The sequence below is a fragment of the Kitasatospora sp. NPDC056181 genome (assembly GCF_042266225.1).
Classification (GTDB): Bacteria; Actinomycetota; Actinomycetes; order Streptomycetales; family Streptomycetaceae; genus Kitasatospora.
Map to the genome: position 1 here is coordinate 1 of NZ_JBHJUK010000028.1, position 55,382 is coordinate 55,382.

General features: G+C 74.0%; 56 protein-coding genes (1 of these 56 running past the window's edge). 18 read left to right on the forward strand and 38 right to left on the reverse strand.

Annotated elements, in window-relative coordinates:
* From ACFC1F_RS13695 to ACFC1F_RS13705, 3 genes are all read left to right on the forward strand, one after another.
* Positions 1–462, forward strand: a 462-nt coding sequence (locus tag ACFC1F_RS13695) for a carboxyl transferase domain-containing protein (protein ID WP_376158021.1), incomplete at its 5' end; no start/stop codon positions are given.
* 55 nt (positions 463–517) lie between these two features.
* The gene (locus ACFC1F_RS13700) at positions 518–727 is read left to right on the forward strand and encodes an acyl-CoA carboxylase subunit epsilon (protein ID WP_209417114.1); all 210 of its coding nucleotides are present in this window, start codon (positions 518–520) and stop codon (positions 725–727) included.
* Between the two features lie 196 nt (positions 728–923).
* On the forward strand, positions 924–1,547 hold the full coding sequence (locus tag ACFC1F_RS13705) for a ScbR family autoregulator-binding transcription factor (RefSeq protein WP_209417115.1): 624 nt from the start codon (positions 924–926) through the stop codon (positions 1,545–1,547).
* Between the two features lie 86 nt (positions 1,548–1,633).
* Here the strand turns inward: ACFC1F_RS13705 and ACFC1F_RS13710 are convergent, their stop codons facing one another.
* Positions 1,634–2,233 carry a ScbR family autoregulator-binding transcription factor gene (locus tag ACFC1F_RS13710; RefSeq protein WP_376158025.1) on the reverse strand — a complete coding sequence of 200 codons (600 nt, stop codon included), beginning with the start codon at positions 2,231–2,233 and terminating at the stop codon, positions 1,634–1,636.
* 348 nt (positions 2,234–2,581) lie between these two features.
* On the opposite strand from ACFC1F_RS13710, the gene ACFC1F_RS13715 reads away from it, so the two are divergent.
* Positions 2,582–3,637 (forward strand): ScbA/BarX family gamma-butyrolactone biosynthesis protein, encoded by a 1,056-nt coding sequence (locus tag ACFC1F_RS13715; protein ID WP_376158028.1) that lies wholly within the window; start codon positions 2,582–2,584, stop codon positions 3,635–3,637.
* Between the two features lie 47 nt (positions 3,638–3,684).
* Here ACFC1F_RS13715 and ACFC1F_RS13720 read toward each other — a convergent pair whose 3' ends face one another.
* The 7 genes from ACFC1F_RS13720 to hemL all read right to left on the reverse strand — a co-directional run bounded on the left by ACFC1F_RS13720 (position 3,685) and on the right by hemL (position 10,860).
* Positions 3,685–4,089 carry a hypothetical protein gene (locus tag ACFC1F_RS13720; protein ID WP_209417118.1) on the reverse strand — a complete coding sequence of 135 codons (405 nt, stop codon included), beginning with the start codon at positions 4,087–4,089 and terminating at the stop codon, positions 3,685–3,687.
* Between the two features lie 125 nt (positions 4,090–4,214).
* Positions 4,215–5,348, reverse strand: coding sequence for a c-type cytochrome biogenesis protein CcsB (gene ccsB / locus ACFC1F_RS13725; protein ID WP_376158031.1), 1,134 nt, complete (start codon positions 5,346–5,348; stop codon positions 4,215–4,217).
* A 3-nt stretch (positions 5,349–5,351) separates the two neighbouring features.
* A complete protein-coding gene (locus ACFC1F_RS13730; protein WP_376158034.1) occupies positions 5,352–7,196 on the reverse strand; it encodes a cytochrome c biogenesis protein ResB in 1,845 nt (614 codons plus the stop codon).
* A 3-nt stretch (positions 7,197–7,199) separates the two neighbouring features.
* Positions 7,200–7,973 carry a cytochrome c biogenesis protein CcdA gene (locus ACFC1F_RS13735; protein WP_307853518.1) on the reverse strand — a complete coding sequence of 258 codons (774 nt, stop codon included), beginning with the start codon at positions 7,971–7,973 and terminating at the stop codon, positions 7,200–7,202.
* Positions 7,970–8,587 carry a TlpA disulfide reductase family protein gene (locus ACFC1F_RS13740; protein ID WP_209417121.1) on the reverse strand — a complete coding sequence of 206 codons (618 nt, stop codon included), beginning with the start codon at positions 8,585–8,587 and terminating at the stop codon, positions 7,970–7,972. The genes ACFC1F_RS13735 and ACFC1F_RS13740 overlap by 4 nt, the downstream gene beginning before the upstream one ends.
* Before the next feature lie 234 nt (positions 8,588–8,821).
* Positions 8,822–9,469, reverse strand: coding sequence for a histidine phosphatase family protein (locus ACFC1F_RS13745; protein ID WP_148644944.1), 648 nt, complete (start codon positions 9,467–9,469; stop codon positions 8,822–8,824).
* A 62-nt stretch (positions 9,470–9,531) separates the two neighbouring features.
* Complete coding sequence (gene hemL / locus ACFC1F_RS13750) at positions 9,532–10,860, reverse strand: glutamate-1-semialdehyde 2,1-aminomutase (RefSeq protein ID WP_209417122.1); 1,329 nt, start codon at positions 10,858–10,860, stop codon at positions 9,532–9,534.
* A gap of 303 nt (positions 10,861–11,163) precedes the next feature.
* Between hemL and ACFC1F_RS13755 the strand changes: the two genes are divergently transcribed.
* Positions 11,164–11,793 (forward strand): hypothetical protein, encoded by a 630-nt coding sequence (locus tag ACFC1F_RS13755; RefSeq protein WP_374106205.1) that lies wholly within the window; start codon positions 11,164–11,166, stop codon positions 11,791–11,793.
* A 337-nt stretch (positions 11,794–12,130) separates the two neighbouring features.
* On the opposite strand, the gene ACFC1F_RS13760 is transcribed toward ACFC1F_RS13755, so the two are convergent.
* The 6 genes from ACFC1F_RS13760 to ACFC1F_RS13785 all read right to left on the reverse strand — a co-directional run bounded on the left by ACFC1F_RS13760 (position 12,131) and on the right by ACFC1F_RS13785 (position 19,430).
* Positions 12,131–13,657 (reverse strand): DHA2 family efflux MFS transporter permease subunit, encoded by a 1,527-nt coding sequence (locus ACFC1F_RS13760; protein WP_376158038.1) that lies wholly within the window; start codon positions 13,655–13,657, stop codon positions 12,131–12,133.
* 91 nt (positions 13,658–13,748) lie between these two features.
* Positions 13,749–14,237, reverse strand: coding sequence for a MarR family winged helix-turn-helix transcriptional regulator (locus ACFC1F_RS13765; RefSeq protein WP_209417124.1), 489 nt, complete (start codon positions 14,235–14,237; stop codon positions 13,749–13,751).
* 133 nt (positions 14,238–14,370) lie between these two features.
* Positions 14,371–15,645 carry a hypothetical protein gene (locus ACFC1F_RS13770; RefSeq protein WP_376158041.1) on the reverse strand — a complete coding sequence of 425 codons (1,275 nt, stop codon included), beginning with the start codon at positions 15,643–15,645 and terminating at the stop codon, positions 14,371–14,373.
* A 99-nt stretch (positions 15,646–15,744) separates the two neighbouring features.
* Positions 15,745–17,118, reverse strand: coding sequence for an ATP-grasp domain-containing protein (locus ACFC1F_RS13775; RefSeq protein ID WP_376158044.1), 1,374 nt, complete (start codon positions 17,116–17,118; stop codon positions 15,745–15,747).
* A 153-nt stretch (positions 17,119–17,271) separates the two neighbouring features.
* A complete protein-coding gene (locus tag ACFC1F_RS13780) occupies positions 17,272–18,960 on the reverse strand; it encodes an RICIN domain-containing protein (RefSeq protein WP_376158046.1) in 1,689 nt (562 codons plus the stop codon).
* A 230-nt stretch (positions 18,961–19,190) separates the two neighbouring features.
* Entirely contained in the window at positions 19,191–19,430 is a 240-nt protein-coding gene (locus ACFC1F_RS13785; protein WP_209417127.1) for a chaplin, read from the reverse strand.
* Between the two features lie 230 nt (positions 19,431–19,660).
* On the opposite strand from ACFC1F_RS13785, the gene ACFC1F_RS13790 reads away from it, so the two are divergent.
* The 4 genes from ACFC1F_RS13790 to ACFC1F_RS13805 all read left to right on the forward strand — a co-directional run bounded on the left by ACFC1F_RS13790 (position 19,661) and on the right by ACFC1F_RS13805 (position 21,344).
* On the forward strand, positions 19,661–19,912 hold the full coding sequence (locus ACFC1F_RS13790; RefSeq protein WP_209417128.1) for a chaplin: 252 nt from the start codon (positions 19,661–19,663) through the stop codon (positions 19,910–19,912).
* Positions 19,913–20,227: 315 nt separating this feature from the next.
* Positions 20,228–20,470: a chaplin gene (locus ACFC1F_RS13795; RefSeq protein ID WP_209417129.1), complete on the forward strand. Its 243-nt coding sequence runs from the start codon at positions 20,228–20,230 to the stop codon at positions 20,468–20,470.
* A gap of 110 nt (positions 20,471–20,580) precedes the next feature.
* A complete protein-coding gene (locus ACFC1F_RS13800) occupies positions 20,581–20,853 on the forward strand; it encodes a chaplin (RefSeq protein ID WP_209417130.1) in 273 nt (90 codons plus the stop codon).
* A 119-nt stretch (positions 20,854–20,972) separates the two neighbouring features.
* Positions 20,973–21,344, forward strand: coding sequence for a hypothetical protein (locus tag ACFC1F_RS13805; protein ID WP_376158050.1), 372 nt, complete (start codon positions 20,973–20,975; stop codon positions 21,342–21,344).
* Positions 21,345–21,504: 160 nt separating this feature from the next.
* On the opposite strand, the gene ACFC1F_RS13810 is transcribed toward ACFC1F_RS13805, so the two are convergent.
* A complete protein-coding gene (locus ACFC1F_RS13810) occupies positions 21,505–22,161 on the reverse strand; it encodes a hypothetical protein (RefSeq protein WP_376158053.1) in 657 nt (218 codons plus the stop codon).
* Positions 22,162–22,461: 300 nt separating this feature from the next.
* Here ACFC1F_RS13810 and ACFC1F_RS13815 point away from each other — a divergent pair, with 300 nt between their 5' ends.
* The 3 genes from ACFC1F_RS13815 to ACFC1F_RS13825 all read left to right on the forward strand — a co-directional run bounded on the left by ACFC1F_RS13815 (position 22,462) and on the right by ACFC1F_RS13825 (position 23,714).
* Complete coding sequence (locus tag ACFC1F_RS13815) at positions 22,462–22,806, forward strand: rodlet layer protein (protein ID WP_209417133.1); 345 nt, start codon at positions 22,462–22,464, stop codon at positions 22,804–22,806.
* Between the two features lie 82 nt (positions 22,807–22,888).
* Positions 22,889–23,233: a rodlet layer protein gene (locus tag ACFC1F_RS13820; RefSeq protein WP_209417134.1), complete on the forward strand. Its 345-nt coding sequence runs from the start codon at positions 22,889–22,891 to the stop codon at positions 23,231–23,233.
* Positions 23,234–23,456: 223 nt separating this feature from the next.
* Positions 23,457–23,714: a hypothetical protein gene (locus ACFC1F_RS13825; RefSeq protein ID WP_209417135.1), complete on the forward strand. Its 258-nt coding sequence runs from the start codon at positions 23,457–23,459 to the stop codon at positions 23,712–23,714.
* Positions 23,715–23,786: 72 nt separating this feature from the next.
* On the opposite strand, the gene hemB is transcribed toward ACFC1F_RS13825, so the two are convergent.
* The 7 genes from hemB to ACFC1F_RS13860 all read right to left on the reverse strand — a co-directional run bounded on the left by hemB (position 23,787) and on the right by ACFC1F_RS13860 (position 31,133).
* Positions 23,787–24,767, reverse strand: coding sequence for a porphobilinogen synthase (gene hemB, locus ACFC1F_RS13830; protein WP_376158057.1), 981 nt, complete (start codon positions 24,765–24,767; stop codon positions 23,787–23,789).
* Between the two features lie 66 nt (positions 24,768–24,833).
* Positions 24,834–26,501: a bifunctional uroporphyrinogen-III C-methyltransferase/uroporphyrinogen-III synthase gene (locus ACFC1F_RS13835; protein WP_245206294.1), complete on the reverse strand. Its 1,668-nt coding sequence runs from the start codon at positions 26,499–26,501 to the stop codon at positions 24,834–24,836.
* Positions 26,498–27,508 (reverse strand): hydroxymethylbilane synthase, encoded by a 1,011-nt coding sequence (gene hemC, locus ACFC1F_RS13840; RefSeq protein ID WP_209417137.1) that lies wholly within the window; start codon positions 27,506–27,508, stop codon positions 26,498–26,500. Before hemC ends, ACFC1F_RS13835 begins: the two co-directional genes overlap by 4 nt.
* Before the next feature lie 41 nt (positions 27,509–27,549).
* Positions 27,550–28,887, reverse strand: a complete 1,338-nt coding sequence (locus ACFC1F_RS13845; protein WP_148644257.1) for a glutamyl-tRNA reductase — start codon at positions 28,885–28,887, stop codon at positions 27,550–27,552.
* Between the two features lie 31 nt (positions 28,888–28,918).
* On the reverse strand, positions 28,919–29,818 hold the full coding sequence (locus tag ACFC1F_RS13850; protein ID WP_209417138.1) for a redox-sensing transcriptional repressor Rex: 900 nt from the start codon (positions 29,816–29,818) through the stop codon (positions 28,919–28,921).
* A gap of 101 nt (positions 29,819–29,919) precedes the next feature.
* A complete protein-coding gene (locus tag ACFC1F_RS13855) occupies positions 29,920–30,690 on the reverse strand; it encodes an exonuclease domain-containing protein (protein ID WP_376158062.1) in 771 nt (256 codons plus the stop codon).
* Between the two features lie 158 nt (positions 30,691–30,848).
* Positions 30,849–31,133, reverse strand: a complete 285-nt coding sequence (locus tag ACFC1F_RS13860) for a glutaredoxin family protein (protein ID WP_376158064.1) — start codon at positions 31,131–31,133, stop codon at positions 30,849–30,851.
* 137 nt (positions 31,134–31,270) lie between these two features.
* On the opposite strand from ACFC1F_RS13860, the gene ACFC1F_RS13865 reads away from it, so the two are divergent.
* The 3 genes from ACFC1F_RS13865 (at position 31,271) to ACFC1F_RS13875 (ending at position 35,420) form a co-directional block, all read left to right on the forward strand.
* Positions 31,271–32,281 carry an HAD family hydrolase gene (locus ACFC1F_RS13865; protein WP_376158067.1) on the forward strand — a complete coding sequence of 337 codons (1,011 nt, stop codon included), beginning with the start codon at positions 31,271–31,273 and terminating at the stop codon, positions 32,279–32,281.
* 642 nt (positions 32,282–32,923) lie between these two features.
* Positions 32,924–33,757, forward strand: coding sequence for an ECF subfamily RNA polymerase sigma factor, BldN family (locus ACFC1F_RS13870; RefSeq protein WP_245206311.1), 834 nt, complete (start codon positions 32,924–32,926; stop codon positions 33,755–33,757).
* 343 nt (positions 33,758–34,100) lie between these two features.
* The gene (locus tag ACFC1F_RS13875) at positions 34,101–35,420 is read left to right on the forward strand and encodes a DUF5667 domain-containing protein (RefSeq protein ID WP_209417142.1); all 1,320 of its coding nucleotides are present in this window, start codon (positions 34,101–34,103) and stop codon (positions 35,418–35,420) included.
* A 170-nt stretch (positions 35,421–35,590) separates the two neighbouring features.
* Here the strand turns inward: ACFC1F_RS13875 and ACFC1F_RS13880 are convergent, their stop codons facing one another.
* From ACFC1F_RS13880 to ACFC1F_RS13900, 5 genes are all read right to left on the reverse strand, one after another.
* Positions 35,591–36,601, reverse strand: coding sequence for a lysophospholipid acyltransferase family protein (locus tag ACFC1F_RS13880; protein WP_376158069.1), 1,011 nt, complete (start codon positions 36,599–36,601; stop codon positions 35,591–35,593).
* A 7-nt stretch (positions 36,602–36,608) separates the two neighbouring features.
* A complete protein-coding gene (locus ACFC1F_RS13885; RefSeq protein ID WP_376158072.1) occupies positions 36,609–37,697 on the reverse strand; it encodes an NAD-dependent epimerase/dehydratase family protein in 1,089 nt (362 codons plus the stop codon).
* A 148-nt stretch (positions 37,698–37,845) separates the two neighbouring features.
* Positions 37,846–37,944, reverse strand: coding sequence for a 30S ribosomal protein bS22 (locus ACFC1F_RS13890; protein ID WP_003948845.1), 99 nt, complete (start codon positions 37,942–37,944; stop codon positions 37,846–37,848).
* Positions 37,945–38,132: 188 nt separating this feature from the next.
* A complete protein-coding gene (locus ACFC1F_RS13895) occupies positions 38,133–38,342 on the reverse strand; it encodes a helix-turn-helix domain-containing protein (protein ID WP_148644250.1) in 210 nt (69 codons plus the stop codon).
* 214 nt (positions 38,343–38,556) lie between these two features.
* Positions 38,557–39,753, reverse strand: a complete 1,197-nt coding sequence (locus ACFC1F_RS13900) for an acetoin utilization protein AcuC (protein ID WP_376158076.1) — start codon at positions 39,751–39,753, stop codon at positions 38,557–38,559.
* Positions 39,754–39,770: 17 nt separating this feature from the next.
* Here ACFC1F_RS13900 and ACFC1F_RS13905 point away from each other — a divergent pair, with 17 nt between their 5' ends.
* Entirely contained in the window at positions 39,771–40,100 is a 330-nt protein-coding gene (locus ACFC1F_RS13905) for a MarR family transcriptional regulator (RefSeq protein WP_376158078.1), read from the forward strand.
* On the opposite strand, the gene ACFC1F_RS13910 is transcribed toward ACFC1F_RS13905, so the two are convergent.
* The 3 genes from ACFC1F_RS13910 to proC all read right to left on the reverse strand — a co-directional run bounded on the left by ACFC1F_RS13910 (position 40,080) and on the right by proC (position 42,905).
* Positions 40,080–41,309 (reverse strand): MFS transporter, encoded by a 1,230-nt coding sequence (locus tag ACFC1F_RS13910; protein ID WP_376158081.1) that lies wholly within the window; start codon positions 41,307–41,309, stop codon positions 40,080–40,082. The genes ACFC1F_RS13905 and ACFC1F_RS13910 overlap by 21 nt on opposite strands.
* A 93-nt stretch (positions 41,310–41,402) precedes the next feature.
* Positions 41,403–42,056, reverse strand: a complete 654-nt coding sequence (locus ACFC1F_RS13915; protein WP_209417146.1) for an HAD family phosphatase — start codon at positions 42,054–42,056, stop codon at positions 41,403–41,405.
* A 21-nt stretch (positions 42,057–42,077) separates the two neighbouring features.
* Complete coding sequence (proC, locus tag ACFC1F_RS13920) at positions 42,078–42,905, reverse strand: pyrroline-5-carboxylate reductase (protein ID WP_209417147.1); 828 nt, start codon at positions 42,903–42,905, stop codon at positions 42,078–42,080.
* A gap of 241 nt (positions 42,906–43,146) precedes the next feature.
* Here proC and ACFC1F_RS13925 point away from each other — a divergent pair, with 241 nt between their 5' ends.
* Both ACFC1F_RS13925 and ACFC1F_RS13930 read left to right on the forward strand, forming a co-directional pair.
* The gene (locus ACFC1F_RS13925; RefSeq protein WP_209417148.1) at positions 43,147–43,581 is read left to right on the forward strand and encodes a hypothetical protein; all 435 of its coding nucleotides are present in this window, start codon (positions 43,147–43,149) and stop codon (positions 43,579–43,581) included.
* A gap of 113 nt (positions 43,582–43,694) precedes the next feature.
* Entirely contained in the window at positions 43,695–45,053 is a 1,359-nt protein-coding gene (locus tag ACFC1F_RS13930) for a hypothetical protein (RefSeq protein WP_376158086.1), read from the forward strand.
* A 3-nt stretch (positions 45,054–45,056) separates the two neighbouring features.
* Here ACFC1F_RS13930 and ACFC1F_RS13935 read toward each other — a convergent pair whose 3' ends face one another.
* The 8 genes from ACFC1F_RS13935 to ACFC1F_RS13970 all read right to left on the reverse strand — a co-directional run.
* Positions 45,057–45,584, reverse strand: coding sequence for an EamA/RhaT family transporter (locus tag ACFC1F_RS13935; RefSeq protein WP_376158089.1), 528 nt, complete (start codon positions 45,582–45,584; stop codon positions 45,057–45,059).
* Between the two features lie 94 nt (positions 45,585–45,678).
* Positions 45,679–47,523 (reverse strand): dihydroxy-acid dehydratase, encoded by a 1,845-nt coding sequence (gene ilvD, locus ACFC1F_RS13940; protein WP_209417151.1) that lies wholly within the window; start codon positions 47,521–47,523, stop codon positions 45,679–45,681.
* A gap of 119 nt (positions 47,524–47,642) precedes the next feature.
* Positions 47,643–48,413 carry a class I SAM-dependent methyltransferase gene (locus tag ACFC1F_RS13945; RefSeq protein WP_376158092.1) on the reverse strand — a complete coding sequence of 257 codons (771 nt, stop codon included), beginning with the start codon at positions 48,411–48,413 and terminating at the stop codon, positions 47,643–47,645.
* A gap of 28 nt (positions 48,414–48,441) precedes the next feature.
* Positions 48,442–49,245 carry a sugar phosphate isomerase/epimerase family protein gene (locus tag ACFC1F_RS13950; RefSeq protein ID WP_376158132.1) on the reverse strand — a complete coding sequence of 268 codons (804 nt, stop codon included), beginning with the start codon at positions 49,243–49,245 and terminating at the stop codon, positions 48,442–48,444.
* Positions 49,246–49,880: 635 nt separating this feature from the next.
* A complete protein-coding gene (locus tag ACFC1F_RS13955) occupies positions 49,881–50,843 on the reverse strand; it encodes a Ppx/GppA phosphatase family protein (RefSeq protein ID WP_209417153.1) in 963 nt (320 codons plus the stop codon).
* Between the two features lie 139 nt (positions 50,844–50,982).
* Positions 50,983–51,843: a glycerophosphodiester phosphodiesterase gene (locus ACFC1F_RS13960; RefSeq protein ID WP_376158095.1), complete on the reverse strand. Its 861-nt coding sequence runs from the start codon at positions 51,841–51,843 to the stop codon at positions 50,983–50,985.
* A 198-nt stretch (positions 51,844–52,041) separates the two neighbouring features.
* A complete protein-coding gene (locus ACFC1F_RS13965; protein WP_376158098.1) occupies positions 52,042–53,355 on the reverse strand; it encodes an SUKH-4 family immunity protein in 1,314 nt (437 codons plus the stop codon).
* 178 nt (positions 53,356–53,533) lie between these two features.
* Positions 53,534–55,382 carry the 3' portion of a toxin glutamine deamidase domain-containing protein gene (locus ACFC1F_RS13970; RefSeq protein ID WP_376158101.1) on the reverse strand. 1,160 nt of this gene lie beyond the right edge of the window, so 1,849 of the gene's 3,009 nt are visible here — the last part of the coding sequence; its start codon lies beyond the right edge, outside the window; the stop codon is at positions 53,534–53,536.

Sequence of the window (55,382 nt, forward strand, 5' to 3'; positions counted from 1 at the left end):
CCCGGCTTCCTGCCCGGCGTCGACCAGGAACACGACGGCATCATCCGCCACGGCGCCAAGCTCCTCTACGCCTACTGCAACGCCACCGTGCCGCGCATCCAGCTCATCCTGCGCAAGGCCTACGGCGGCGCCTACATCGTCATGGACTCCCGCTCCATCGGCGCCGACCTCTCCTTCGCCTGGCCGACCAACGAGATCGCCGTGATGGGCGCCGAGGGCGCCGCCAACGTGATCTTCCGACGCGACATCAACGGCGCCGAGGACCCCGAGGCCATGCGCGCCCAGAAGATCAAGGAATACAAGAGCGAGCTGATGCACCCGTACTACGCGGCCGAACGCGGCCTCGTCGACGACGTCATCGACCCCGCCGAGACCCGCCAGGTCCTCGCCTCCTCGCTCGCCATGCTCCGCACCAAGCACGCCGACCTGCCCAGCCGCAAGCACGGCAACCCGCCGATGTAGCAGCGCCGTTCAGCTGACCATTCACCAGTAACGTGCCGGGGGAGAAAAACACACCATGACCGCTTCCGCCGAACCTCTCGTCCGCATCGTCCGGGGCTCGCTCTCCGACGAGGAGCTCGCCGCCCTGACCGCCGTGCTGATGGCCCGCGCAGCCGCCCAGCAGGCCGCTGCCGCCGCCGCGCCGGTCGAGCCGATCGCCAACTGGCAGCGCCTGGAGCGCCGCCCGGCCTACTTCTCGCCGGTCAGCTGGCAGCAGGCCGCCTGACGGTCCCGCAGCATCCGGTCGACGGCCGGTCACCCTCTCCGGGTGGCCGGCCGTCGGCGTTCCCGGCCCCGGCGGGGCCGGACCGGCCGCCGGCGGCTCGGTAGAATACCTACTGGACGGTATGCGGCCCGCCACCCCGGCGCCTCCCCATAGGATCGGCCGCTGCCGAGCACGAGAACTTTCCAGGGAGGCTGCGATGGCCAGGCAGGCCCGGGCGCTGGCGACCCGCCAGGCGGTACTCCTCGCTGCGGCCGAGGTGTTCGACGAGCGCGGCTACGCCGCCGCCACCATGTCGGACATCCTGGAGCGGGCCGGCGTCACCAAGGGCGCGCTGTACTTCCACTTCCGCTCCAAGGAGGAGCTGGCGCTGGCCGTGATCGAGGGCCAGGGCGCCTGGCTCGCGACCTGGGAGCCCGCCTCCGACAGTCCGGTGCAGACCCTGATCGACCTCGGCTACGCCTTCGCGCACGCCCTGCTGGACGACCCGATGGTGCGCGGCAGCATCCGGCTGACCATCGAGCACGGCAGCTTCACCCAGCCGCAGGTCGGGGCGTACCAGGGCTGGTCGGACACCGCGCGCGGGCTGCTGGAGCAGGCCCGCGAGGCCGGCGACCTGCACCCGGGCCTGGACGTGGCGGCCGCGGCCGGGGTGATCACCGGCGCGGTGACCGGGATCCAGCTCAGCTCGCAGGTGCTCACCGGCCGGCGCGACCTGCTCCAGCGGATGGCCGACCTGTGGACGCTGCTGCTGCCCGGCCTCGTCCAGCCGCACGCGCTCGCCCGGCTCAGCGTCGCCGACCGGGCGCCCGGCGCCGTCTGAGCCCCGGGCGCCGCACGGCGGCCGGGGCCTCGCCGACGCAGCCCCGGCGGCGTCCGCGCCTCAAGCCCGACGGCGGCCCAGGCGCCTCACGTCCGGTAGGCCGAGCAGCGGTCCGCCGGGACCAGCGCGGGCAGCGTGGCCGCCCAGAGGGTGCGCACCGCCTCCGGCCGGAGCCGGCCGGCGTCCTCGGGGGCGAGCAGCACCAGCCCGGCCGCCAGGGTGGTGAGCAGGTCGGCGGCGTGCCGGCGGTCCACCCCGGGGCGCAGTTCGCCGGCGTCGGCGGCCCGGTCCAGCAGCCGTCGGAACACCGCGGTGAGGCTCTGCCAGGCGGTCGCGGCGCCGCCCCGGGCGCCCTGGCCGAGCTGGACCCCGGCCCGGACCACGACGTCCTCCCGGAGCAGCCGGGCCAGCTCGTGCGAGAAGTCGATCAGCCCCTGGACCGCCGGGCCGGCGGCGCGCCGGGCACGCAGCGAGGCCGAGCCGATCTCGCGTGCGGCGGCGGCGCGGACGCCGTCGGCCAGCGCCTGCTTGGAGACGAAGTGGAAGTAGAGCGCGCCCTTGCTGACCCCTGCGCGGCGGCTGATGTCGACCAGGCTGGCCGACTCGAACCCCGCCTCGGCGAACGTGTCCGCGGCCGCGAGCAGGACGGCCCGCCTGGTCCTCCCCGCGCGTTCCTGCTTGACCACTGGCCCCTCCGGCCTCGGCCTCGGCGAGATCCCGGCTCGCCCGGCTGCTGTCAGGGCGCCGTCGTGGGTGGTGCGACGCCTCGCCTGCGGACGGGCCCACCCGAAACCGCATGGTTGGTATCTAATCTAGCCCCTCGATGGCCCCCGCCGTCCAGGGGGGACCGACCCCCGCCCAAGGTCTGCGGTCTCCCCGCGGGACGTTCCCGCAGACCAGAGGCCGGGTAACGTGATCACGCCAAGCTACCGACAGCGGTGACCCCACTCACGATACGCAAACCGGGTGGTCTGTATGTTTTGTGGAGGCCGCCCGCGCGGCCGGTCGACCGACACCCGGGAGTGGGGCCCGTCATGCCATTGATCGTAGAACCGGATGACCACGGTCCGTATCCCCACCCCGGTCCCGGCTACGACTTCCACGCGCGGACCGTCTCCCGGCACCTGGTCCACCGCTCCGCCGTCTCCGAGGTCCTCATCACCGGCTGGCAGGCGACCGGCCCGTACGACTTCCTGCTCGGCGCCCAGTGGCCCCGGGTGCACGGCTTCTACCGGCTGCCCGGCGACCGGCACCACGACCCCGTCCTCTTGGCCGAGACCGTCCGGCAGGCCGGGCTGCTGATCGGCCACGTCGGCTTCGGCGTGCCGCACGGCCACGAGTTCGCGCTGGACGAGCTCTGCTACTCGCTCGGCCCGGCCGGCCTGGACGCCCTCGCCGTGACCGCCGCGCCCGCCTCGCTGATGCTGGAGGTGGGCTGCCACGACGTCCGGATGCGGCACGGCCGGCTGGCCTCGCTGCGGGTGCACGCCGAGATCCGGCGGGACGGCCGGCTCGTCGGCCACGCCTCGGGCCAGCTGCGGGTGTTCTCCCCCGTCGCGTACGCCCGGCTGCGCGGGGCCGGGAACCGGCCCGCCGGGCCGTGGATCCCCGACGCCCCCACCGCGCCCGAACTGGTCGGCCGCGACCGGGCCGCCGACGTCGTCCTCGGGCCGTCGCCGGTACCGGGCAGCTGGCTGCTGCGCGCCGACGCCCGCCACCCCGTGCTCTTCGACCGCGACCCGGACCACGTGCCCGGGATGCTGGTGCTGGAGGCCGCCCGGCAGGCCGCGCACCGACTGCGGCACCCCGAGCGGGTGGTGCCGGTCGAGCTGGTGTCCTCGTTCAGCCGCTTCATCGAGCTGGACCGGCCCTGCCTGGTGCGGGCCGTCCGCGAGCCCGGGACCGGCCTCGGCGGCGGGGCCGAGGGCCGGCGGGTGCCGGTGCGGGTGCTGCTGGTCCAGGACGGCCGGACCGCCGCCGAGTGCCGCCTGCTCACCGAGCCGGCCGACGGCGGGGCGGCCCGCCGGGACGCCCTCGACGGCCGGCCGGCGGGCCCGGACCGCAATCCGGGCCTGCCGCTCGCCAGCTGACCCGCCGCCGGCCGGTCCACGGCCGGCCGGCGTGCGGCCCGTCGGGCTCAGGCCGCGACCAGCGCGGCCGGACGGCCGGCGTGCATCACGCTGAGGTTGGCGGCCAGCCGGCTCGGGTCCTGGGCCAGCCAGAGCCGCAGCGCGGCGCCCAGCATGGCGCTGGCCGACCCGATCCGCACCTCGGTCACCTGGGCGATCCGGGCCGCGCCGGGGACCAGCAGGTCGGCCAGCGGCGTCGGCAGCCAGACCGTCAGGGCGCACGGCGCCGGGGCCCTGAGGGCGCCCAGCAGCCGGTGGGCGTCCGCCCGCGAGCTGAGCGTGGGGATGATGTCCAGCAGGCCGTCGGCCACGACCTCGGACACGTCGCTGCGGTGCCCCTGGGCGAGCCTGCGGAGCAGCAGCTGCTCCGCGGCGGTGATTCGGACGGTCAGCATGACCTCGTCGCACTCCATTGCGCGATCTCCTCCTCGAATTCCTCCCCGTACCGGCACGGGTGGCCGGCACGAACTACCCCTGTCACACCTCGGCCCGGCTTCCGTTCTGCGGAGCGCCGGGCCGGTGGTGCTTCCCCCTCCGGTCAGATCCCCGCGTAGGAGTGCTTTCCGGTGACGAAGATGTTCACGCCGTAGTAGTTGAACAGCCAGCAGGCGAACGCCGCCAGGGCCAGGTAGGCGGCCTTGCGGCCCTTCCAGCCGGCGGTGGCACGGGCGTGCAGGTAGCAGGCGTAGGCGACCCAGGTGATGAAGGACCAGGTCTCCTTCGGGTCCCACTCCCAGTACTTGCCCCAGGCGGCCTCGGCCCAGATCGCGCCCGCGATGATGGTGAAGGTCCAGAGCGGGAAGACCAGCGCGTTGATCCGGTACGACAGCTTGTCCAGCGTGGACGCGGCGGGCAGGCGCTGCCAGACGGACGCCGAGGTGCCGAACGGGCCGGTGGTCAGGCCCGCCTCCGTGCGCTTGTCGAAGGAGTCCTTGCCCAGGTACAGCAGCGTCGCGATGAACGCCGCGTAGAAGGCGCCGCCGCAGATGATCGCGGTGGAGACGTGGATCGCCAGCCAGTACGAGTGCAGCGCCGGGACGAGCTGCTCGGACTCGGTGTACAGCACCTGGGTGGCGATGCCGAGGGTGAGCACGACGGCCAGGGTGACCGGCAGGCCGAGCCAGCGGACGGGCCTCTTCGAGGCCAGCAGGCCGAGGTAGGCGACCGTCATCGCCAGCGCGAAGGCGCAGGAGAACTCGTACATGTTGCCCCACGGCCAGCGGGAGACCGAGAGGCCGCGGGTGAGTACCCCGCCCGCGTGCAGCATGGCGCCCAGGACGGTGAGCGAGACCGCGATCCGGCCCGCCAGGTCGGCCCGCTCGCTGGTGCCGGCCGCGCCCGGGCCGTCCACCTCGTCCGCGCCGCGCCCGCTGGTGACCACCGTCGCGCCCTCGCCCGCCAGGGCCGTGCGGGTGAGCGTGGTGGTGCCGCCGGAGGCCGAGGCGACCGTGACGGTGACCTTCTTCGCCGCCTTGGGCTGGGCCGCGGCCGCGACGGTCTCGGCCAGGCTGCCCGCCTGTTCGGTGGAGCGGACGGCGACAGCGCCCTTGCTGCCGAAGGTCCACTCGAACATGTGGGCGAGCATGGCGATCGTGTAGACGGCCATGGCCGAATAGATCAGCTTGTTGGAGAGGTCGGCCAGTTGGGGGTCGACCGCCGAGGCAAGGTGCACCGTCTACTCCTTGGAGTTCTGGTCGGCAGGGACTGCGGGGTCCGAGGGTGCTGAGGCCTCGTCGGACTCGTCGGCCTCGGGTACATCAACGGGGTTGCCGGCGGCGTCACCGGGCTCGGCGACGTCATCCGGACCGGCGGCGTCACCCCGATCGGCGCGGGCGCCGGGATCGGCGGGGTCCTCGTCCGTCGCGGGGTCCTCGTCCGTCGCCGGGGCGTCGTCCTGGAGGTCCACCGCCAGCTCGGCCAGCTCCTCGGCGATCTTCGCCGACTCGCTGCGGGCCAGCCCGGCCAGCTCGACCAGGGTGCCGCCGCCGGGCAGCGCCACCGCGCGGACCCAGATCCGGCGCCGCTGCACGAACAGCGAGCCGACCAGGCCGAGGATCGCCAGCACGCCCCCGGCCAGGGCGATCTCGTTGCCCGGGCGGTGCGAGATGTTGAAGCTGGCCCACTGCTGGTAGCGCTCGAAGGTGACCGTGCCGTAGCCGTCCGGCAGCTCCCAGGTCTGGCCCGGCTTCAGCCGGGCCTTGGCCGGCTGCCCGTCCTGCTGGAGCTGGGTCAGGTTCTTCTGGTTCAGCTGGTACACGTTCTGCGGCAGGCCGGAGTCGGTGCCCAGGTCGCCCGCGAAGGCGTTGAGCACCAGCTCGGGGGCGGCGTCGCCCGGGAACAGCGAGATCGGGCCGGTGCCCTCGAAGCTGAGCGGAGCCGTCGGCAGGAAGAAGCCGGAGAAGCCCATCTGGGTCTTCTTGCCGTCCTTGTCGCCGTAGTCGGAGACCTTGACGACGCCGGTGGAGGTCAGGTTGCCGTCCTGCGGCAGGAACGGCGTCGCGCCGGTGTAGACGACCTCACCGGCCGCGTTCTTCACCGTGATCACCGGGGCGTAGCCGTGGCCGATCAGGTAGACCTTGCTGCCGCCGATCTCCAGCGGGTGGTTGACCTCGATCGTGCCCTTGGTCAGCTTGGAGGCGTCGCTGCCCGCGTAGTACTCGACGTTCGCGGTGAACTCGCGGGCGGCGCCGATCTGGTCGCCCTTGGTCTGGAAGCTCGACTTGAAGCTGTCCAGCTTCAGGTAGAAGGGGTCGAGGTCCTCGGTGCCGTAGAACCGCGAGCCGGTGAAGTCGTCCAGCTGCGTGATGGTGTTGGAGTAGCCCTCGCCGCCGACCATCAGCTTGCCGCCGGTGCCGCTGGCCAGGCTCGCCCAGGCGAACCCGCCGAGCAGCGCGAACAGCGACAGGTGGAAGACCAGGTTGCCGACCTCGCGCAGGTAGCCCTTCTCGGCGGCCACCGAGCCGCCCGCCAGGTTGGCGCGGAACCGGCGCCTGCGCAGCAGCGCGTGCGCGGCGGCGTTCACCGTCTCGGCGTCCGCGTCGGTGCGCCAGGCGGCGTAGACCGGCATCCGGGTCAGGTTGCGCGGCGCGGCCGGCGGCCGGGCCCGCAGCACGCCGACGAACTGCCAGGTGCGCGGGACGATGCAGCCGGCCAGCGAGACGAACAGCAGGATGTAGATCGCCGAGAACCAGACCGAGCTGTAGACGTCGAACAGCTGGAGCTTCTCGTAGACCGGCGCGACCGTGGTGTGCTGGGTCTTCCAGGTCTCGACCTTGAACTGGTTCTGGCCGTTCTGCGGGATCAGCGAGCCCGGGATCGCGGCCAGCGACAGCAGGAAGAGCAGGATCAGCGCGACCCGCATCGAGGTCAGCTGGCGCCACATCCAGCGCAGCCAGCCGAGCACCCCTATGCCGGTGGGACCGTCCGACTCGACCGGCGCGGTGGTCAGCCGCTCGGCGGCCTCCTCGGCGGCGGCCTCCGTCGCCGGGGGCAGCTCGCTGTCGGTCGTGGTCTTGCTCACGGGTCAGATTCCGATCTGGAAGTCGGCGAACTGGTACTGCAGGTCATTCACCATCGAGTCCCAGACCCCGGTGACCAGCAGCAGACCGACCACGACGAGCATGCCGCCGCCGATCCGCATGACGAGCGGGTAGTGCCGCTTGACCCAGCCGAAGGCACCCAGTGCCCGGCGGAAGGCCACCGCGGCCACGATGAACGGTACGCCGAGGCCCATGCAGTAGAAGAACATCAGCAGGGCGCCGCGCTGGGCGTCGGCCTGGTTGAGCGCCAGGTTGGTGACGGCGCCCAGGGTCGGCCCCATGCACGGCGTCCAGCCCACGCCGAACACCACACCGAGCATCGGCGCGCCGAGCAGCCCGATCACCGGGCGGCGGTGCGAGCGCACCTCGCGCATGCTCAGGCCGGGCACGAATCCCATGAAGGCCAGCCCCATGACGATCGTCACCACCCCGAGCACCTTGCTGATGACCGCCTGGTGTTCCTTCAGGGTGTCGCCGAACTGGCCGAAGAGCGCCCCGCCGGAGACGAAGACCGCGGTGAAGCCCAGGATGAACAGCGCCGCCCCCGCCAGCATCCGGCCGCGCCGGGCCCCGCGCGCGTCGGCGAGGTCGGCGGCCGAGAAGCCGGTCACGTAGGAGAGGTAGCCGGGGACGAGCGGCAGCACGCAGGGCGAGAAGAACGACACCAGGCCCGCCAGCAGCGCGATCGGCGCCGCCACCAGCAGCGCGCCGCTCTGGATGGTCCCGATGTTGTCCGCCAGCTGCAGTGCCGCGCTCACTGCTTCTGCTCCGCCAGCACCGGCTGGAGGATGGACTCCAGGGCGTCGTCGGTCTGGCCGCCGACGGCGCGGGCCGCGAGCTTGCCGTCACGGTCGACCACCAGGGTGGTCGGGAGGGTCTGCAGGTTGAGGCTGCCCTTGGGGAACTTCAGCAGCTGGGTCCCGGCCGGGTCGTACAGGCTCGGGTAGGTGACGCCCTTCTCCTGCTCGAAGCGGACGGCGTTCTTGATCTCCGGGTCCCTGGTGTTGATGCCGAGGAACTGGACGCCCTGGTCCTTGTACTTCTCCCAGGTCCGCTGGAGGTCGTCCGCCTCGGCCCGGCACGGCCCGCACCAGGAGCCCCAGACGTTGAGGACGACGACCTTGCCCCGGTAGTCGGAGAGCTTGACCGGCGTCCCCTCCAGGGTGCCGCCGGAGATGTCGGGCGCGTCCTGGCGGTGTCCGGCGGCGGCCGTGGAGAGGTTGGTGCCCTTGGCCGTGACGAAACCGATCTGGCCGTCCCCACTGCCCGACGAGCCGGACGAGGAGCAGCCGCTGAGGGCGAGCGCGGCAGCGGCGGCCGTGGCTGCGGTCGCTGCGGCGAGACGAGGACGGGGGCGCGTCGTGCCAGACATGTGAAAAGTTTCGCATGCTCCCCGGGCCGGATTCGGGGGGGTCCGACATTCCGTGTCGGACCCCCTCTGACCTGCGGCTGGACCAGACCTCCCGGGTTCTTCGGGGGTGACGAAGCCCATATTTAGACAGGCCTTACATCAGGTTCGGCCCGGTCCTGCACCCGGCGCCGCCCCGCCCGGGAAGTGGGCATCACCCCTGCCCGGGAGAGGGCGTCGGCGCCGCGGGGCACCGCGTCAGGCGCCGAAGCTCTTGCCCACCGGCTTGCTCTTGCCGCCCTTGCCGACCAGGTGCGCCGGCAGCAGGTCGCGGGCCGGCTCGCGGTAGCCGACCGAGACGATCTTGTCGCCCTCGTACGTGAAGCTGGTCAGCGAGGCCAGCGAGCACTGCCGGTTGCGCGGGTCGTGCCAGAGCCGGCGGCGCTCCACGAAGGAACGGACGATCCAGATCGGCAGCTGGTGGCTGACGCAGACGGCCTCGTGCCCGCGCGCGGCGTCCCGGGCGGCGGCCAGCGCGCCCATCATCCGCACCGCCTGCTCGATGTACGGCTCGCCCCAGGAGGGCTTGAAGGGGTTGGTCAGGTACTTCCAGTAGCCCGGGTTCTTCAGTGAGCCGTCGCCGACCCCGAAGGTCTTGCCCTGGAAGATGTTGTCCGCCTCGATCAGCCGCTCGTCCACGGCGAGGTCCAGGCCGTGCGACTTGGCGATCGGCTCGGCGGTCTCCTGCGCCCGTTCCAGCGGGGACGCCACCACGTGCGTGATGTCCCGCCCGGCCAGGTCCTCGGCCACCCGGTCGGCCATCTGCCGGCCCAGCTCGGAGAGCCGGTAGCCGGGCAGCCGGCCGTACAGGATGCCCTCCGGGTTGTGCACCTCACCGTGCCGCATCAGGTGGACGACGGTGATGTCCTTGGCGCTCACTTCTCAATACTCCTGGGGCTCGGGGAAGACTAGGCCGTGGCCTCGGCGGCCGCGCGGGCGGCGGCCGGCAGGGCGGCGGCGATCCGCTCGACCGCCCGCTCGTCGTGGGACGCCGAGACGAACCAGGACTCGAAGGCGGACGGCGGCAGGTAGACGCCCTGGGCGAGCATGGCATGGAAGAAGGCGTTGAAGCGGAACGCCTCCTGGGTCTTCGCCTCGTCGTAGTTGGTGACGGCGGCCTCGGTGAAGAACACCGAGAACATGTTCCCGGCGGTCTGCAGCCGGTGCGCCACGCCCTCCTTGGCCAGTGCGTCCGACACCAGGGCGGAGACCTCGGCGGACACCCGGTCCACCGTCGCGTACACCTCGTCGGTGCAGCCGCGCAGCTGGGCCAGGCCGGCCGCGGTGGCGATCGGGTTACCGGAGAGGGTGCCCGCCTGGTAGACCGGGCCGGCCGGGGCCAGGTGGCCCATCACGTCGGCACGACCGCCGAAGGCCGCCGCCGGGAACCCGCCGCCCATGACCTTGCCGAAGGTGAGCAGGTCCGGCGCCCAGCCCTCGCCGGCCGCCTCCAGGCCGTACCAGCCGGCCTTGGAGACGCGGAAGCCGGTCATCACCTCGTCGGAGATGAACAGTGCGCCGTTCTCCCGGCAGAGCCGGGCCAGGCCGCCGTTGAAGCCGGGCAGCGGCGGGACGACGCCCATGTTGCCGGGGGAGGCCTCGGTGATCACACAGGCGATCTCGCCCGGGTGGGCCTTGAAGGCCTGCTCGACGGCGGCCAGGTCGTTGTACGGCAGCACGATGGTGTCGCCGGCCTGGGCGCCGGTGACGCCCGGGGTGTCCGGCAGGCCGAAGGTCGCGACGCCGGAACCGGCGGCGGCCAGCAGCGCGTCCACATGACCGTGGTAGCAGCCGGCGAACTTCACGATCTTCGCCCGGCCGGTGAAGCCGCGGGCCAGCCGGATCGCGGACATGGTGGCCTCGGTACCCGAGGAGACCAGGCGGACCTGCTCGACCGGGGCGACCCGGGCGACGATCTCCTCGGCGAGCTCGACCTCGCCCTGACCGGGCGTACCGAAGGAGGTGCCGCGGGAGACGGCCTGCTGGACGGCGTCGATCACCGCGGGGTGCGCGTGGCCGAGGATCATCGGGCCCCACGAGCACACCAGGTCGACGTACTCGCGGCCGTCGGCGTCGGTGAGGTAGGGGCCGGTTCCGGACACCATGAAGCGCGGGGTGCCGCCCACCGCGCGGAAGGCGCGCACCGGGGAGTTGACGCCGCCGGGCGTGACGACCGAGGCGCGGTCGAAGAGCGACTGGGACTGGGGTGCTTCGTAGGGGTAGCTCACGGGAGACATGGTCTCAAATCGTGTCCTTCACCTCTGCATGTCGGACCTCATCATCTGGAACGATGATCCGGGTGACGAAGTCTGTACGGTTATCCGTACAACGGGGCCCCTGGCTGCTCCCGCTGGACGGACCAGTCAGACTATGTACTCAGGCTTTCCATGCGGGGTGTGCAGACGCCCCACATGTGCAGGGGTGTGAAGAGGACTGCCGTGTGCCCGGACTGGGTACGGCGGCGCATGACGGGTAAGGAGCACGTCCGGTGGGACGCCGGACGTGCGGGGGTCTGTCGATTCCGGCGAATTCCGGTGAGGATGGTCCGAGTGTCCGAGGCGCAGGACGGCTACGACGAGGCCGCGGGTGGCCCCCGCCGGCCTGCCGAGGCCGCACGCGGGGGTACGGGAGCGGGTACGGGTCGTGGCGGTCGCGGCGGTGAGAGGCGGGGTGAGGGACGCGTGGGGGTGACCTACAAGTACTTCGGCGCGCCCGACCGGGCCACCGCCGCCAGAGTCCCGACCGCGCTCGGACCCGGCGGCCTCGGCCTGGACGCGGGCGAGCTCGGCTCGCTCGGGCGGCTCGGCGACCTGATGGAGACCAGTGGCTCCCCCAACGGGCACCTCTCCACCAAGATCAAGCCGGAGACGATGAGCGCCATGGTGCTCACCGGGATCCAGGGCGTGCCGCTGCACCAGGTCCCGCCGCTGGAGCTGGTCGTCCTGCACCCCGACTACGCCGTCGTGCAGCTCCCGCACAACGTCGTCGAACCGCTGCGCAAGGCCGACGAGACCGAGCTCGGCGCCGCCGCCTTCATCTGGTCCACCGTGCCCGACCGGCGGGGCCCGCGCGACGCCTTCGTGATCTACAGCATGCTGCACGAGTGGCAGGACTTCGCGAATCGCCTGCACGACGCCGGGCACCAGCTGTACTGCCTGGTCTGGCCGTGACCGGGGAAACGGACTGACGATCCGCCGACGACGGCCGACGACCGACGTCTGAAGGCGGGCCGACGTGCGGACGGCCTGCGCCGGCCCGCGGCGAGCACTCTCGTCGCAGCGTCAACGGCGGGCGACCCCAAGGGAGATGGGCCAGGAGCCGGCACCCGGTCCGGCCGGGGATTGCCACCGGCCGGCGAGGCACCGCAGCCGTACGGCGACGGGCCGCCGGGGTGACCGGGCGGCCCGCCGCCGTACGGCTGCACGCCGTGGGGCTCGTTTCGTCAGCAGGAGCGGCACGTCAGAAGACCGGCGCGCCAGAGGACCGACGCGTCAGAGGACCGGCGCGTCAGAGGACCGGCGCCGCGGGCCGGTCGGCGGCCGGACGGGCCGGCTTCAGGACGACCGCGGTGAGCAGCAGGGCCACCGCGAGCAGGCCGGCCGAGACCGCGAAGGCGAGCCGGAAGCCGCCGGTGAGGGCGTCCGCGGCGGAGTGGCCGGCGGCGGTCAGGGTGGTGGCGCGGGCGGTGACCAGGGTGGTGAGGACGGCCACGCCGAGGGCGGCGCCGATCTGCTGGGTGGTGTTGAACAGCCCGGAGGCGGTGCCCGCGTCGTCCGCGCTCGCGCCGGACATGCCCAGGGCGGTGAGACCGGAGAGCACCAGCCCGCCGCCGCCGATCAGCAGCATGGTCGGCAGCAGGTGGACGGCGTAGTCGGCGTCGGCCGGCAGCCGGGTGAGCAGCCCAAGCGCGGCGACCAGCAGCGCCAGCCCGGCCAGCAGGACGTTGCGCTCGCCGAAGCGGGCGTTCAGCCGGGCGGAGAGCAGCAGCGAGACGGCGCCGATGGCGACGGCCGCCGGGAGCATCGCCAGGCCGGTCGCGGCGGCGCCGTAGCCCAGGACGTTCTGCAGGTAGAGGGCGACGAGGACCTGGAAGCCGAACATCCCGGAGATGGTCAGGACCTGCACGGCGTTGGCGCCCGAGACGTTGCGCGAGCGGAACATCCGCAGCGGCAGCAGCGGGTGGGCGGCACGGGCCTGGCGCCACAGGAAGGCGGCCAGCAGGACGGCGGAGAGCGCGCCGAGGCCGAGGGTCCGGGCGGAGGTCCAGCCGGACTCGCCGGTGCCGACGACGGTGTAGATGCCGAGCATCAGGGCCGCGGTGATCAGGGCGGCGCCCAGGGAGTCGGCGCCGGCCCGCAGACCGGGTCCGCGGTCGGAGCCGAGCACCCGGACGGCGAGCAGGGCGGCGGTGAGACCGAGCGGCAGGTTGATCAGGAAGATCCAGTGCCAGTTGAGGACCTCGGTGAGGACGCCGCCGAGGACCTGGCCGATCGAGGCGCCGGTGGCGCCGACGAAGCTGAAGGCGCCGATCGCGCGACCGCGCTCGCCCGGCTCGGGGAAGAGCGTGACGATCATGCCGAGGCTGACCGCGGAGGCCATCGCGCCGCCGACGCCCTGGAGGAACCGGGCGGCGACCAGCATGCCCTGGCCGGTGGCGACCGCGCAGAGCAGCGAGGCGGCGGTGAAAAGCGCGAGCCCGGCGACGAAGACCTTCTTGCGCCCGATCAGGTCGCCGAGCCGGCCCGCCAGCAGGAGCAGCCCGGCGAAGGCGATCAGGTAGGCGCTGACCGTCCAGGTCAGGCCGGCGGGCGTGAAGCCGAGGTCGGCCTGGATGGCCGGCAGGGCCACGGTGACGATGGAGCCGTCCAGGACGATCATCAGCATCCCCGCGCAGAGCACCGCGAGGGCGAGCATGCGGGATCGGGCGGGAGCGGCCTCCCGGCCGGCGCCGTGCGGCGCGGCCTGGCGCGGTGCGGCACTGCGCGGTGCGGCACTGCGCGGCGTGCGCGGGGCGGTCGGGGCGTGCGTGGTCATGGCGGGTCTCCCGGTTCGTCGAGTGCCGGGTAAGACACTAACAGATGGTTTTGTTCGGGACTATCTTTCTCGGGAAGGTCCCGTTCAGTTCTCAGCTCCGGGAGCGGCGGGCCCGCCGGACCGTCCGGTCGCTCTCCACCGGCTCCGCCAGGTGCCCGTCCACCAGCCGCGACAGCGCCGAGACGAAGGCCGTCCGCTCGGCGTCCGGCAGCGACTCCAGCACCTCGCGGTGGACCCGGTCCGCGATCGCGGTGCCCTGCTCGACCGCCTGCTCGCCCGCCGCCGTCACCGAGATGATCCGCGCCCGGCGGTCGGTGGCGGAGGCCCGGCGCTCCGCGAGGCCCGCCTTCTCCAGCTCGTCGACGGTGACGACCATGGTGGTCTTGTCCAGGTCGGCCAGCTCCGCCAGCTGGATCTGGGTGCGCTCGGCCTCCATCGCGTGGAAGAGCACGCAGTACGCGCGCGGAGTGATCCCGACCTCGGTGAAGGCGGCCGCCATCCGGGTCGCCAGCACGTGGCTGGCGTGGTCCAGCAGGCCGGAGAGGTCACGGATCTGGCGCACGGGCGGGATCGTCGTCATACGTCCGAGCGTAGCAAGGCCGTCTCCCGGCAGATGATCCCGTGACCAACCAAATCCGGGCCGCACGGAGCCGGCCCGAGCCACCCCCGGCCGCGCTGAGCCACCCCGGCCGACGGCCGCCGGAACGCCCGGCCTACGGGATGCCCAGCTCGAACAGCGCGTACCCCGCGTACCAGCCGGCCGCCACCGACGGCACCGCGAGGAGGCCGACCAGGGAGGGCAGCCGCACCCGGCGCAGCGCGATCGCCAGCCCGATGAAGAGCGGGAACGCGGGCAGCAGGTAGCGCGAGATGTTGCTGAAGATCTGGTTGCTGCTGAGCGCGGTGAAGAGGGTCAGCAGCGTGTACACCACGAGCACCAGCGGCGGCCGGGTGCGCAGCAGCAGCACCAGCAGCCCGGGCAGGGCGATGAGCAGGGCCACCGCGATGAGGTCCGGCACCGGGTTGGACTGCCAGAACGTCCAGTGCCCGGTGATCACGTCCAGGGAGGTGCGGGAGGTGGAGGCGCCCCAGTCGAAGTAGCGGTTCCAGGCTCCGCGCTGGAGCTTGAAGTAGCCGCCCCAGTCCCCCATCCGGTAGCCGACCCAGGCGACGTACCAGAGCAGGCCCCAGGGGGTGATCAACATCGCGGTCAGGGGGCGCGCAATGCCGTCCGTGCGCCGGACGAGTGCCACCAGCGCCGCGACCGAGACGGCCGCGATCAGCGCGGCCGCCGTGGGCCGGTTGAGCCCGGCCGCGAAGGCGAGCAGACCGGCGGCCACCCAGCGGCGCGTCATCACGCAGTAGCAGGCCCAGGCGGAGATCGCGACGAACAGCGAATCCGAGTAGACCGCCCACTCCACCCCGGAACCGGGGAACAGGCCCCAGATCACCGCCGCGATCACGCCCGCCCTGACCCCGCCCATCCGCTCGGCGATCGCGAAGATCCCGGCCGCCGCCACGAACGAGGCGACCACCGAGACGACGATCCCCGAGCCGTACGGGCCGAGGCCGGTGACCGCGCCGACCAGCCGCATCAGCCACGGGTAGAGCGGGAAGAAGGCGGCCGAGTTCTCCTGGATCGTCGACAGCGGGCCCAGCCCGTGCAGCGGGACCAGCTTCGGGTCGTAGCCGTTCTCCGCGATCCGCTGGTACCAGATGCCGTCCCAGGTGCCGAGCACGTCCCAGGGCTGGGCGCCGCCGCCGCGGCCCACGCTCTTCTTGAGGAAGTCCTCGGTGTGCGAGAGGAGCAGCATGAAGACGGTCAGGCCGGTCGCCTTCACCACGGCGTACGCGCCGAGGGCGGGCGCGTAGCGGTCCACCGCGGCGGCGAACCGGGCCCGGGCCCCGGCGCCGTCGGGCCGCTCGCCCGCGCCGGCCGGTTCCGCGCTCGCCGGCTCCGTACTCGACGTGCTCGCTGCCGTGCTCATCGGTCCCGGACCCTCCTCAGCCCCTGCTCGTGCTCGGCGCGGCGTCCGGAACGGGCCGCCGCCGGGCGAGCCTACGGCACGGTGGTTGGAGCGCCCGCGTCAACCTTCCGTGCCGGACACCCCGAAGGAGTAGAGCCGGTGCAGGGCGTCGACCAGCCCGCGGCCACCGGCGGTGAGGGTGCGGCCGTCCGGGGCGGTGAGCGGGCTACGGGTGACCAGCCGGGCCAGCACGGCGCCGGGGCGCACCAGCGTGCCGGCCGGGGGCAGGTTGACCAGCACGGTCTCCCCGGGGCCGCACTCCAGCAGCCCCGCGGCGTCGCCCCGGCGGACCAGCGCGCCCTCGCGCAGCACGTACGCCCCGGCCTCCGGAACCCGGACGGCGCGGGCCGGCGCACCGGTGTGGCGGACGGTCAGCTGCACACCGTCCGCCCGGTCCGGGTCCGGCTTGCCGAGGGTGGGGACGCCGTGCCGCTCCAGCACGTGCCGCACCGGCGTGGGCAGCCGCCCGTCACCGCGCTCCAGCTCCGTCTCGCCCAGCAGCCAGCTGGATCCCTGCATCCGGCAGTTGATCTCCAGGGCGAGCGCGTGGTCGTCGCGGAGCACGAAGTCCGCCCCGAAGACGCCCCGGTAGCCGAGGCCGGCCAGGGCCCAGCCGATCCGCTCGGTCGCGTCCAGGCAGCGGCGCACCGCGACCGGGGACAGCCGCTCGGGCGCCCCGAAGTCGCAGCCGGCGTACTGGCCGAACCCGGCGCCCGCCGCCTCGACCCCGATCAGCTGGAGTGACGGGCGCAGCACCTGCGGCAGCCCGTCCACCCCGACGAAGCCGTGCACGTTGATCGCGGTGTCGCCGACGTACTCGCTGACCAGCCAGCGCTCCCGCTCGGGCAGTGCGGCCGCCTCCTCGGCGGAGCGGACCAGGTGGGTGCCGTTGCCCCCGGAGCCGCGCGGGGACTGGGCGACGAAGACCGCGCCGAAACGGTCGCGGAGCGCGCGGTGGTCGGGGCGGCCGGAGACCACGGTGCTGGCCGGGGCCGGCACGCCGAGGTGGTCGAACCACCCGCGCATCGCGGTCTTGTCGACCAGCACCTCGTGGTCGGGGACGGGTGGCGGCACCAGCAGCCGGGCGCCGGTGGCCTCCACGGCGGCGGTCCAGTGCCCGCGCTGGCCGCCGTACCCGGCCAGCCTCAGTTCGCGGCCCCGCCAGCGGGCCCCGACCAGCCCGGCGAGGCGGGCGGTCACCCCGTCCAGCCCCGGCCCGCCCGGGCCGCCGTCCCGGCTGAGGGTGTGTTCCTCCAGCGAGTGCAGCTCCACCCCGAAGCGCTCGGCCCAACCGGCGTCGGCGGCCTCGCTGGAGAGCAGCGCGGTCAGCGCGCCGGCGCGGAGCAGGGGCAGCAGGTACAGCGGACGGGAGACGATCCCGAGGTGCGCGGCGGGGCGGAGCAGCCGCGCGGCGTCGTCCAGTGTGGCGATCACGCGATGGATTATGCACCTCACCGGGCTCCGCCCTTCCCCCCAACGCGTCCGCACCACAAGTGATCTGACGATGCCTTAGAATCCCCCGCCAGTGCGCCCAGCCGCCCCGCCGCCGCCCGGGTGGGGGTGGCGGTGGGGCGGCCGGGGAGCGCCTCAGCCGTGGAGGCGGACGATGCCGAGCTTGGTGAGCCGCCAGAGCTGGTTGGCGGCGCCGGTGTCGGCGGCGAGCTCGACGAGCTGGTTGCCCCTGGCGTCGAGGTCGCCGCTCGCCGTGGCGACCTTGGACCGGTCCTGGGAGTCGGCCAGCTCGTAGAGGCCGTCGCCGGCCGGCTTGAAGACCCAGTGCTGGTTGCCGCCGCCGTTGCAGCCCCACTGCTGGAGCCGGGTGCCGGGGGCGGTGGAGCCGGCGTTGGCGTCCAGGCACATGCCCCGGTTGCCGCTGAAGTCGAGCTCGTAGCCGCCGCCCTGCTCGGCCTCCAGGACGAAGGACTGGTTGAGCCCACCGGTGGCGCTGTAGGTGATGGCGGCGCGGCCGTTGGTGGAGTCGCCGTAGGTGCCGCCGCCGGTGAGATCGAGCGCCTTGCCGTTGGCGGAGTTGGTGAGCTGGTACCAGGCGCCGTCCTCGGGCACGTCGGCGAACGGCCTGCCGGGGGTGAGCGGCTGGATGGACGTGGTGTTCTGCTGGTCGAGGGTGCAGTAGGCCTGCTGCTGGTCGGGCTTGGCGTAGAACTGGCCCAGGCAGACGCCCTCGCCGCGGTAGCCGGCCACCCGCAGGTGGTAGGACTGGCGGACCATGTTCATGCAGAGGCCGGGGATGCCGATCTGCGAGTCGCAGCCGTTGCGCACCCACTCGGAGAGGTTGATGACGTCCCCGTTGGTGTACTCGTACGGGGAACTGGTCCACTCGGCGCAGACCTCGTGACCGAAGGCGACCCGCCGCTGGTCCAGGTACCGGACGCCCGGCACCTGTTCGGCCGCGCCGCGCAGGGTGTCGCTGAAGAGCGGCACCACCCAGTTGTGGCCCCAGGCGAGGTCCTCGGGGAAGGCCGGGCAGCCGTCGGCGATCTTGCCGAGGTAGTCGTTGCGGCGGATGTCCGGGGTGATCGGGTTGAAGTACGACTGGTAGACCAGCTGGTAGGCGTCGTCCGCGTAGCCGGCCCCCCGCATGGTCCGGCGGATGTTCTGCAGCGCGGCGACCACCTTGGGCTGGACCCGCTTGGCCCGCTGGACGATCTCGTCGCTGCCGATGGTGTCGCGGCAGCCCTGGTCCTTGGGGACGGGGAAGTACTGCGCGAGGCAGTGCATCATGATCCCGCTGAAGTCGAAGTCGTCGTTGGCGCCGATCGTGACGACGACCATCTTCACGTCGTACCTGCCCGCCACCTCGGCGAGCTGGACGTCCTGCTTGCGCTCGCCGAAGTCGCCGCTGCCGGCGCCGGTGATCTTCGCCAGCTCGGGGTCGCTGACCAGGTCGCCGGTCTGGGCTCCGGAGCAGGCCAGGTCGACCGGGGTGACGTCGGGGATCCCGGTGACGAAGATCTCCGACTTGGGGTGGCGGTGACAGTAGTTGGTGGGGCTGTCGGTCTCGGGGAAGTAGCCGTCGCCGGTGTCCGTACCGGCTCCCTCCCCGGAGATGGCGCTGTCGCCGAGGGCGACGACGGCGGCCGGGCGGGTGGCGCCGGCGGTGGCCGCGGCGGCCGATCCGGCGTCGGCGAGGGCGGCGGGGGCACCGGCCAGGCCGAGGGTGACGACGAGGGCGCCCGCCGCCAGCAGCGCACCGCAGGGGGAGCGGCGCGCGACCGACCCGAACGGCCGCGCACCCGACAATCTTGACCTGATCACTCGCGACTCCTTGCGGAAGGGGAGCCGCCCGGCCGGGGACGCCGGACGGTTCGGAGCAATGAAAGGTGAGCAGGTCTCATATTCTAAGTACTGACAAGTAACGCAACAAGGCTCGTGACAGCACCGGGAATTGACGCGGAAACAGCCGTCCGGAAAACGGAGAGCCGCCGCCCCGCACCCCAGGAGGGAAGCGCGGGACGGCGGCTCGCGCCGGCCGAACCGGGCGCAGATCAGCCGGCGTTGACGCAGTGGTTGCCGAACGCCGGGTTCAGCAGACCGATCACGTTGATGGTGTTGCCGCAGAGGTTGACCGGCACGTGCACCGGCACCTGCAGCTGGTTGCCGGAGATGACGCCGGGGGAACCCGCGGCGACACCCTCGGCGCCCGAGCTGGCCATCGCGGTGCCGGCACCGGCCGCCACGATGCCTACCACGGCGGCACCGACGGCGGCCGTCTTCTTGATGCTCATAGGAGCCTCCTGACTAATCGACAGAGATGCACGGGGAGTGCGACATCTAGAACGACACCCGCCCGACCCGGTTGCGACGACGCACCCTTTGTCACCCGAGTGGCCCAACGGACCCGACGCCAGGCATTCGGGTGATCACCCCTCCCGACCGTTTCCCCGCGGGCGCTCCCTCGTTCTCCCTGGCGGAACACGCTCCACCCAGGCCTTCTAGAACGAATCGAGTACCGCACATGCGCAAGCTCGCCCACGGCGTCCTCGGCACCGCGGCCACCGCCGCCCTGCTGGCCGCCGGCGCAGGCGCCGCCGCCGCCCACCACGCCCACGGCGCGTCCGCCGAGGGCGTCGCGGCCGGTTCGCCCGGCGTGGCCTCGGGCAACCAGATCCAGATCCCGGTGCACGTGCCGGTGAACCTGTGCGGCAACTCCGTCGACGTGGTCGGCCTGCTCAACCCGGCGTTCGGCAACCACTGCGCCAACGCCTGACCCAGCCCCGAACGGCTGTCCGGCCCAGCGGCCGGGCGGCCCACCGACTCCGGGAGATCCGCCGCCGGTCCCACCCCGTCCGGAATTGCTCCTGGTCGCGCGCCTGCGCGAATTGTCCCCCGGCCGTGCGGGAACAATTCTCGGCGCGCGGTTGTGCGGCCGCCGTCCATCGCCCAAGCCACGGGCGACACGCGCCACCTGGGCCGCCAGAGTGACAATCACGGCATTCCCAGAAGCCAGCGGGCGATGATTCACCTTCGCCCGGCTCCCGACTAATTCCTTTTACGGTCGGGCAGAAAACGGAGGAAGAACCCCATGCGTAACCTCAAGAAGGCCGCCGCCCTGTCCCTCGCCACCGCCGGCCTGGTTGTCGGTGCGGCCGGCGGCGCGTTCGCCAGCTCCGGCGCCGAGGGCGTCGCCGCCGGCTCCCCCGGCGTGCTCTCCGGCAACCAGATCCAGATCCCGGTGCACATCCCGGTCAACGTCTGCGGCAACTCCATCGGCGTCGTCAGCATCCTGAACCCGGCGTTCGGCAACCACTGCGCCAACATCGGCTGAACCGGCGGTCGCCGCACCGGCGACAGCTGCTTCACCGAGTCCGTGCCGCACCCCGCCCCGCGCGGGGTGCGGCCCGCTCAACCCGTGTGTGATCGAGGAGATCAACCCCCATGCAGAACGTGAAGAAGGCCGCCGTCCTCTCTGCCGCCGCCGCCGGCCTGGTGCTGGGCGCGGCCGGTGCCGCCTCCGCCAGCTCCGGTGCGGAGGGCGTCGCCGCCGGCTCCCCCGGCGTGCTCTCCGGCAACCAGCTGCAGGTCCCGGTGCACATCCCGGTGAACCTGTGCGGCAACTCCATCGACGTGATCGGCGCCCTGAACCCGGCGTTCGGCAACAGCTGCGCCAACGTGGAGGCGCACCCGCACCACGACGCGGACGACTGCTGATCACCGATCGGTACGCGTTCCGGCCGAACTGCCCCCCGACCAGCCGGCCGGGGGGCGGTTCGGCATACCCGGGCGCGGTCCAGCCGCCCGGGGACCCGATCCCCCGAAGGGTGACTCGCATGGTTTCGAAGAAGAGCGGGGCCGGCCTCGCCGCCGCCCTGGGCGCCGCGGTGCTGCTCGGCGCCGGTGCCGGCGCAGCGCACGCCGCACCGGCCGCGGGCGGCGCCGGCCTGGCCAAGACCGACCTCGCCCAGGCGCTCGGCGGTACGACCACCGGCCTGGGCTACGGCATCGCGCCGGTCAAAGACCTCCGCCTGGACCCGTGGGCCAACTCCTCGGCCGACGTGCTCAACAACGGCGCCACCGTCCAGCCGGAGGACTCCGGCCTGGCGCCGGTCTCCACCAGCACGCTGACCGGGCCGCTGAGCGCCGGCGGCGGGCCGCGGGACCTGCCGGTGCTCGGACAGGTGCTCGGCGCCCTGCCCGGCTGATCCCGGAGGACGGACGCACCGGAGTCGGACGCACCGACGTCGGACGCGCCCGGAACCGGCGCGCCGGGGCGGCCGCGAACCGCGGCGGACACGCGGGAGCCCGGCACCCCGTCCGGATGGACCTGGACGGGGTGCCGGGCTCCCGCGCGGGCGGAGCCGCTCAGAGCTGGGTGAGACCGGCCAGCCCGGTCTGCTGCGCCACGCCGGTGGCGGTCGCGGTGGTGGTCGCGGCCAGGTTGTCCACCGAGTCGGTGACGGAGATGCGCTCGTCCTCGTTGCCGAGGGTGGCCTTGGCGCCGGGGACGGCCTGGACCGCGCCGGTGATCAGCCGCGGGTCGACCTCGCCCACCTTGAGCGCGCCGTCGGCGAGCTGTCCGGTGCCGTCCTGGGCGAGCGCGAGCGGCCGGCCCAGGCCCACCCCGGGGGTGTCGGCGTGCAGCGGCGCGGCCGGGGCCTCCAGCAGCAGCTCGCCGAGGTCGGCGCCCCGGTCGACGAGCGGCAGCGGCAGCTCGGCCTTGGCGGTCGGGCCGACCTTGCCGGTGCCGAGCGCCGGCACGAGCCGGTCCGGGAGCAGCGCCTCGCCGGTGGTGTGGCCGGGCACCGGCGGCATCACCAGGGAGGTCGGGATGCCGCCGGAGATCCGGCTGTCCAGCGGGGCGAGCGGCACGTCCACCGGGACCTGCTGGGTGGCCAGCCTGTCCTCCAGGGCCCCGACCTGGTCGGGGCCGACCGCGGCGGCGGAGGCCGCTGCCTGGGAGGCGAGCACGCCGGCGCCGACCGCCAGCAACATCGCGCCGGCCCGCTTGGAGAACTTCATGCTTTTCACCGTTCTGCCTGTCCGTACTGGAGACCTGGGGGGACGGCTGCGCGGGCGCAGCCGGAAAGCAATCTGTCTCAACGAGACACCCGGATCCCGGATTGCGGCGGTTAACCGATTCGGCCTAATAATCCGACCGGAAAGCCCCGTCCGCCGCGCCTCCCGGACTCTTTTCAAAAATCCCCGTAACCTTCCGTGCCGTCATTCTTTGATCTGAATGTCAGTGACCGCAGACCGGGTCTGAGCGTTGTACGCGTTGTACGCACGGAAACCAAGAGCTTTTCAGAGAGGGATCTCCCCATGATCCAGAAGTCCTTCGCCGCCGCCGGCCTGGCCGTCGCCGCACTGGCCGCCGCTGCGACGCCGGCCTCGGCCATCGCGGACTCGGACGGCTCCGCCGCGTCCCTCCAGGGCAACGGCGGCACCAACTTCACCGGCACCGTCGGCGACAACAGCCCGAACTTCCACTTCCTGGACAACGCGAACGTCTGCCTTCCCGAGATCCACAACATCGCGGTCGGCGTGCTCGGCGTGGCCGTCCCGGTCGAGGTCCCGATCGCCAACAGCGGCGGCAAGCAGTACTGCACCCAGGGCCAGGGCACCCAGAGCAAGGGCGACTCCGGCGTCTCGCACCTGATCGGCTGACCTGCTCCCCCAGCTGCACCACCCCCCTGAACCACCCTTCGAATCGCTCCCCGATTCACCCCCCGAGAGGAAGAAACCAGAAATGATCAAGAAGACCCTCGCCGCCGCCGGCCTGGCTGCCGCTGCCATCGCGATGTCCGCCGGCTCGGCCTCCGCCATCGCCGACTCGGACGGCTCGGCCGTCTCCGCCCAGGGCAACGGCGGCACCAACCAGACCGGCACCCACGGCAACGGCTCGCCGAACTTCCACACCCTGGACAACCCGAACATCTGCCTGCCCGAGGTGCACAACATCGCGGTCGCCGTCATCGGTGTCGCGGTTCCGGTCGAGGTTCCGGTCCTCAACAGCACCCCGAAGCAGATCTGCAACGTCGGCCAGAACACCCAGTCCTCGGGCGACGCGGGTGTCTCGCACCTGATCGGCTGATCCAGGGGCAATGGCGCGGACGGAGGGCCCGGGGACGTCTCCCCGGGCCCTCCGGGCTTCTGTGCGATCAACTGTCCGGCCGGACCGTCCCGTTCGGGCGAGGTCCGACCGGGTGACAGGCCGTCGGCGCGGCGCATGGGGCGCCGGGACGGACGGCAGCGTGTGTTCACGTGATCAGTGGCAGGGCGCTCCGACCGAGCGCTCCGAACGAGAGGGCAGATCCATGAAGAGCAAGCTGGGCAAGGCCGCACTGACCGCCTTCGGCGCGCTGGCGCTCACGGGTGTCGCCACCCCGGCGTTCGCGCACGTCGGCCTGGCCGGCGGCGGCGAGTTCGTCGCCTCGGCCCACCCGGTGTTCGCCGCCGGCGAGTGGTGGGGCCTCGCCCACACCTCGCACATCCACTCCGGTGCCCACGGCTGGGGCGCCGCCACCTCCACCGACGCGGTCGGCGGCGAGGAGGGCTTCGCCCACGTCGGCTGACGTCCGGGCGTACCGCGAAGGCCGGGACCCTCCTCCACGGGAGGGGCCCGGCCTTCGCGCCGCGTACGGGGGCTACTTGAGCATCGAAGCGGCTTCGAGCGCCCAGTAGGTGAGGATCTGCTCGGCGCCGGCCCGGCGGATCGAGGTCAGCGCCTCCATGATCATCCGCTCCCGGTCGATCCAGCCGTTCGCCGCCGCGGCCTCGACCATCGCGTACTCGCCGGACACCTGGTAGGCCGCGACCGGCACCGGAGAGGCGTCGGCCACCTGCCGCAGGATGTCCAGGTAGGCCATGGCCGGCTTGACCATCACCAGGTCCGCGCCCTCGGCGAGGTCCTGCTCCAGCTCGCGCAGCGCCTCGCGGGCGTTGGCCGGGTCCTGCTGGTAGCTCTTGCGGTCGCCCTTCAGCGAGGAGCCGACCGCCTCCCGGAACGGGCCGTAGAACGCCGAGGCGTACTTGGCGGTGTAGGCGAGGATGCCCACGTCCTGGTGCCCGGCCTCGTCCAGGGCCCGGCGGACCACGGCGATCTGGCCGTCCATCATCCCGGACGGGCCGACCAGGTGGACGCCGGCGTCCGCCTGCACCCGGGCCATCTCGGCGTAGCGCTCCAGCGTCGCGTCGTTGTCCACGCTGCCGTCGGCGGCCAGGACGCCGCAGTGGCCGTGGTCGGTGTACTCGTCCAGGCAGAGGTCGGACATGACGACCAGCGCGTCGCCGACCTCGGAGACCACGTCCCGGATCGCCTGCTGGAGGATGCCGTCCGGGTTGGTGCCCTCGCTGCCGAGCGCGTCCTGCACCTCCGGGACGCCGAACAGCATGACCCCGCCCAGGCCGGCCTCGGCGGCCTCGACCGCCGCCTTGCGCAGGGTGTCGCGGGTGTGCTGGACCACGCCCGGCATCGACGTCACCGGGACCGGCGCGCTGACGCCCTCGCGGACGAACAGCGGCAGGATCAGCTCCGCCGGGTGCAGCCGGGTCTCCGCGACCAGCCGGCGCATCGCCGGGGTCGAACGGAGCCGGCGGGGGCGAACGTACGGGAATTCAGCGGACACGGCTTCTCTCTCCGAACGGTTGTGCAGCGCCGGGGGCGGCGGGCTTGCCGCCCCCGGCGGGGGTTCTCAGCGGGCCTTGCGGCGCGATCCGGGACGGCGCTCGCTGGGGCGGTAGACCGGCTCGCCCGCCGCGGTCGCGGCGTCGCGGCGCTTGGCCCCGAAGTCTGCCAGCGCCTGGGCCAGGGCGGCCGCCGACGGGGCCGGGGCCATCACGTCGACCCGCAGGCCGTGCTCCTCGGCGGTCTTCGCCGTGGCCGGGCCGATGCAGGCGATGACCGTCACGTTGTGCGGCTTGCCGGCGATGCCGACCAGGTTCCGCACGGTCGACGACGAGGTGAAGAGCACCGCGTCGAAGCCGCCGCCCTTGATCGCCTCACGGGTCTCGGCCGGCGGCGGCGAGGCGCGCACCGTCCGGTAGGCCGTCACGTCGTCGACCTCCCAGCCCAGCTCGACCAGACCGGCCACCAGGGTCTCGGTGGCGATGTCGGCGCGCGGCAGCAGCACCCGGTCGATCGGGTCGAACACCGGGTCGTACGGCGGCCAGTCCTCCAGCAGCCCGGCCGCGGACTGCTCGCCGGACGGCACCAGGTCCGGCTTCACGCCGAAGTCCACCAGGGCCTGCGCGGTGGTCTCGCCGACCGCCGCGACCTTGATCCCGGCGAACGCCCGGGCGTCCAGGCCGTACTCCTCGAACTTCTCGCGGACGGCGCGCACCGCGTTCACCGAGGTGAAGGCGATCCACTCGTAGCGGCCGGTGACCAGGCCCTTGATCGCCCGCTCCATCTGCTGCGGGGTGCGCGGCGGCTCGACGGCGATGGTCGGCACCTCCTGCGGCACCGCACCGTACGAGCGGAGCTGCTCGGAGAGGCCGGTGGCCTGCTCCTTGGTGCGCGGCACCAGCACGTTCCAGCCGAACAGCGGCTTGGTCTCGAACCAGGAGTGCGAGGCGCGGTGGGCGACCTGCTCGCCCACCACGGCTATCACCGAGGTCGCCGGGTCCACCGGTGCGGAGACCGGGGAGGGCAGCACCCGGGCCGCCTTCAGGTCGGCCGCGATGGTGGCCAGGGTGGCGGTGAAGGTGCGCTGGCGGGTGGTGGTGCCGGAGAGCGTCGCGCTGAGCGCCGACTCCGGCTTGCGGCCGTTGGAGACCAGCGCGTTGGCGGTGGCCGGCAGCTGGCCCAGGGTGGTGCGGACCACCAGGGTGGTCTCCGGCGCGCCCAGGTCCACCGGGCTGCCGGCGAGCAGCGCGGCGCCGTCCACGAACCGGACGTCGGTACCGGCCGTACCGCGCAGCGGCACGCCCGCGTAGGCCGGCACGCCGACCGACTGGGCGACGCCCGGGATCACCTCGAAGGGGATCCCGCCGCCCGCGCAGCTGAGCATCTCCTCGGCGGCGCAGCCGTCCAGGCCCGGGTCGCCGTCGACGGTGCGGACCACGTGCTTGCCGGAGCGGACCGCCTCGGTGACCAGCTGGGCCAGGTCGAAGTCGGTGCCCTCGGCGGCGGGGGTGTGCACCTGCACGCCGTCGGGACAGTGGCTGCGCACGGCGGCGGCGGTCAGCGGGTCGGCGACCAGGATGTCGGCCGAGGCCAGCACCTCGACCGCGCGCAGGGTCAGCAGGCCCGGGTCCCCGGGGCCCGCGCCCAGGAAGGTGCACCGTCCGGCTGCGGCCGGCCCGCCCGCGAACGGGCTGTCGGCCGGGAACGGCGTCTCGGTGGCGGCGGTGGGGCTCATCGGGCTCGCTCCCCCATCAGGGCGGCCGCGCCCGCGTCGAGCAGCCGGGCGGCGAGGGCGTGGCCGAGGGCCGTCGCCTGCTGCTCGGCGGTCTCGTCGAGGACGATCGGACCGTTGGCGGACATCTTCAGCAGGGTGGCGCCGTCGACGGTGCCGACCACGCCCTCCAGCCGCAGTTCGTACGGGTGGCCCCAGGTGGCCAGTGCGGCGACCGGTGCGGAGCAGCCGGCCTCCAGGGTGGCCAGCAGGGCACGCTCGGCGGCCACCGCGACCCGGGTCGGGAGGTGGTCGAGCGCCGAGAGCTCGGCGGCCAGTGCGGCGTTCGCCGTGGTGCACTCGATCGCGAGCGCGCCCTGGCCGGGGGCCGGGACCATCAGCTCCGGGTCGAGGTGCCCGGTGATCTCGGCGGCGCGGCCGAGCCGGTTCAGGCCGGCGGTGGCCAGCACCACCGCGTCCAGCTCGCCGGAGGTGACGAAGCCGATCCGGGTGTCCACGTTGCCGCGGATCGCGACCGTCTCCAGCTGGGCGCCGAAGGCGCGGGCCCAGGCGTTCAGCTGCGCCATGCGGCGCGGCGAGCCGGTGCCGATCCGGGCGGTGTGCCCGGATCCGGCCAGCTTCTCGACCAGCTCGTCGAGGGCCAGGCCCTCGCGCGCCACCAGGGCGTCGCGGACGTCCTCGCGCTCGGGCACCGCGGCCAGCACCAGGCCCGCGGGCTCGGCGGTGGGCAGGTCCTTCAGCGAGTGCACGGCGAAGTCGATCCGGCCCTCCAGCAGGGCGTCCCGCAGGGCGGAGACGAACACGCCGGTGCCGCCGATCTGTGCCAGCGCCTCCCGGGAGGTGTCGCCGTAGGTGGTGATCTCCACCAGCTCGACGGGGCGCCCGGTGAGCCGGGTCACCTCGCGGGCGACCATGCCCGACTGGGCCATGGCGAGCGCGCTGCGCCGGGTGCCGAGCCGCAGGGGTGCGGTGGCGGCCGGGGCCTGGTCGGTGAGCGGTTGACCATTCATGAGGTGATCGTCCCGGTGGTACTCGTGGGATGGCTGACGGTTCATCTGGCGCCCCCGCCCGAAGGCTGCTGGGCGCCGATCGGAGTGCCCGAGACCGCGTGCACGGCCGCCGGGTCGAGGTCGAACAGCTCGCGCAGCGCGTCCGCGTAGGACGCGCCGCCGGGCTCGGCGGCAAGCTGCTTCACCCGCACGGTCGGCGCGTGCAGCAGCTTGTCGACCACCCGGCGGACGGTCTGGGTGATCTCGGCGCGGGAGCGCTCGTCCAGACCGGGCAGCCGGGAGTCCAGGCGGCCCAGCTCGGCGGCGACCACCTCGGAGGCCATCGCCCGCAGCGCCACCACGGTCGGGGCGATCCGGGCGGCCCGCTGGGCGGCGCCGAAGGCGGCCACCTCGTCGGCGACGATGCCGGAGACGGCGTCCACGTCACCGGCGCCGGGGCTGGCGGCGTGGGCGTGCGAGAGGCTCTCCAGGTCGACCAGGAGCGCACCGGGCAGCTCGTGCACGGCGTGGTCGACGTCGCGCGGCATGGCGAGGTCCAGGAAGGCGAGCGGGGTGCCGCCGGCCCGGGAGGCCACCGCGGCGGCGACGTCCTCGGCCCTGATCACCACGCCGGCCGCGCCGGTGCAGGAGATCACCAGGTCGACGTCGGCCAGCGCCTCGGGCACCTTGGCCAGCTCGACCGTCCGCGCCACGCCGGCGCCGAGGATCTCGACCAGCCGCTCGGCCCGCTCGGGCGTCCGGTTGGCGATCAGCAGGTCGGTGACCCCGGAACGGACCAGGGTGGCGGCGGCCAGCGAGCTCATCGAGCCCGCGCCGACCACCAGGGCCCGCTTGCCCGCGATCTCGCCCGCGCCGGCCGCGACCTGCTCCAGGCCGAAGGTCACCAGCGACTGGCCGGCCTTGTCGATGCCGGTCTCGCTGTGCGCCCGCTTGCCGACCCGCAGGGCCTGCTGGAACAGCTCGTTCAGGCCGCGCCCGGCGGTGTGCTCGTCCTGTGCCTTGGCCAGCGCGTCGCGCAGCTGGCCGAGGATCTGGCCCTCGCCGACCACCATCGAGTCCAGGCCGCAGGCCACCGAGAAGAGGTGGTGGACGGCGCGGTCCTCGTAGTGGACGTAGAGGTGGGAGGTCAGCTCCTCCAGGTCCACCCCGCTGTGGTGGGCCAGCAGCAGCGACAGCTCGGCGACGCCGGCGTGGAACTTGTCCACGTCCGCGTACAGCTCGATCCGGTTGCAGGTGTTCAGCAGCGCGGCCTCGGCGACGGTCGCGGTGGCCGCGGCGTCGTGCAGCAGCCGGGTCGGGACGTCACCGGTCAGGGCGGCGCGCTCCAGCACGCCGACCGGGGCGGTGCGGTGGCTCAGTCCTACGACGAGAAGACTCATGCCCGCCCCCTGGTACCACGGATCTCGGTGCTCATGCCGGCATCACCGCGGAGAGTTCGCCCTCGCCGCCCTTGCCGGGCTTGCCCTTCGGTGCCGCCTCGGCGTCCTTGGCCGACGGCTCGGCGGCCGTGCGGGCCTTGGCGGAGCCGCCGGCGGCGCGGCGCAGCTTGGCGGCGGCCGCGCGGACCGGTCCGGGGGCGCGGTCCAGCACCGACTCGGTGCGGTCCGGCTCCTCGCCCGCCTTGCGCTGCTCGTGGAAGGCCAGGATCTGCAGCTCGATGGAGAGGTCCACCTTGCGCACGTCCACGCCGTCCGGGACGGTCAGCACGGTCGGGGCGAAGTTGAGGATGCTGGTGACGCCGGCCTCGACCAGGCGGTCGCAGACCTGCTGGGCGGCGCCGGGCGGGGTGGTGATGACGCCGATCGAGACGTGCTGGCTCTCCACGATGGACTCCAGTTCGTCCATGTGGCGCACCGGGAGGCCGGCCGCGCTGCTGCCGACCACGGCCGGGTCGGCGTCCAGCAGGGCGGCCACCCGGAAACCGCGGGAGGCGAAGCCGCCGTAGTTGGCGAGCGCGTGGCCGAGGTTTCCGATGCCGACGATGACGACCGGCCAGTCCTGGGTCAGGCCCAGCTCACGGGAGATCTGGTAGACGAGGTACTCGACGTCGTAGCCGACACCGCGGGTGCCGTACGAGCCGAGGTAGGAGAAGTCCTTGCGCAGCTTCGCGGAGTTCACGCCCGCGGCGGCCGCCAGCTCCTCGGAGGAGACGGTCGGCACCGAGCGCTCGGAGAGCGCGGTGAGGGCCCGCAGGTAGAGGGGAAGGCGGGCGACGGTCGCCTCCGGGATTCCCCGGGCACGCGAGGGTCGGCGCGCGGCGCCCTGGTCGGGCGTCTGCGAACTGCTCTGTGGTGATCGGCCGATTGCCACGGTGCTCCTGTGGGTGAAGCTGGGCTTTGGCAGCCAGGCTATGCGTTTGTGAACGTGTGCACAAAGATGGTGTCCGATTTGTCCCCGCACAGTGATGCGCATCACGCCGGAGACCCCATAGCACCGGTCCCCTTCCGGGCCGCCGCCGGGGGCTGTGCGCCCGGTGTCCCGGCGGGGTACGGGACCTCCCCCGGCAACCCGGCCGGAAGGTCCCGGCGGAACAGCCGGACGGGCTCCCCGGAGGGGCGCGAACGCGCGCCGCCCAGCCGCGGCCACGGCACCCGGGCCGCCTCGCGCAGCGGCAGGGCCCAGTCGTCCGGCGGGCAGGACGGCGCCCCCAGGCAGTGCCGCAGCAGCTCGGCGGTGGCCCGGGCGTCCCCCAGCGCGGTGTGCGCCGGGAACCCGCCCAGGCCCGCCGCCTCCGCGCAGGCCACCAGGCCGAAGCCGCGGGCCTGCGGCAGGTGCGTGCGGGCCAGCCGCATCGTGCAGAGCAGCGGGACCGGCGGCAGCGGCACGCCGATCCGGGCGAACTCACGGTCCAGGAACGCGTGGTCGCAGGTCACGTGATGGCCGACCAGCACCCGGCCGGCCAGCAGCTCCAGCAGCCGCGGCGCGATCTCGCGGAACCGGGGGGCGCCCTCGACGTCGGCCTGGGCTATCCGGTGCACGTGGGTGGGACCCACCGGGCCCAGCGGGTCCAGCAGGGTGCAGAACTCGGCCTCGGGCCGCAGCGCCGCGTCCAGCAGCACGACGGCGACCTCGACCACCCGGTGCCGCCACGGACTGCGGCCGGTCGCCTCCACGTCCACCACCGCGAACCCCCCGACCCCGGCGGGGGCGACAGGGGTCCCATGGGTCGGACCGGGAAGCATGGCGGCACTCCTCGCGTGCTCAGCCCCCCATGGGCGCAAACGAGTTCGATCGTAAGCCGACCCGCGGGGGGCTCCCCGGGCCCAGCCCGGTTTTCTTCACAACGATTCGGCGAACCGCCCCCGCCGACCGACGGGGGCCCCGGCCCGGCGGAGCGCCGTCAGCCGCCCAGGGCCGCACGCAGCCGGCGCTCGTCGACGCGCCAGAAGTCGTGCTGGCGGCCGTCGATCAGGGTGACCGGGATCTGCTCCCAGTACTTCCGGTACAGCTCCTCGTCCTGTGTGATGTCCCTCTCCTCGAAGGCCGCGCCCAGCTCGCCGGTCACCCGGACGATCACCTCCCGGGCGTCGTCGCACAGGTGGCAGCCCGGCTTGCCGACCAGGGTGACGGTCCGGTCGGACGGCTTCGGGCTCGGGCTCTTGTCGCGTCGCAGCAGTGGGCTCACCCGGCCATTGTGCGCCCGGCCGCGACCCGCCCGCCCGCATCCGGGAGGATCCGGGAAGAAGGGGACACCTCCGGTGTTCACCACCCGGGCACGCCGCCGTCACGGCCCCTGCCGACCTGGCTGGATATGCTCGGTCCATGGCCGTGCTCCGAAGGCTCACCCAGGCAAGGCGTTCCACCACCGCGCGGACCGCCCTCGCCGGCGAGGCCGCGGCCGAGGCCGCGGAGGCCGCCCTGCGGGCCGAGCCGGCCACCGCCGCCACCACGGCCGCACCTCAGGAACAGCCGGCCGCACCCCAGGAGCAGACCCCGGCCGCCGACCGGCCGGCGAAGACCCCCAAGGCGCCCGCCGGGAACCACACCCCCGAGCGGGACGACCCGCGCGCCGCCGCCTTCTTCGACTGCGACAACACCATCCTGCGCGGCGCCGCGATCTTCTACCTCGGCGTCGGGCTCTACCGCCGCGGCTTCCTGACCCGCCGCGACATCGCCCGGTTCGCCTGGCAGCAGGCCTGGTTCCGGCTGCACGGCGCCGAGGACCCGGACCACATGGCCGACGCCCAGCACACCGCGCTCGGCCTGGTCGCCGGAAAGCGGACCGCCGACCTCGAAGCCATCTGCGAGGAGGTCTTCGAGGAGGTCGTCGCCGAGAAGATCTGGCCCGGCACGCGCGCCCTGGTCCAGATGCACCTGGACGCCGGGCAGCGGGTCTGGCTGGTCACCGCCGCCCCGCTGGAGGTGGCCAGGGTCATCGCGCGCCGGCTCGGCATGACCGGCGCGCTCGGCACCGTCGCCGAGGCCAGGGGCGGCCTCTACACCGGCCGGCTGGTCGGCGAGCTGCTGCACGGGCCCGCGAAGGCGGCCGCCGTCCGGGCGCTGGCCCGTCGCGAGCGGCTCGACCTGGACCGCTGCGCCGCGTACAGCGACTCGGCCAACGACATCCCGATGCTCTCCCTGGTCGGCCACCCGTACGTGGTGAACCCGGACGGCGCGCTGCGCCGCCACGCGCGGGCCCAGGGCTGGCGGGTGCGGGACTTCCGGACCGGGCGCAAGGCGGCCCGGGTGGGCCTCCCCGCGGCGGCCGCGCTGGGCGTCGCCGCGGGCGCGGCGGCGGCCGGGGTCGCCCTGCACCGGCGCCGGCACGCCTGAGCCCCTCCCCTGGATCCCGGCGAGCCCCGCCACCACCCCCGCACCCCACTGCGCCCCGCCGGACATTGCCGGAGAGAGCGCCGGAGAGCGTCGGAGAGCACCGGGACGACGGCCGGACGTCACCGGGACGGGCCACCCCTGGACGGGTGACCACCGGTCAATCCGCACGCTGACCAGGCCCCTCGTACGGGCGAACCCCGGCGTGGCAGAGGGCCGTCCGGACCCGTTGATCGATCCTGTCAGCCCGCGACCGGTTCCGATCGTTCGTCAGACCGGGAAAGTCAGGGGTTACCGAGGCCAAGGACTGGGAAACCGCCCGCCAGACCGCCGAATTGGTCACCCTGCGCGCCTGTTCGATCACGTTGAGCCGGATGACCGATGACATCTTCGGTCAGTGTCAGCCGAATATGCATGCCCTGCGGATCCCAAACGACCACTTCGACCACACGGTGTAGCTGTCATTGCACAAAGCGTTATTCTCTCCTGGATGCACGTCACCCACGCGCCCCTCCCGACCGGGCGGCGCGGGCGTGCTCTCCGCGCAGGCGGAGGTGATCCGTCCACAGTTCTGCCTCTGGGAGTCCCGTGTACCCACCCGTCCGGAACGACGCGCCTGCACCCTCCCGCCCGTCGCCCGCGCCCCTGCGCTCCCGCACCAGCCTCCGCAGCCGCCCGGGCTCCCCCCGGCAGATCTCCACCGGCCTGGAGCTGTTGCGCAGCCTGCTCCGCAGCCAGCTCGCCGTCCCGCCCCAACTGGTTCCCGCCGGCGCCGCGTTCGGCTACGGCCCGCCCCAACCCGCCGGCCTGGCGCTGCGCACCACCGCCGCCGGCTCCTCCACCGGGACCGGCTCCCGCGGCCGTGCCGGGGCCGCCGGCACCAGCGGCCGCAGCCGGGCCAGAACGGCCCCGAGCCCCGGCTACGAGACCGAGCACAACCCCATCATGGAGCTGGTCGAGAAGGCCCAGGCCGGTGAGAGCGAGGCCTTCGGCCGCCTCTACGACCACTACGCGGACACCGTCTACCGCTACATCTACTACCGGGTCGGCAGCCGGGCCACCGCCGAGGACCTCACCAGCGAGACCTTCCTGCGGGCGCTGCGCCGCATCGGCACCTTCACCTGGCAGGGCCGGGACTTCGGCGCCTGGCTGGTGACCATCGCCCGCAACCTGGTGGCCGACCACTTCAAGTCCAGCCGGTTCCGGCTGGAGGTCACCACCGGCGAGATGCTCGACTCCAACGAGTGCGAGCGCAGCCCGGAGGAGTCGGTGCTGGAGTCGCTCTCCAACGCCGCCCTGCTGGACGCCGTCCACCGGCTCAACCCGCAGCAGCAGGAGTGCGTCACGCTCCGCTTCCTGCAGGGGCTCTCGGTGGCCGAGACGGCCCGGATCATGGGCAAGAACGAGGGCGCCATCAAGACCCTCCAGTACCGCGCGGTGCGGACGTTGGCCCGCCTGCTGCCGCCCGACGCGCGGTGAGCGGAGCCGGAACGGGGGGCCGTGCCAGCAGCAGCCGTACCAGAAGCAGCGCCGGGGGCAGTGGGAAGGACGGCACCGGGGACGGTGCCGGGGACCGCCCCGGGGAGATAACCGGAGGGCCGTCACCGTCGGTGCCGGCCCGACACGTCCGGGTGAACGGTCGGTCCGATGATCAGCCGTGCGTAACCGACCGCCCGCACCGCTCGTTGGCCAGCGTGCAAGCCTCCACCAGGCGTACGGTCAAGTCGAATTGCGACCTCTCACCCGATGGAGTGGCTTTGGCCCGCCGAGGCAACCGTCCGGCAGGCCGGGGTGTCGACAACGACGAAGGGAGGTGTGGCCCGTGACGGCAAACGTGCTGGAGCACCGGCGGGCGAAGGCCTTCGCCGAGGCGCTGGAGGCCCACCAGGCAGAGCAACACGGCGCCGCCGCTGCCGGATCGGCCAACACCGCTTCCACCGGAGCCGGTTCGGCCGCCATGGCCGAGCTGGTCGGGGTGGCCGGCGCACTCGGCGCACTGCCGGGACCGGAGCTGGACCCGCAGGTCCGGGCCGTTCAACGCGCCCAGCTGATGGCCGCGTTCGAGCAGGCCTTCGCCGGCGGTCAGGGCGCGACGGTGCCCCGCCAGCGCAGGCACCGGGCGGCCCGGCTGGCACCGCGCGGCCGGTGGAGCCGGCGGTTCGCGATCGGCGGTCTGGTCGCCGGGCTCGCCGTCGGCAGCTTCGCCGGTGCGGCCGCCGCCAGCTCCAACGCCCTGCCCGGGGACACGCTGTACGGCATGAAACGCGGCCTCGAAGGGCTCCGGCTGGACTTCGCGAACTCCGACAGCGAGCGCGGCGGGCTGCTGCTCGACAACGCGGCCACCCGGCTCGGCGAGGTCAAGAGCCTGGTCGGACGGACGGACGACGGCGGCGCGCTCAGCCCGGGCACCGTGGAGCAGGTCCGCAAGGCGCTCGACGACATGCACGCCGACGCCATCAAGGGCCGCGACCTGCTGCGTTCCGTCTACCGCAGCAACGGCTCGCTCGACCCGATGCGCACCCTGGCCGGCTTCGCCCAGGACGAGGACGACCGCTGGAGCGAGCTGCAGAGCAGGCTGCCGGTCCAGCTGATCCCGCAGGCGCACCTGGTCGACCAGCTCTTCGACGACATAAGCGAGGACGTCGCGCCCCTGCGTCTGGCCCAGCCGCCCGCCAAGGGCGGCGGCAAGGCCGGCAGCGGGACGGGCGGCGCCACGGGCTCCGCGCCGGACGGCGGCTCCCCGGCCGACACCCCGGCCGGCGGCGGCAACACCGCACCGGGCTCCGGGCCGGCCCAGAGCGGCGGCGCGGGGGGAGCCAACGGCAGCGGCAAGGCCGGCACCACCGGGCGGGCCCCCTCCGCCGGGGCGAGCTCGCCCGGCAACGGCGGTGGCGGCGGCGCAGGCGCCCCGAGCAGCGCACCGAGCAACGCGCCGGGCGCGGTCGGCGGGCTGGTCGACGACCTCACCAGCGGGCTCACCGGCACCAAGCCCTCGCCGAGCCCCGACCCGGCGCCCGACCAGGCGGCCCCGCAGCCGTCCGGCTCGCCCAGTGCCACCACCGGCGGCGCACCGCAGCAGGGTGTCGACGTGCCGCCGCTGATCCCCGGGCTGCTGCCCGGACTGCGGATCCTCGGCGGCTGACGCGGTCGAGCAGGGGTGAGGGGCCCGGTGGCAGCGCCGGGCCCCTCACGCGCGCCCGCCCCGGAGCGCGGCCCGGAAGAAGCGGAGCCCGGGCCGGAACGACCGGCGAACGAGCGGCGCGGGCCCGGACCGGGCGCACCGGCCCGGGCCCACCGCTCAGCGCGACCGGCTCAGAAGAACACCGAGCGCCGCTGCACCAGCAGCTCGTAGAGGGTGTGCTGGACGGTCTCCCGCACCTCGTCGGCCAGGTCGAAGACCAGCATCGGATCGTCCGCCGCCTCCGCCGGGTGCCGGTCGGTGGCGATCGGCTCGCCGAACTGGATGGTCCACTTGGTCGGCAGCGGCACCGCGCCCAGCGGCCCGAGCCACGGGAAGGTCGGCGTGATCGGCACGTACGGCAGGCCCAGCAGCCGCGCCAGCGTCCGGAAGTTGCCGATCATCGGGTAGGTCTCCTCCGCCCCGACGATCGAGCAGGGAATGATCGGCACCTGCGCCCGCAGCGCCGAGGCGACGAACCCGCCGCGCCCGAACCGCTGCAGCTTGTACCGGTCGGAGAAGGGCTTCCCGATGCCCTTGAAGCCCTCCGGCCAGACCCCGACCAGCTCGCCGCGCTCCAGCAGCGCCTGGGCGTCCTCGTTGCAGGCCAGCGTGTGGCCGGCCTTGCGGGCCAGCTCGTTGATCCCGGGCAGGACGAACACCAGGTCGGCCGCGAGCATCCGCAGGAACCGTTTGCCCGGGTGGTGGTCGTGGATGGCCACCTGGGTCATCAGGGCGTCCAGCGGGATCGTCCCGGAGTGGTTGGCGACGATCAGCGCGCCGCCCTCGGCCGGGATGTTCTCGATCCCGCGCACCTCGATCCGGAAGTACTTCTCGGCGAGCGGGCGCAGCAGCGAGAGCAGCACCTCCTCGGTGAGCTCGCGGTCGAAGCCGAACTCGTCCACCTCGTAGTCCCCGGTGATCCGGCGGCGCAGGAAGGCGAGGCCTTCGGTGGCCCGGGCCTCCCAGCCCTTGCCGAACAGCCGGGTGGCGGCCGGGCCGAGCCGCCCGGCCAGCGCCCCGCCGACGGCGTCGGCGATCTGGTCGGCCAGGCCGGCGGGCCGGTCGGGCTCGCTCCAGCTGGGCGCGGACTCGATCGGGATGACCTTGGCCTCGCCCGGCGCGTTCTCGGCTGCGGCACTCATCGCGGGTTCAGCTCCTGGGTCGGTTCGGGCGGGCGGCCGGGCCGTGCTCGCGCCCGAGCAGCGCGGCCAGTCCGTCGGCGACGGCGGCGAGACGCTCGGGCGGCAGCAGGCCGGCGGACTGCGCGGCGGCGAAGTCGGCGAACGCCTCCGGGGTGGTGTACCGGGGGCGGTACCCGAAGGTCTCGCGCAGCCGGGTGGTGTCCACCACGCGGCCGTGGGTCAGCAGCCGCAGCTGCTCGGGCGAGAAGTCGACCATCCTGGTCTGGCGGGCCAGCCCGGCCATCCAGCTGATCGCGGGCAGCAGCAGCGGCAGCATCGGCCGGCCGAGCCGGCGGGCGCACTGGGAGAGCAGCAGGACGCCCTCCCCCGCCACGTTGAAGGTGCCGGTGTTGACGGTGCCCGGTTCCGGCTCGTCGGCCGCCCGGGAGAGCACCGCGAGCACGTCGGCCTCGTGGGCGAACTGCAACCGCGGGTCGTACCCGAGGACGGTGGGCAGCACCGGCAGCGCGAAGTACTCGCTGAGGGGGGTGTCGGCGCCGGGGCCGACGATGTTGGCGAACCGCAGCACCGTCACCGCGACGTCCGGACGGCGCCGGGCGAAGCCGCGGACGTAGCCCTCGACCTCCACCGCGTCCTTGGCGAAGCCGCCGCCGGGGAGGTTCTTGGGCTGGGTCCGCTCGGTGAACACCGCCGGGTCGCGCGGCGCCGAGCCGTACACGCCGGTGGTCGACTTCACCACCAGCCGCCGCACCCCGGGCGCCTTCTGGCAGGCGCCGAGCAGCTGCATGGTGCCGATGACGTTGGACTCCTTGACCGACGAGCGGTTGGTGGAGCCCAGGCCGGTCGCGCTCACGGCCAGGTGGACGACGGTGTCGACGCCGTGCTCGGCGATCACCCGGGCCACCGCCGGGCGGCGCAGGTCGAGCTGGTGGAACCGGTACGGCGCGGCGGTCCCGTCCTGCTCCTCGACGGCCTCCCGGGGCGGCAGCACGTCCACGCCGACCACCAGGTCGACGTCCGGCCGGCTGCGGAGCTCGGCGGCGAATCGGGCCCCGAGCTGGCGGGCCACGCCGGTGACGAGCACGACCTTGCCCACGGTGCTGCACCTCGTTCCTCGGCCTCGGCGGCCTGCGTGCACCGTACCGCGCCGCCGTAGCCTGCCGTGAAACGACACCGCCCGCCCGGGCCGTGAGGCCTGGACGGGCGGTGGAGGCGCCTGGCGCGCTGGGCGCGGCCGAGGGCGCTTACTTCTTGTTGCGACGCTGCACGCGGGTGCGCTTGAGAAGCTTGCGGTGCTTCTTCTTGGCCATACGCTTGCGACGCTTCTTGATGACAGAGCCCACGGAACAACCCTCGCTCACTGAGACTCCCGTCCGTGAGAGACGGAGTCCATACGACTGACGGAGGGCCTAGCCTACCGTCCGTACGGCCAGGGCCGTAATCGTGCTCCCCGTGACCGGGAAACTCGGGGGAAATCTGCGGCAAACGGGTGCGGGGCCCACCGGCTGTGAGCCCCGACCCGCCGCCTGTCCTACGCGCTCTCGAGCCGCACGTAGGACTCCTTGAGGTACTCGTGCACCGCCTGCTGGGGCACCCGGAAGGACCGCCCGACCCGGATGGCCGGCAGCTCTCCGCTGTGCACCAACCGGTACACCGTCATCTTGGACACCCGCATGACCGCGGCCACTTCGGCCACGGTCAGGAAGACGACTTCCTGCAGGGGGCGTTCGCCGGAACTCATGACCATCACCCGACCCTTACCCGTGTGCAAGGCACCGGCTTCCCCTCCGGTGACTCCACCGGCACACGTGTATCCCCAGAGTAGTTATGGGTGGTACCAGTGGGAAGAGGGGGAAGGGCAGTCCTCGTACGGTGAGAGATAGTCCAGTTGCAGTACGTAGTCGATCGGCGGTCTGCCGTACCGGCCGTGCGCACGCGGCGGCCGGGGCCTCCGGTCAGGGCAGCAGGCCGTGGTGCGGCAGGACGGCGCGGCGGGCGGCCAGGATCGCCTGGTCGAGCCGGTCGGCCGGATCGTATCCCGCGTCGAAGTCCCGCCAGGCCGGCCGGGCTCCGTCGGTCATCCGCAGCGGGGCCGGGCGGCGGGTACGTCGGTAGACCTCCGCGCGCCACTCCTGCGGGGTCTCGGTGGCGGGGTCGACGGGCCGGCCCGCGGCGGTGGCGACGAGGTGGGTCCAGGCCCGGGGGACGACGTCCACCACGGCGTAGCCGCCCCCGCCGAGGGCGACCCAGCGGCCGTCGGCGTACCGGTGCGCGAGGTCGTGCAGCTCCTCGGCGATCAGCCGCTGGGCGTCGACGGTCACCGCGAGGTGGGCGAGCGGGTCCTCCAGGTGGGTGTCCGCACCGTGCTGGGTGACCAGGACCTGCGGGCGGAAGGCGGCCAGCAGCTCGGGCACCAGGGCGTGGAAGGCGCGCAGCCAGCCGGAGTCGCCGGTGCCGGCGGGCAGCGGCAGGTTGGCGGCGGAGCCGGGGGCGTCCGGCCCGCCGGTCTCGGTGGCCCAGCCGGTCTGCGGGAAGAGCGTGGCGGGGTGCTCGTGCAGTGAGACGGTGAGCACCCGGGGGTCGTCCCAGAACGCCTGCTGGACGCCGTCGCCGTGGTGGACGTCCACGTCGACGTACGCGACCCGCTCGGCGCCGAGTTCGAGCAGCCGGGCGATGGCGAGCGCGGGGTCGTTGTAGATGCAGAAGCCGGACGCCCTGCCCGGCATGGCGTGGTGCAGGCCGCCGGCGAAGTTGACGGCGTGCGGGGTCTCGCCGTGCCAGACGGCCTCGGCGGCGGCCACCGACTGGCCGGCGATCAGCGCGGAGGCGGAGTGCACGGCGGGGAAGGCCCAGTTGTCGTCGGTGCCGAGGCCGTGCCGCCGGTCCTGCTCGTCGGGGTGGGCGGCGGCGTGTCTGACCGCCTCGACGTACTCGCGGGTGTGCACCAGGCGGAGCGTGGAGTCGCCGGCCGGCGGGGCCGAGCGGACGGTCACCCCCGGCCCGGTGTTCAGCCCGAGGGACTCCACCAGGCGCATGGTGAGCTCCAGCCGGGCCGGGTCCATCGGGTGGCCGGGACCGAAGTCGTAGGCGGTGACCGCCTCGTCCCAGAAGAGGTGCAGGCCGCAGGGGGTGTCACGCTCGGCTTCGGGCATGGCTTCCACCGTAGTGGGTGGCGGCGCGCGGACTCCCCTCGGGCCGGGCGAGTCTCAGCCGCCGGCCGGGCCGCGCGCAGCTCACCACCGGCGCCGTGACAGGGGTGCTCACCCGGCTGGAGAAGGCCGGCTACGTCCGCCGGGAGGCCGACCCGGCCGACCGCCGCCGGGTCCGGGTGGTGATGGAGGAGGGCGCGCAGGAGCGCATCCTCCAGGTCTACGGCCCGTTCTACGAGCGGATCGGCACGCTCTTCGCCGACTACACGCCGGACGAGGTCGCCGTCCTGGCGGACTGGTTCACCCGGGCCAGGGCGCTGATGAAGGAGTCACTGGACGAGCTCCGCTGAGCCCTTCCCCTCCGCTGAGCCCTTCCCCTCCGCCGGGGCGGGCGCGGGCGGAGGGGAGAACCGGCCGGCGAGCGGCAGCACGGCCAGCACCAGCAGCATCGGGGCGAGCAGCGCCCAGCGGTACGAACCGGCGTCGGCGATCGCCCCGACCAGCGGCGAACCGATCAGGAAACCGACGTAGTTGAAGAGGTTGAGCCGGGCCACGGCGGCGTCCGAGTCGGCCGGGAAGAGCCGCCCGCCGGCCGCGAAGACCTGCGGGATGATCGCGCAGATCCCGAAGCCGAGCACGGTGAACCCGGCGATCCCGACCCGGGCGCCGGGCGCGGCGGCGGCCACGGCGAAGCCCAGCGCGGCCAGCGCGGCGCCGCCGCGGACCACCGGGACGGCGCCCCAGCGCTGCACCGCGCGGTCGCCGACCGCGCGGCCGAGCAGCATCGCCACCATGTAGCCGAGGTAGGAGAGCTTGGCGACGTCCTCGGGGCTGCCCAGACCGTCGGTGAGGTACTTGACGCTGTAGTTGGAGACCGAGGAGTCGGCGATGTAGGCGAAGGCCATCGCCAGGCAGAGCGGCAGCAGCGGCCGCCACGGGACGGACCGGGCGGCGGCCTCGGCGGCCTCCCGGACGGCGTCGCCGAGTTCGGCGGGCCCGGCCACCCGGCTGCCCGCCAGCACCGCGAGCGGGGCGATCACGGCGGCGGCCGTCCCGAACAGGACGGGCAGGCCGAGGTCGTAGTGCGAGCCCAGGCCGGCGACGGCCGCGCCGACGATGCCGCCGAGGCTGAACGCGGCATGGAAGCCGAGCATGACCGAGCGGCCGTAGCGGTGCTGGAGGCCCACCCCGAGCATGTTCATACTGGCGTCCAGCGCGCCGACCAGCAGCCCGAACGCACCCAGCGCGAGGGCGAGTTGCCAGAGCGTTCCGCCCAGCCCGGCGGCGGCCAGGCTGACGCAGACGGCGGGCTGGACCACCCGCAGCACGGCCCGCGCGCCGGTGCGCTTGACCAGTTGCTCGGAGACGATCGACCCCACCCCGGCCAGGACCGGCACGGCGGCCAGGAAGACCGGCAGCAGCGCGTCGCTGAGCCCGTACCGGTCCTGCAGCTCGGGGATGCAGGTGACCAGCAGGGCGAACGTGATGCCCTGGAGCAGGAAGCCCGCGGCCAGCGCGGCTCTGGCCTGCCGCAGCCGAGGGGGTATCGCGGTACTCACAAGGACCTCGCTACTGGCCGGTACAACGATGTTGGCGAGAGCGTAGGGGGTGGCGCGGCTTTTGGGGAGGGGGTGCGCGTGACCGGACCGGCGTCAGCCCAGCAGGGCGGGCACCTCCGCCAGGTCGGCGATCAGCCCGGTGGCGCCGGCGGCGGTCAGCTTCGCCGGGTCGGTGAGGGCGGTGTAGCCGTACACGTCCATCCCGGCCGCACGGGCGGCCAAGACGCCGTTGGGGCTGTCCTCCAGCACCAGGCAGCGGGCCGGGTCGACGCCGAGGGTGCGGGCGGCGTGCAGGAAGAGGTCGGGCGCGGGCTTGCCGACGCCGACGTCCTGGGCGCTGAAGATCCGATCCTCCGCGTGGTACTCGCGCAGGCCGGTGACGTCCAGGGCGGTGCGGATCCAGTCGTGGTGCGCCGAAGAGGCCAGGCAGTAGGGGACGGCGCGCTGCTGAAGCTCCTTCAGCAGCGCCTCCGCGCCCCGGACGGCCGTCAGCTCGGCGCCGAACGCGGCGAACACCCGGCCGTGGTACAGCTCGTCGAAGCCGTCGGGCAGCTTCGCGCCGTCGTACCGCTCGGCGATCACGTCGTGGACCCGGTGCGCGGCGGTGCCCATGAAGTCCCGGTACGAGTCCTCGGTCGTGGTCGGGTACCCGAGCTCGGTCAGGTACCCGGCGAGCAGCCGGTTGGAGAGCGGCTCGCTGTCCACCAGGACACCGTCGTTGTCGAAGATCACCAGGTCGTAGGCCATGTGTTCGAGCCTACGGGGTGCTCACTTCCCGCCGGAGGCCAGCTCCCGGGAGCGGTCCCGGGCCGCCTCCAGGGCGCCGAGCAGCGCGGCCCGGACCCCGTGGTTCTCCAGCTCGCGGATGGCCGCGATGGTGGTGCCGGCGGGCGAGGTGACCGCCTCGCGCAGCTTCACCGGGTGCTCGCCGGAGTCCCGCAGCATCACCGAGGCGCCGATCGCGGACTGCACGATCAGGTCGTGCGCCACGTGCCGGGGCAGGCCGAGCAGGATGCCCGCGTCCGTCATCGCCTCGACCAGGAAGTAGAAGTAGGCCGGGCCGGAGCCGGAGAGCGCGGTGGCCGCGTCCTGCTGCGACTCCGGCAGCCGCAGCGCCTTGCCGACCGAACGGAAGATCTCCTCGGCCCGCTCCAGGTGCGCCTCGGTGGCGTGCGAGCCGCCGGAGATCACGCTCATCCCCTCGTCCACCAGGACGGGCGTGTTGGGCATCACCCGGACCACCGGGGTGCCGGCCGCGAGCCGGGCCTCGAACCAGGCGGTGGGGATGCCGGCCGCCGCCGAGATCACCAGCCGGTCCGGGCTGACGTGCGGCGCCAGCTCGTCCAGCAGGGTGCCCATGTCCTGCGGCTTCACCGCGAGGATCAGGGTGTCCGCGAGCTTGGCGGCCTCGCTGTTGCCGACCACGCCGACGCCGTACTTCGCGGCCAGCTCGGCGGCCCGCTCCGGACGGCGGGCGGTCACCACGACGTCGGCCGGGTCCTTCCCGGCCCGCAGCAGTCCGGAGAGCAGGGCCTCCCCGATCTTGCCCGTGCCGAGGAAGGCGATCTTCTGCCCGTGCGCCGCTGCGCTGCCCATGCCCGCTCCTTGCATCCGTTCCTGCCGCCATCCTCGCACCGCGCGCCCGCCCGGAGCCGGACCGTCCACGGAGCGGAAGCCCGGGCCCCGGGGGAGGTCGAAGGGGCCGCCTCCGGACTCCCGCCCGTCCGCCCGACCGCCCGGAGGGAGGGGAAGGCGGGCCCTAGGGTGAAACTCGGGGTTCTCCCCTATGGCCCGCCGCTGTTCCCGGGCGCACCGTGGACGTATGGCACACGGAGAGATGTCCCGACGTGAGAACCGGCAAGCCGCCGTCGCCGCCGCGACGATGGGACCGTGGCGGACGGCCGCGGGTGTCGGTGCACTGGTGGGGGCGACGGCCCTGGGGATCGATGCGATCACCGGGCACTGGTCGCTGAGCATGCTGGCCGGTCCGGCCGGCTGGGCCCTGTTCTTCTTCTTCCTGGTCGGCACGGTCGGCGGCCAGCTGCGGCGCGACACCGGCGACCGCCGGCTGCGCAAGTGGGCGGCCGAGCACCCGTGGCAGTCGGCGTTGCCGGCGGCCGGGGGCCTGCTGGTGCTGAACATGCTGGCGCAGATGGTCCTCGGCGACGCGGGCCTGTTCGGCGCGTTCTTCCTCTCGCTGCTTCCGGCCGGCGTACTGCTGGCGGTGGCGGGCGTGGTCGGCTCGGTGAAGCAGGCCCGCGGCAAGGGCTGACGGACCGTCCGGACCAGGACAAAAAGGGGTGATCATCGCACACCGAACACGAGTTCACCACGGGGTGTGCCCCCGATCAGGGACTCGTCACACCCCGTCGGCATACTGGCTCGATGCCGATAGCCGAAGATCCAGAACCGCGCCCGTCCGAGGGCCGGAACCCGGACGGGGCGGACCCGTCCGGAGCGGGCGGGAAGGACCCGTTCGACGAACTCGTGCTGGACGACGAGTTCGTCAAGGGCGCCACCGTGAAGGAGCAGGCGGCCCGCACCCGGATGCTCGCCGCACAGTGGAAGCACACCCCGCCAGTCGACCCGGGCGGCCGCCGCTCGGTGAACGACGGCCCGGGACGGACGAAGCGGTTCGGCCGCAAGCCGAAGCCGGCCGCCGACCCCTGGGGCAACCCGGTCCCGCGCCGCCGGATGGAGTGGCGCACGCCGTTGTACGTGCTGCTCACCATCACGGTGCTGCTGGCGGCGCTGAACCTGGACAGCCTGAAGTTCTGGTACTCGACGCACTTCGGCTACGCCTCCGACCACCCGGCCTCCGCGTCGGCGGTGCCGACGGTGGCCCCGGAGACCGCCCGGCCGACCACCGCCCCGCCGACGCTCGACCCGAAACAGCCGACCGTCGACCACCCGTGGGCCGGCTCCCCCGCCGAGGGCTGGCCGACCTCCGTGGACGCCTTCGCCCCGGCCCAGACCCCCGGCCCGATCGGGGTGTTCGACGCCGACCAGGTGGCCGCCCAGGTCAAGCTGGTGAAGGACTACCTGGCGGCCGCCAACCTGGACCCGAAGGTGGTCGCCGGCGGGACGCCCGACGCCGCGCTGGCGATGCTGGACCGCGAGGAGCAGGACAACGCCAGGGCCGCCCTGACCAAGCCGTCCTCGGAGAGCGACCCGACGGCCTGGTTCAGCCGCTTCGATCCGCGCGACGCGATCCCGGTCTCCGACACCGTCAAGATGCAGGGCCTGATCACCGTCGAGGGCGACGGCGACAAGGGCGTGCTGGTGCACACCGACTTCACGTACGTGTACGCGCTGCGGCCGGGCCCGGAGGCGGGCAAACGGACGGCCTCCCCCAAGCCGGCCACGCCCCGGCCCTCGGCCCCGCAGCCGCCGGCCGGTGACGGCGGCGGCCCCAAGCCCGCGGGCTGGACGGTGCCGGTCGCCGACGTCGCCGGTGACACCTGGACCACCCGCACGATCGTGCGGCGCGTGGACACCTTCCGCTTCTACGACCCGGCGCGCTACCGGGTCAATCCGAAGAAGCTGGTCTTCTCCAAGACCCAGTCGGACGCCGGCAACTCGGCCTGCGACATCAACGACGGCTACTACCACCCGCAGTTCGACCAGTTCGCGACGCGCCCGCCCGGGTCGACGTCGGAGCCGACCGGCCCCGCCACCGACCCGTACGACCGCACCAAGAACCTCGCGGACAACCAGGACTGCGGCAGGATCAGCCGCAACTGAGGCTCAGCGCCCGCGCCTGCCCCGGCCCGGCGCCTTGGCGTCGGGCCGGCCGCTGCGGCCGGCCCGGCGGCGCCGGTGGGCGGCGGTGGCCCGCTCGTGGCGGGCCCGCTTGTCGGCCTCGCCGGGCGCCTCGACCAGGCTGCGGAGGAAGTAGGCGAACAGGGCGCCGACCCCGCCGATGATCCAGACCGCACCGAGCGACTTCTCCTCGGCCATCCAGCCGGTCAGCTGGTCCTTGCCCTCGGCGAACAGCTTCCAGTTGCGCAGGCCGGAGAGGCAGGAGCAGATCGCGACGGCGGCCAGCAGCAGCCCGTTGACGAAGCCCGCGTTGTCGGAGAGCCGGACGCCGTCGACGGCCAGCCGCAGGACGAGGGCCGCGGCCGCGGTGGCCAGCAGGGCGCCGATCGGCACGACGACCCGGCGCAGCCGGTAGTCGCTGCCGCGCCAGACCCAGCTGGTGCCGAACCAGCGGATCGGCTCCGGCTCGGGGGCGCCGGCGGGCTTGGGGGCGGGGGTGGGGTGCTCGGTCACACGGCCGATTATCACCCGGCGCGCCGCCGACGCGGAGGAGCCGTCCCGCCAGGCGGAACGGCTCCTCGTGGTGCGTGGTGCGGTGCGCGGCGGGTCAGCCCAGCTTGGAGACGTCGCGGACGGCGCCCTTGTCGGCGGAGGTGGCCATCGCGGCGTAGGCGCGCAGGGCCTGGCTGACCTGGCGGTCGCGGTTCTTCGGCTTGTAGCCGCCCTCGGCCTCCAGCTTCAGCCGACGCTCGTGCAGCTCCTCGAAGGAGACCTCCAGGGAGATCTTCCGGCCGGGGATGTCGATGGCGATGATGTCGCCGTCCTCGACCAGGGCGATGGTGCCGCCGGACGCGGCCTCCGGGGAGGCGTGCCCGATCGAGAGGCCGGACGTGCCGCCGGAGAAGCGGCCGTCGGTGACCAGGGCGCAGGCCTTGCCGAGGCCGCGGCCCTTCAGGAACGAGGTCGGGTAGAGCATCTCCTGCATGCCCGGGCCGCCCTTGGGGCCCTCGTAGCGGATGACGACGACGTCGCCCTCCTTGATCCGCTTGGTGAGGATCGCGTCGACGGCGTCCTCCTGGGACTCGACCACGACGGCCGGTCCGCTGAAGGTCCAGATCGACTCGTCCACGCCGGCGGTCTTCACGATGCAGCCGTCCTCGGCGAGGTTGCCGTACAGCACGGCGAGGCCGCCCTCGACCGAGTAGGCGTGCTCGACGCTGCGGATGCAGCCCTTGGCCGCGTCGGTGTCCAGCGACTCCCAGCGCTCGGACTGCGAGAACGCCTCGGCGGAGCGAACGCAGCCGGGGGCGGCGTGCCAGAGCTCGACGGCCTCGGCGGAGGGCGAGCCGCCGCGGACGTCCCAGGTCTTCAGCCACTCGGCGAGCGAGTCGGCGTGGACGGTGTGCACGTCCTCGTTGAGCTGGCCGCCGCGGTACAGCTCGCCGAGGATGGCGGGGATGCCGCCGGCCCGGTGCACGTCCTCCATGTAGTACGAGCCGTTGGGCGCGACCTTGGAGAGGCAGGGGACCTTGCGGGAGATCGCGTCGATGGCCCGCATGTCGAAGTCCAGCTCGGCCTCCTGGGCGGCGGCGAGCAGGTGCAGGATGGTGTTGGTCGAGCCGCCCATGGCGATGTCGAGGGCCACGGCGTTCTCGAAGGCGGCGCGGGTGGCGATCGAGCGCGGCAGGACGGAGTAGTCGTCCTGGTGGTAGTGGCGCTCGGTGATCTCGACGACGGTCCGGCCGGCCCGCTCGTAGAGCTCCTTGCGGGCGGTGTGGGTGGCGAGCACCGAGCCGTTGCCGGGCAGGGAGAGGCCGATCGCCTCGGTGAGGCAGTTCATCGAGTTGGCGGTGAACATGCCCGAGCAGGACCCGCAGGTCGGACAGGCGTTCTCCTCGATGATCGCGATGTCCTCGTCGGAGACGTTCTCGTTCACCGCCTGGGAGATCGCGTCGACCAGGTCGAGCCTGCGCACGGTGCCGTCGACCAGGGTCGCCTTGCCGGCCTCCATCGGGCCGCCGGAGACGAAGACGGTCGGGATGTTGAGCCGCAGCGCGGCCATCAGCATGCCCGGGGTGATCTTGTCGCAGTTGGAGATGCAGATCAGGGCGTCGGCGCAGTGCGCGTTGACCATGTACTCCACGGAGTCGGCGATCAGGTCGCGCGAGGGCAGCGAGTAGAGCATGCCGCTGTGGCCCATCGCGATGCCGTCGTCCACCGCGATGGTGTTGAACTCGCGGGGGATGCCGCCCGCCTGCTTGATCGCCTCGGAGACGATCCGGCCGACCGGCTGGAGGTGGGTGTGGCCCGGGACGAACTCGGTGAAGGAGTTGGCGACCGCGATGATCGGCTTGCCGAAGTCCTCGCGGGCTACGCCTGCGGCCCGGAGAAGCGCCCGGGCGCCTGCCATGTTGCGACCGTGGGTGACCGTACGGGACTTCAGCTCGGGCACTGTGCTCGACTCCTTCGGAGGCTGCTGGCGGCGCCGCCGGTAGGGAGGGTGCGGCGACCGCTGTGTCTTCCGAGACTACGCCCGCCGTCCGGGCGGTGGACGCCACGTCCGCGATGCGGTCAGCGCGGGGTGCGGGCCACCGTCAGGTCGAGGACGTACGGCTCGACCACCCAGCCGTCCGGGAACTCGGCCAGCAGCGCCTCGCGCTCGACGGCCAGCAGCGGCTCCCGCCGCTCGGGGGTGAGGGAGGCCAGGTAGGAGCGCGAGGTGAGATCGGTGATCACGTGGTCGACGGTGACCCGGCGGTCCCAGCGCAGCACGGCGGTGCCGACCTCCAGGCCGTACGGGGCGAGGTGGCTCACGATCTCGTTGACCTTGCCGTAGCCGTGGTAGACGTCGGGCAGCGCCGCGCTCAGCCGCTCGCCCATCGCCCGGACCCACCCGACCCCGGAGTCCTTCACGTTCCACCAGGTGGCGAGGGCGCCGCCGGGGCGCAGCACGCGGATCGCCTCGGGGACCGACCGCTCGGCACGGGTCCAGTGGAAGGCCTGGGCGTAGGTGACGAGATCGGCCGAGTGGTCGTGGAAGGGCAGCTCGTCGCCGGTCCCCCGGACCAGCGGCAGGCCGGGCGAGGAGGCCAGGAACTGGGCGCCCATGCCGTCGTTGGGCTCCACGGCGACGACGTCCGCGCCGCGGCCGGCCAGCAGCCGGGTGGCGATGCCGGTGCCCGCGCCGACGTCCAGCACCCGGGCGCCCTTGAGGCTGCGGCCGGCCAGGCGCTCCAGCTCGTCGAACAGCTCGTCCGGGTACGAGGGCCGGGCCCGGTCGTACTCGGCGGCCACGCCGCCGAAGGACTTGGCGAGCTCCCGGTAGTCCTTCGCTTCCGTCATCTCTCCCCCTTGGTACGGCAGTTCGGTCTCAGCGTACGCGGGCGGGGGTGGCCAGGTGCAGGCGGGTGAAGGCGAGCGCCTCGGCGAGGTCGGCCTCGCGTTCGGCAGGGGACGCGGAGCGCCGGGTGTTGACCTCCAGCACCACGTGGCCGTCGAAGCCGGTCCTGGCCAGGTGCTCCAGCAGCTCGGCGCAGGGCTGCTTGCCGCGGCCGGGGATCAGGTGCTCGTCCTTGCCGGAGCCGCTGCCGTCGGCGAGGTGGACGTGGGCCAGCCGGTCACCCATCCGCCCGACCATGTCGAAGGCGTCGATCCGGGAGGTGGCGACGTGCGAGAGGTCGATGGTGAAGTGCCGGTACTCCTCCTCGGTGACGTCCCAGCCGGGGGCGTACGCGAGCATCTCGCGGTCGCGGTAGCGCCACGGGTACATGTTCTCGACGGCGAAGCGGACGTCGGTCTCGCCCGCCATCCGGTTGACGCCCTCGACGAACTCGCGCGCGTACTGCCGCTGCCAGCGGAACGGCGGGTGGACGACGACGGCGCTCGCGCCGAGCTTCTCGGCCGCCGACCGGGCCCGGACCAGCTTGGTCCACGGGTCGGTGGTCCAGACCCGCTGGGTGATCAGCAGGCAGGGCGCGTGGACGGCCAGGATCGGCATCCGGTGGATGTCGGAGAGCCGGCGCAGCGCCTCGACGTCCTGGCTGACCGGGTCGTTCCAGACCATCACCTCGACTCCGTCGTAGCCGAGCTTGGCGGCCAGCTCGAAGCCGACGGCGGTGTTGGCCGGGTAGACGGAGGCGGTGGAGAGGACGACCTTGGTGTCGGGGATGTGCAGGGCCGGGTGCGGGGGCAGCACCAGCCGGTCGGTGGTGCGCAGCAGCGGGGCCGTCCGGCCGGCGGCCTGCCGGGCGGCCTTGACGGACTTCACCGACTGCACGGCGGCCTTGGCCGCCCCGGCGGCCCGGGCGGTCCGCGTCTCGCGGCGCGCCTGGGTGGTGGGGGCCTTGGCCACCGGCTTCCGGGGGGCGTCCTGCCCGGGCGCGGGCTGCTCGGGGGCGTCCTGCCCGGGGCCGGACTGCTCCGAGGTGCTCCGCCCCGGGGGGCCAGGCTTCGCCTGCCGGGCCGGGCCGTCCGCCGCGCCCTGCGGCGCGGCCTTGCGCACCGCCTTCTTCACGGCCTTCTGGGCGGCCCCGCCGGTGGCCTTCTTCGCCGCGGCGGTCTTGGCGGCCGTCGCCGCCTTGGCCGCGCGGACGCCCTTCACCGCCTTGCCGAGCTTCCGGGAGCGGCCCGTGGCGCCGCCGTCCGGGCCTTCCCCGGCCTCCGGCCCGCCGTCCGGGCGCGTGCGGCGCGGTGCGTCCGGCCGCGGCTGCCCGTCCCCGGGTGCGCGGCCCTCCTGCGTCCCGTCCTCGCCCGCTGGTTGCGCCACGGGAGACAGCGTAAGCGGACCGCGCCCGGAACGGGGAGCGGCCCTCAGGTGGTGAGGGCGGGGCGGCGGCGGTCGGCGGGGCTGTCCATGGTGTCGAGGCGGCGCAGGATGATGCCCTCGCGCAGCGCCCACGGGCAGACGTCCAGCTCCTCCAGGCCGAACAGGTCCATCGCGGCGTCGGCGACCAGCGCGCCGGCCAGCAGCTGCTTGGCGCGGCCCTCGGAGACACCGGGGATCTGCGCCCGTTCGGCGACGGTCATCGTGGAGAGCCGGGGCAGCCAGGCGGAGAGGCCGCTGCGGGTGAGCCGCCGGTCCGCGTACGGGCCGGCGTCGGCGGGGGCCGCGCCGGTCATCCGGGCGAGCTGCTTGAAGGTCTTGGAGGTGGCGACGGCGTGGTCCGGGGCGCCCAGCCGGGCGATCTCGCCGACCGCGGCGGCCATCTCGGCGCGGATGTGGCGTCTGAGCCCGCGCAGCTCCTCCGGGTCGGCGACGTCGCCGGGCAGCCAGCGGCCGGTGAGCCGGCCGGCGCCGAGCGGCAGCGAACAGGCGACGTCGGGCTGCTCGTCCAGCCCGCAGGCGATCTCCAGCGAGCCGCCGCCGATGTCGAGGTTGAGCAGCCGGCCGGAGGACCAGCCGAACCAGCGGCGGACGGCCAGGAAGGTGAGCCGGGCCTCGTCCTGTCCGGAGAGCACCCGGAGCTCGACGCCGGTCTCCTCGGCGACCCGGCGGATCACGTCCTCGCCGTTGGCGGCCTCCCGAACGGCGGAGGTGGCGAACGGCAGGATGTCGACGACGCCCTTGTCCTCGGCGACCCGCAGCGAGGAGGCGACCATGCCGATCAGCCTGTCCACGCCGGGTGCGCTTATCGCACCCTGCTCGTCGAGGAGTTCGGCCAGCCGCAGCTCGGCCTTGTGGGAGTACGCGGGCAGCGGGGCGGCCCCGGGATGGGCGTCCACCACCAGGAAGTGGACCGTGTTGGAACCTACGTCGAGAACACCGAGTCGCATAACCCTCCACGCTACGCGATCCGGCCTCCGGGCAGGCCTGGCACGACGGTATTCGTGCTGGTCCGGACCTTCCGGGCCCGGCCGCGCGGGCCGCGTCCCCGGGCCGCGCGGGGCTGCGCCCGGTGCACGCGGGCTCCGCTCAGTGCACGCGGGCGCCGCGCGGGGCCACCGGCCGCTCGGTGCGGCAGTTGGCGTCGGCCCAGCGGCGGGCCCGGCCCGGGGTGTCGGTGATCAGGCCGTCGGCCTCCCGCTCGGTCATCAGCTGCCAGGACTCGTCGTCGTCCAGCGTCCAGACGTAGACCTCGCGGCCGGCCTCGTGCTCGGCGGCGATCCTGGAGGCGGTGGCCAGCGTGGCGTCCAGGGCGATGCCGTGCAGCGGCAGGTCGCCCGGGTCCTCGGAGATGCTGGCGCCCTGGATGAGCACCACCGGCAGTGCGGGGGCGGCGGCGTGGGCCTGACGCAGGTGATCGGCGGAGAACGAGTACAGGAAGACCCGGGCACTGCTGCCGGCCGCGATCCTCGCGATCCGGGCGACGTCCTCGGCCCGCTGCCACTTGATCTCCATCAGCAGCGTGACGGTGGTGCCGCTGAGCCGCTTCAGCAGCTCCTCCAGGGTCGGCACCGGCTCGGCCGGGCCGGGGCCGACGGTCACCCGCAGCCCGGCGATCTGGGCGGCGGTCAGGTCGGCGATCGCGCCCTTGCCGTTGGTGGTGCGGTCCACGCTGGCGTCGTGCATCAGCACCGGGACGCCGTCCCGGGTGGTCTGGACGTCGGTCTCCAGCCAGTCGGCGCCCTGTTGGAGGGCCTTCTCGAAGGAGGCCATGGTGTTCTCGGGGGCGTCCAGCGGCGCACCCCGGTGGCCGATCACCACCGGTCCGGCGCAGACCGGCTGGGCGGCGGCCGGCCGGGCGCGCAGCCCCGGGGAGGCTGCGCAGCCGGCGGCCAGCACCGCGAGGGCGGCGAGCACGGCCGTGCGGGCGGCGCGGGGCGGGGTCGTCACGGCGGCGGGGCTCCAGCTCTGTCTCGGAGGCCCGGTGGGTGCGGGCACTCGGGGATCGTCGGGGGTCGGCGAGGAATCGTCAAAATGATCTGACAATCCGACAATGCTGTCGGTTCCCCTCAGCGTGCGCCCGTCCCCCGTCACGCCCCGACCGCGACGCACCACAGGTCACCCGGACGCCGGTGCGCGCCCGCGCCGTCACAGGAGGCCGTCCCAGAGCTGTTCGACGATGACGGCCCACCAGTTCTCCGGATCGTCGAAGACCGTCGGGTCGATCGCCGCGAGCCCGCGCTGCAGGGCGTCGACGGCGGCCCCGGCGGCCGACGGGTCGAGCCCGCGCAGCCCGGGCAGCCGCTCGGCGAACAGCGCCAGGCAGCGGACGAAGGACGCCGGACCGTCGTTGCAGTGCCGGGCGGTGGCGTAGTCGGGGTCGACCGCCCGGACGGCACCGCAGGCGGTGTCCACCGTGACCAGCGCCCAGCCGTCGGTGCCGAGCAGCAGCTGCGGGGCCAGCGCGAGCCACTCCCGCTCGGCCACCCTGGTGCCGCGGCCCTCCTCCGCCAGGTAGCCGGCCAGCGACGGCAGCACCGTGCCCTGCCGGGTGCCGTCCGCGATCGCGTCCGGCCCGGGGTGGTGCAGCGCGAAGAAGCCCTCGACCGCCACCGGCACCCCGGCCGTCACCAGGATCCGGGCCAAGTCCTCCGGCAGGTCCGCCCGGGCGACGTCCGCCGGGTCGAAGCGCCGGACACCACCGGCGCCGAACCGCTCCACCAGCACGGCCGCCAGCACCTGGTCCGGCTCGGCCGGCAGCGGCGGCACGGCGCGCGGGAACGGCACCCGGTTGCGCACCGGCCCGCCCTCCCCGGACGCCCCGGCCGGCAGGGCGCGGACGGCCGCCGCCCGGTGGTCGAAGTGCGGCCCGTACGGCAGGTCGAACCCGACCCGGACGTCCGGCAGTTCGGCCGCCAGCGCGTACGCCCAGTAGCCGCCCGGCAGCGCGCTCAGCCGCAGGTCGGTGTGGACGGACAGCACGTCCTCCGCCCGCACGCCCTGTTCGCGCAACCACCACCAGCCGCGCAGCGCCGGGTGCGGCAGGCCGGGCGCCGAGCGCAGCGCCAGCGAGCGCACCTCGCCGAGGCCGTCCCGGTAGGTCAGCTCGGCCCGGGTGCCGCGGCCGGTGGCCGGCGGCCGGGCCGGGTCGTGGGAGCCCGCGCCGACGAAGTCCCGGTAGAGCGTGACCACCTCGTCCACCGGCACCGACGGCCAGACGGTGAACCGCCCGGTCTCCCGGTCCACCACCGCGCACGCCGCCCCCACCTCCTCGGGTGCCCGCCGCTCCCCCGTCAGCGGGTCGATCCGCGCCGGCGAGGGTTCCGCCCAGACCACCCAGCCCAGCTCGAACTCGTGCGAGTGCACCCGCCGGCTCCCGGTGGAACCGTCGGCGGAAGCCCTCGGCAGTTCGCCGTTGATCCAGCGATGGGCGGCCTCGATCGCCTGCGCACGGGTGGTCACGTGGTGGAGCTCCTTGCATCGGCGCGCGGACGCGCGAACGAACCGGCCGACGGGTGCCGGGGCACCGGTCCGGCCCCCGGCACGCCGTCGGCGGCCCGCCAGGATCGCACGCGCCGCTCCCGGCGCGGCCGCCCAGGTTCCGGCTGCGGGCGGCGCCGGGGGGCGGGCGGACGGAACGTCACGAGGCCGCGGCCGCGGTGAGGTCGGGTCGGCGGGCGGCGAGGTCGAGGGGGCGGCCGTCGGGGTCGAGGGCGATCGCCCACAGACCGTGGGCGCAGTCGTGCAGGGGGGCGGGGCCCTGGCGGCCGACCTGGTGGTCGAGGTAGGTCACGGTGTCCTTGTGGTTGACGGCGTTCCAGGCGTGCGGGCGGCCGAAACCGTCCAGCGTCAGCAGGACGGCCTGGGAGCCGTGGCCGGCCCGACGCAGTTCGTCGGCCAGCCGGCCGACGGCCGTCGTGCCGTCGCCGAGGTCGCGGAAGGGTGCGCCGAGTTCGCGTTCGGCGCGGTCGCGGCCGCCGCGCTCGCCGGCGTCGCCCTCGGTGGGGATGCGCGGGGCGGCGCAGGTCGGGCGGCCGGTGAAGGTGTCGACGGCGGAGAGGGCGATCTCCAGGCTGTTGTTGGCCCGGCCGGGCCCGCGGTGGCCGCCGTCGTTGACGACCTCGGCCCAGCCGCCGGCCGCCGGGTCGGGGTGGCGCAGTGGCAGGCCGTCGGCGTCGCGGGGCGCGCGGCGCTCGATCTCGCGCTGGTGCTCGGGGTCGACCGGGGCGAGGCCGCCGGGCAGTCCGTACGGGCGGCTGTCGGCGATGGTCCGCAGCCGGACCACGTGCTCCTCCGGGCCGGAGCCGCGCCGCGCGCGCAGGGCGAGCTGGAGGGCCATCGCATGGGCGGTGGCGACCGGGACGGCGGCCCAGGCGAGCCCGGTCCCGCCCTCGGCCGGGGAGCCGTCGGGGCGGCGCCGGTGGTCGTCCGGGTGGAACTCGGGGCGTGCGGTGCCGGGGCCGACGACCGGCGGGGCGGCCGGGGACGGCGGGACGATCAGCGGGCCGGGGGCGGTGACGGGGTGCGGGGCGCCGGTGGCGGCGCGCGGGCCGCCACCGGCGCCGGGGCGGCCCTCGGCGACGGCGTGCTGTCCGGGCGCCGCGGTGCCGGACGCGCCGGACGCACCGGGCACCGGGGTGCCCGCGCCGACCGGGACGCCCACCAGGCCGGCCGGGCCGGCCGCTCCCGCCGCTCCTGGCGTGACCGGCGTGCCCGGGTGGACGCCACCCGCGGGCGCACCCGCGCCGACGCCGCCGCCGAACGGCGCCGGGCCGTGCCCGGCCGCCGGGGAGCCGACGCCGTAGCCGCCCGGGGCGGCCGGACCGCCGGCGAACGGTCCCCCGCCGGTGAACGGGGCCGGGCCGGCCGGCCCGGCCCCGACCGGCACGTTGAACGGGCCGGTGTAGGAGCTGCCGCCGTACGGGCCGCCGTGGGCGGAGCCCCCGCCCGACGGCGCGTCCGGCCCCGGCGTGTACGGCGGGTACGAGGCGGGTGCCGGGGGCGCGGGCGGGGCGAGCACCGAGTCCGTCCGCACGGTGACCGGCGCACCGCCGCCGGCGGCCGCGGCCGGCGCCGGGGCGGCCGGCGCCAGGGTGTAGTCCCCGTCGGACGGGCCGCCGCCGCTCCCGCCGCCGTGGTGCGCCGGGGCGGTCGGCCGTGCCGGGCCGTCCGCCTGGGCGGGCGGCGGGGTCCGGTCGCCGCCACCGGTCACCGGGCCGGTCCGCACGGGGGCCCGGCCGCCGTCGGCGCCGGACGCGTCCGCGCCGGGACCGCCGGAGCCGCCCGGGCCGTCGGAGCCCGCCGCGGCGGCGCCCCTGCCGTGCCCGCCGCTGTCCACGCCGGCCATGGCCACCACGTCGTCCGGCCCGGCCCCCGGCGCCCCGGGTGCCGCGGGGGCGCCCGGGGTGCCAGGGGTGCCCGGCAGCACGGCGCCCGGCCCGTCCGCGAGCGGGCCGCCCGGCCTGCCGTCCGGCCCGTGGCCGTTCCCG

Bases quoted from the DNA above. Each gene is read 5' to 3' on its own strand.
- ACFC1F_RS13765 (WP_209417124.1), bottom strand. From the start codon at position 14,237: ATGACGACGATCCCGCCCGTGCGCCAGATCCGTGACCTCTCCGGCCTG.
- ACFC1F_RS13930 (WP_376158086.1), top strand. From the start codon at position 43,695: ATGCCGATAGCCGAAGATCCAGAACCGCGCCCGTCCGAGGGCCGGAAC.
- ACFC1F_RS13785 (WP_209417127.1), bottom strand. From the start codon at position 19,430: ATGAGCATCAAGAAGACGGCCGCCGTCGGTGCCGCCGTGGTAGGCATC.
- ACFC1F_RS13715 (WP_376158028.1), top strand. From the start codon at position 2,582: ATGCCATTGATCGTAGAACCGGATGACCACGGTCCGTATCCCCACCCC.
- ACFC1F_RS13805 (WP_376158050.1), top strand. From the start codon at position 20,973: ATGGTTTCGAAGAAGAGCGGGGCCGGCCTCGCCGCCGCCCTGGGCGCC.
- ACFC1F_RS13810 (WP_376158053.1), bottom strand. From the start codon at position 22,161: ATGAAGTTCTCCAAGCGGGCCGGCGCGATGTTGCTGGCGGTCGGCGCC.
- ACFC1F_RS13955 (WP_209417153.1), bottom strand. From the start codon at position 50,843: ATGCGACTCGGTGTTCTCGACGTAGGTTCCAACACGGTCCACTTCCTG.
- ACFC1F_RS13925 (WP_209417148.1), top strand. From the start codon at position 43,147: ATGTCCCGACGTGAGAACCGGCAAGCCGCCGTCGCCGCCGCGACGATG.
- ACFC1F_RS13895 (WP_148644250.1), bottom strand. From the start codon at position 38,342: ATGAGTTCCGGCGAACGCCCCCTGCAGGAAGTCGTCTTCCTGACCGTG.
- ACFC1F_RS13915 (WP_209417146.1), bottom strand. From the start codon at position 42,056: ATGGCCTACGACCTGGTGATCTTCGACAACGACGGTGTCCTGGTGGAC.
- ACFC1F_RS13845 (WP_148644257.1), bottom strand. From the start codon at position 28,887: ATGAGTCTTCTCGTCGTAGGACTGAGCCACCGCACCGCCCCGGTCGGC.
- ACFC1F_RS13815 (WP_209417133.1), top strand. From the start codon at position 22,462: ATGATCCAGAAGTCCTTCGCCGCCGCCGGCCTGGCCGTCGCCGCACTG.
- ACFC1F_RS13900 (WP_376158076.1), bottom strand. From the start codon at position 39,753: ATGCCCGAAGCCGAGCGTGACACCCCCTGCGGCCTGCACCTCTTCTGG.
- ACFC1F_RS13825 (WP_209417135.1), top strand. From the start codon at position 23,457: ATGAAGAGCAAGCTGGGCAAGGCCGCACTGACCGCCTTCGGCGCGCTG.
- ACFC1F_RS13770 (WP_376158041.1), bottom strand. From the start codon at position 15,645: ATGAGCACGGCAGCGAGCACGTCGAGTACGGAGCCGGCGAGCGCGGAA.
- ACFC1F_RS13945 (WP_376158092.1), bottom strand. From the start codon at position 48,413: ATGACGGAAGCGAAGGACTACCGGGAGCTCGCCAAGTCCTTCGGCGGC.
- ACFC1F_RS13795 (WP_209417129.1), top strand. From the start codon at position 20,228: ATGCGTAACCTCAAGAAGGCCGCCGCCCTGTCCCTCGCCACCGCCGGC.
- ACFC1F_RS13880 (WP_376158069.1), bottom strand. From the start codon at position 36,601: ATGAGTGCCGCAGCCGAGAACGCGCCGGGCGAGGCCAAGGTCATCCCG.
- ACFC1F_RS13745 (WP_148644944.1), bottom strand. From the start codon at position 9,469: ATGCGGCACGGTGAGGTGCACAACCCGGAGGGCATCCTGTACGGCCGG.
- ACFC1F_RS13755 (WP_374106205.1), top strand. From the start codon at position 11,164: ATGGTCCGAGTGTCCGAGGCGCAGGACGGCTACGACGAGGCCGCGGGT.
- ACFC1F_RS13865 (WP_376158067.1), top strand. From the start codon at position 31,271: ATGGCCGTGCTCCGAAGGCTCACCCAGGCAAGGCGTTCCACCACCGCG.
- ACFC1F_RS13700 (WP_209417114.1), top strand. From the start codon at position 518: ATGACCGCTTCCGCCGAACCTCTCGTCCGCATCGTCCGGGGCTCGCTC.
- proC (WP_209417147.1), bottom strand. From the start codon at position 42,905: ATGGGCAGCGCAGCGGCGCACGGGCAGAAGATCGCCTTCCTCGGCACG.
- ACFC1F_RS13705 (WP_209417115.1), top strand. From the start codon at position 924: ATGGCCAGGCAGGCCCGGGCGCTGGCGACCCGCCAGGCGGTACTCCTC.
- ACFC1F_RS13740 (WP_209417121.1), bottom strand. From the start codon at position 8,587: ATGTCTGGCACGACGCGCCCCCGTCCTCGTCTCGCCGCAGCGACCGCA.
- ACFC1F_RS13720 (WP_209417118.1), bottom strand. From the start codon at position 4,089: ATGGAGTGCGACGAGGTCATGCTGACCGTCCGAATCACCGCCGCGGAG.
- ACFC1F_RS13855 (WP_376158062.1), bottom strand. From the start codon at position 30,690: ATGCTTCCCGGTCCGACCCATGGGACCCCTGTCGCCCCCGCCGGGGTC.
- ACFC1F_RS13800 (WP_209417130.1), top strand. From the start codon at position 20,581: ATGCAGAACGTGAAGAAGGCCGCCGTCCTCTCTGCCGCCGCCGCCGGC.
- hemC (WP_209417137.1), bottom strand. From the start codon at position 27,508: ATGAATGGTCAACCGCTCACCGACCAGGCCCCGGCCGCCACCGCACCC.
- ACFC1F_RS13760 (WP_376158038.1), bottom strand. From the start codon at position 13,657: ATGACCACGCACGCCCCGACCGCCCCGCGCACGCCGCGCAGTGCCGCA.
- ACFC1F_RS13835 (WP_245206294.1), bottom strand. From the start codon at position 26,501: ATGAGCCCCACCGCCGCCACCGAGACGCCGTTCCCGGCCGACAGCCCG.
- ACFC1F_RS13790 (WP_209417128.1), top strand. From the start codon at position 19,661: ATGCGCAAGCTCGCCCACGGCGTCCTCGGCACCGCGGCCACCGCCGCC.
- hemL (WP_209417122.1), bottom strand. From the start codon at position 10,860: ATGTCTCCCGTGAGCTACCCCTACGAAGCACCCCAGTCCCAGTCGCTC.
- ACFC1F_RS13820 (WP_209417134.1), top strand. From the start codon at position 22,889: ATGATCAAGAAGACCCTCGCCGCCGCCGGCCTGGCTGCCGCTGCCATC.